This is a genomic window from Streptomyces sp. JHA26, from assembly GCF_002005565.1.
Taxonomy (GTDB): domain Bacteria; phylum Actinomycetota; class Actinomycetes; order Streptomycetales; family Streptomycetaceae; genus Streptomyces.
Genome location: NZ_BDJC01000045.1, coordinates 1 through 56891 on the forward strand (window position 1 = coordinate 1; position 56891 = coordinate 56891).

The window sequence follows — 56891 nt, forward strand, 5'->3', positions numbered from 1 at the left end:
TAAGCGTCTGCGGTCCGGTGGAGGGGAGCGCGTCAGCGTCTCGCCAGCACGCCGGGCCGTCTCAGCGTCCACCCGCCGGTGGGTGGTGAAGGGTGCGGGGCGGACCGGGGGTGGTGCGTGGTCGGCGGTGGGCGGTGGGGGCACTTCCCGGCACGACCGCCAGGCCACCAGGCATCCAGCTCCCCGGGATACCCCTCCCCCACCGGCCGCGGGACCCCAGCCCCCACCGGGCGGTGATCCCCCACGCCCCACCGAGTGTCGGACCCCCCGGCCCCACCGGGCCGAGGGGTCCACAGGCCGTAGGCCTCCGCCCCCCCACCGGCCGGTGGACGCCAAACCACCCGGCGTGCAGGCGAGACGCTGACGCGCACCCTCACGCCGGGCGACCGGCAAACACAGAGCAGGGACCGGCGCACCCGGGACACCCATCCCTCCCCGGCCGCCCGCACGCTTCTCCCCCGTGCTGGAGCGAGCCGAGTCAAGGGTGGGCCGCAGGCCCATCGGCGCAGCCGACGCGACCGCAGGGAGCGCCCTTTACTCGGCTCGCACAAGCACGACACTGACCAAGAAGCGGGCGGCCCCACGGCCACTCCTCTCACAGGGGGTCGCCTCGCCGACCTGGACGTCCACTTCCACATCCCCCGGTCACGATTGGGTTGCGGCGCCACCCCACCCCTTGATTCCCACCCGTGTAATCGATTCCAATCCTCCGTGTAATCGATTCCACAAGGAGGTGGAACGGCGATGGCGAGCATCAAGGACGTCGCCGCCGAGGCGGGCGTGTCCGTCGCGACGGTCTCGCGCGTCCTCAACGGCCACCCGTCCGTCAGCCCGGACGCCCGCACCCGCGTGCTGGCCGCCGTCGAGGCGCTGGGCTACCGCCCGAACGCCGTCGCCCGGTCCCTGCGCACCGCGCAGACCCGCACCCTCGGCCTGGTCATCAGCGACGTGCTGAACCCGTACTTCACCGAACTGGCCCGCTCCGTCGAGGAGGAGGCCCGCGCGCTCGGCTACAGCGTCATCATCGGCAACGCCGACGAGCGGCCCGACCTCCAGGACCACCACGTCACGACGCTGCTGGACCGCCGTATCGACGGGCTCCTCGTCTCCCCCACCGACGGCGGCTCCCCGCGCATGCTGGACGCCGCGCGCGCCGGGACGCCCATGGTGTTCGTCGACCGCTGGATCCCCGGCGTGGACGTGCCCGTCGTCCGGTCGGACGGGCGGGCGGCGGTACGGGACCTGGTCGCGCACCTGCACGGGCTCGGGCACCGGCGGCTCGCCATCATCGCCGGGCCCGCCGCCACCACGACCGGCCGCGAGCGGGTGGACGCCTTCCGCGAGGCGCTCGGCGCGTACGGGCTCCCCCTCCCCGACGCCTACATCGGCCAGGGCGACTTCCAGGCCGGCAGCGGACGCCGGGTCACCGAGGGTTTCCTCGACCTGCCCGAGCCGCCCGAGGTCGTCTTCGCCGCCGACAACCTGATGGCGCTCGGCGCCCTGGACGCCGTACGCGCGCGGGGCATGCGCGTCCCCGACGACATCGCTCTCGCCGCGTTCGACGACATCCGCTGGTTCGTGCACACCGATCCGCCGATCACCGCGATCGCCCAGCCCACGGGCGACCTCGGGCGGGCCGCCGTGCGCGCGCTGGTCGACCGCATCGAGGGAGGGGCCGGCGAGTCCGTCACCCTGCCGGCGCGGCTCGTCGTCCGCCGCTCCTGCGGCGAGGCCGCCTCCCCGCACGACCCGTCCCCGCACGACCCGTCCCCGTCCCCGTCCCCCGTACGAAGGAGTACGCCGTGAGCAGCCGTGATCCCGACGAGTTGCTGCGCATCGAGGGCATCCGCAAGACCTTCCCCGGTGTCGTCGCGCTCGACAGCGTCGACTTCGACCTGCGCCGGGGCGAGGTGCACGTGCTCCTCGGTGAGAACGGCGCGGGCAAGAGCACGCTGATCAAGATGCTCTCCGGCGCCTACACGCCCGACGCCGGGCGGATCCTGGTCGGCGGCGAGGAGGTGCGCATCAACGGTGCGCAGGACTCCGAGCGGCTCGGCATCGCCACCATCTACCAGGAGTTCAACCTCGTCCCCGACCTGACGGTCGCCGAGAACATCTTCCTGGGGCGCCAGCCGCGCCGGTTCGGGATGATCGACCGGAAGAAGATGGACGCCGACGCCGAGGTGCTGCTCGAGCGGGTGGGGGTCAGCGTCTCCCCCCGTGCGCGGGTGCGCGAACTCGGCATCGCCCGGCTCCAGATGGTGGAGATCGCCAAGGCGCTCAGCCTGGACGCGCGCGTGCTCATCATGGACGAGCCGACCGCCGTGCTCACCTCCGAGGAGGTCGAGAAGCTGTTCGCGATCGTGCGGCGGCTGCGCGAGGACGGTGTCGGCATCGTCTTCATCACCCACCACCTGGAGGAGATCGCCGCCCTCGGCGACCGGGTCACCGTCATCCGGGACGGGCGCAGCGTCGGGCAGGTGCCCGCCTCCACGCCCGAGGACGAGCTCGTGCGGCTCATGGTCGGGCGGTCGATCGAGCAGCAGTACCCGCGCGAGCGCACCGACGCCGGTGAGGCGCTGCTCAGGGTGGAGGGGCTCACCCGCGACGGTGTCTTCCACGACGTCGGCTTCGAGGTGCGGGCCGGTGAGGTCGTCGGCATCGCGGGGCTGGTCGGGGCCGGGCGGACCGAGGTCGTGCGGGCGGTGTTCGGCGCCGATCCGTACGACTCCGGGAGCGTGCACGTCGCGGGCGCGCCGTTGCGGCGGCACGACGTGAACGCCGCGATGGCGGCCGGGATCGGGCTAGTCCCCGAGGACCGCAAGGGGCAGGGACTGGTGCTCGACGCCTCCGTGGAGGAGAACCTCGGGCTCGTCACGCTGAGGTCCACCGCCCGCGCCGGGCTCGTCGACCTCAAGGGCCAGCACGAGGCGGCCGAGCGGATCGCCGGGCAGCTCGGCGTGCGGATGGCCGGGCTCGGGCAGCACGTGCGGACCCTGTCCGGCGGCAACCAGCAGAAGGTCGTCATCGGCAAGTGGCTGCTGGCGAACACCAAGGTGCTGATCCTCGACGAGCCGACCCGCGGCATCGACGTCGGCGCCAAGGTCGAGATCTACCAGCTCATCAACGAACTGACGGCCGCCGGTGCCGCCGTGCTCATGATCTCCAGCGATCTGCCGGAGGTGCTCGGCATGAGCGACCGGGTGGTGGTCATGGCGCAGGGCCGGGTCGCGGGCGAACTCCCCGCCGAACGGGCCACCCAGGACGCCGTGATGGCCCTCGCCGTCAGCAACCCCAGCACGACCAGCACGACCAGTACGACCAGCAACGGAACGGAGGCCTCCCGTGGCCACTGACACGCTCAAGAGCAAGCCGGGCGCGCCGGGCGCCACGGGCGGCCTGCGCCGCCTGCTCCTCGACAACGGCGCGCTGACCGCGCTGATCGTCCTCGTCGTCGCCATGTCGGCGCTGTCCGGGGACTTCCTGACCGCCGACAACCTCCTCAACGTCGGCGTGCAGGCCGCCGTCACCGCGATCCTCGCGTTCGGCGTCACCTTCGTCATCGTCTCGGCGGGCATCGACCTGTCGGTCGGCTCGGTCGCCGCGCTGTCGGCCACCGTGCTGGCGTGGAGCGCCACCGAGGCCGGGATGCCGGTCGCGCTCGCGGTGCTGCTGTCCGTCCTGACGGGCATCGCCTGCGGCCTGGTGAACGGTTTCCTCATCTCGTACGGGAAGCTGCCGCCGTTCATCGCGACGCTGGCCATGCTGTCGGTGGGGCGCGGTCTGTCGCTGGTCATCTCGCAGGGTTCGCCGATCGCCTTCCCGGACTCGGTCTCCCACCTCGGTGACACGCTGGGCGGCTGGCTGCCCGTGCCGGTGCTCGTGATGATCGTGATGGGTCTGATCACGGCCTTCGTCCTCGGCCGGACCTACATCGGCCGGGCCATGTACGCCATCGGCGGCAACGAGGAGGCCGCGCGGCTGTCCGGGCTGCGCGTGAAGCGGCAGAAGCTCGCCATCTACGCCTTCTCCGGCCTGTTCGCCGCCGCCGCGGGCATCGTGCTCGCCTCCCGGCTGGCCTCCGCGCAGCCGCAGGCCGCGCAGGGCTACGAGCTGGACGCCATCGCCGCCGTCGTCATCGGCGGCGCCTCCCTCGCGGGCGGCACCGGCAAGGCCTCGGGCACGCTGATCGGCGCGCTGATCCTCGCGGTGCTGCGCAACGGCCTCAACCTGCTGTCCGTCTCCGCGTTCTGGCAGCAGGTCGTCATCGGTGTGGTCATCGCGCTGGCGGTGCTCTTCGACACGCTGCGCCGCAAGGCGGGCGCGGTGACTCCGGCGGCCGGGGCGTCCGGGGGCGGCAACCGGGGCAAGCAGGCCCTGACGTACGTGATCGCCGCCGTCGTGGCCGTGGCGGTCGTCGGCGCGACCTCGCTGCTGCACAACGGCTCCTCGGCGGGCAAGTCGCAGAAGATCGGCCTGTCGCTGTCGACGCTCAACAACCCGTTCTTCGTGCAGATCCGGGCGGGCGCCCAGGAGGAGGCGAAGAAGCTGGGCGTGGACCTGACGGTCACCGACGCGCAGAACGACGCCTCGCAGCAGGCCAACCAGCTGCAGAACTTCACCAGCGGTTCGCTCTCCTCGGTCATCGTCAACCCGGTGGACTCCGACGCCGCCGGTCCCGCGGTGCGCGGCGCGAACAAGGCCGACATCCCCGTCGTCGCCGTGGACCGCGGCGTCAACAAGGCGGACACGGCGGCGCTGGTCGCCTCCGACAACGTCGAGGGCGGTCAGCTCGGCGCCAAGGCGCTCGCCGAGAAGCTCGGCGGCAAGGGCACGATCGTCATCCTGCAGGGCCAGGCCGGCACCTCCGCCAGCCGGGAGCGCGGGGCGGGCTTCGCGGCCGGTCTGAAGGCCTACCCGGGCATCGAGGTCGTCGCCAAGCAGCCCGCGGACTTCGACCGCACCAAGGGCCTGGACGTGATGACCAACCTGCTCCAGGCGCACCCCGACATCGACGGCGTCTTCGCGGAGAACGACGAGATGGCGCTCGGCGCGGTCAAGGCGCTCGGTTCCAAGGCCGGGAAGTCGGTCCAGGTCGTCGGGTTCGACGGCACGCCGGACGGGCTGAAGGCGGTCCAGGCGGGCACGCTGTACGCCTCCGTCGCGCAGCAGCCGAAGGAACTGGGCAGGATCGCCGTACGGAACGCGCTGCGGGCCGCCGAGGGCGAGAAGGTGGAGAAGATGGTGAAGGTGCCGGTGAAGGTGGTCACCAAGGAGAACGTGGCCGGCTTCGAGGGCTGACACGGGCGCACGGATAGACGTGGGCGGGCGGTCACGACGACCACCCGCCCACGTCGGTCGGACGCAGTCGGACTCACCCTGGCTCACTCGGGCTCATCCTGACTCACTCGGACTCACTCGAACTCACTCGGATTCACTCGGATTCACTCGGATTCACTCGGATTCACTCGGATCGGGGAGCGATTCATGTACGACTACGACCTGCTGGTCGTGGGGTCGGCCAACGCCGACCTGGTGATCGGCGTCGATCGGCGGCCCGGGGCCGGCGAGACGGTGCTGGGCTCGGACCTGGTGGTCCACCCGGGCGGCAAGGGCGCCAACCAGGCGGTGGCCGCCGCCCGGCTCGGCGCCCGTACGGCCCTGCTGGCCAGGGTCGGTGACGACTCCTACGGCCGGCTGCTGCTCGACTCGCAGCGGGCGGCCGGCGTCGACACGGTCGGCGTGCTGGTGGGCGGGGCGCCGACCGGCGTCGCGTTGATCACCGTCGACCCGTCCGGGGACAACAGCATCGTCGTCTCGCCGGGCGCCAACGGCCGGCTGGCCCCGGGGGACGTCCGGGCCGCCGCCAGCCTCTTCCACGCCTCCCGGGCCGTCTCGGCGCAGTTGGAGATTCCGCTGGAGACGGTGGTGGAGGTGGTCCGGAGCCTGGCACCGGGCAGCCGCTTCGTGCTGAACCCGTCGCCGCCGCGTCCGCTGCCGCAGGAGGTGCTGGACGCCTGCGACCCGCTGATCGTCAACGAGCACGAGGCGAGGGTGATCCTCGGCGACGCGTGCGTGAGCGAACGCCCCGAGGACTGGGCCGGCCTGCTGCTGGCCAAGGGCCCGCGCTCGGTGGTCGTCACCCTGGGCGCCGAGGGCGCGCTGGTCGCCTCGGCGGCCGAGGGCGTCCGCCGGGTCCCGTCGGTGAAGGTGGAAGCCGTGGACACCACGGGCGCCGGCGACGCGTTCACGGCGGCGCTGGCCTGGCGGCTCGGCACCGGCGCGTCGCTCGCCGAGGCGGCGGCCTACGCCGCCCGGGTGGGCGCGGCGGCGGTCACGAGGGCGGGGGCGCAGGTGTCGTACCCGACGGCGGCGGAGGTCGAGGCGCTGTGAGCGGGGGAACCGCGACGAGGCGAGTGAAGAGGGCGGCACCGTGAAGAAGTCCGGGATACTCAACCGCCACCTCGCCGGCGCCCTGGCCGAACTCGGCCACGGCGACGGCGTGCTGGTCTGCGACGCGGGCATGCCGATCCCCGACGGCCCGCGCGTGGTCGACCTCGCCTTCCGGGCCGGGGTGCCGTCCTTCGCCGAGGTGCTGGACGGCCTGCTGGCCGAGCTGGTGATCGAGGGCGCGACGGCGGCGACGGAGGTCCGGGACGCCAACCCGCAGGCCGCGGCCCTCCTGGACGGGCACTTCCCCGACCTGTCCCTGGTCCCGCACGAACGCCTCAAAGCCCTGTCGGCGGGCGCCCGCCTGGTGGTCCGCACGGGCGAGGCCCGGCCGTACGCGAACGTGCTGGTGCGGTGCGGGGTGTTCTTCTAGGTCGAGCCAATCGCCCGAAAGAATGATGGGGAAGACGATGGCATCTGGTGCCCGTGAGCCCTGGACTCTCCCCAAGGCTCCGCCCAACTCTCAAGCCGCGGCACGGCTCGAGGAGTGGCTTTCACGGGGTGGCGTCGGTGAAATCGACGTGATCGGTCTCGATCTCAGTGGGGCGTATCTCTCCGGCGGTGTCTTTCACGCGTCCTGGTTCACCGATGCCAAGCTGGTGGGGGCCAAACTCGTCGGCGTGGACCTCTACCGGTCCGACGCCGAAGGGGCCGACTTCTCAGGAGCCGACCTCACACAGGCGTCGATGGTACGCGCCAACCTCGATGACGCGGTGCTTCGGGGTGCGGTCCTCGACGGCGCTGATCTGGTCAAGGCATCGCTGTACGCGGTCGACGCCTCGGCTGCCTCCCTACGGGGCGCCCGTCTCATGGGTTCCTCACTGATCGATGTCGACTTCTGCGGGGCGGACTTGTCCGAAGCGGTCGTCCAAGAGAACACGTTCGAAGTGGCTGTGGACGAGGAGACCAGATTTACAGGTCTTTCCGGCACCGTTTTCGGCCCTCTTCAACTGATCAGCCAGGAGGGCCGACAAGAGATCGGCGGCGCCGATCTGGAGCGCTGGCTTCGGGAGCGTGGCGGCGATGTACGTGTACTGGAGAGCCGGAGGTGACATAAATTGCCGGTCATTGTTTTGCGGCCCGCATTGGAGGGCACCCAAACAATTCCGGATACATTCCGAGAGGAACTGAATGCCCGCACTCTCTCGAAAATCGAAGATCTCGAGAAGTACCCGGACAGCTTTGGTCGGACTTTCAGTAGCGCCCTGAGCAGGGCCAAGCTGCAGACTCTTGATGATCCCACCGCCGACAAGCTGGAGACGTGGGAAGCCTGGACCATGGCCATGCAGGTCGGGTCCGCCCTGTTCGCCTCGGCGACCGCTCCCGAGGGCTCCACCGTGCAGTGCATGATCGGGCATGAGGTACGGACGATCCCCGCCGTGGGGGTCACGCACTTCACCGACGCCGGTACCTGGCTGGAAGCCTTCTGGCTCGCGGTCGTCTGCCGGGACCAGGCTCGGATGACGCAGTTGTGTCAGGTGCCGGTCGAGACGCTGCGGGCCTCCGGCGCGGTGTTCGAGGAGTACATCTACCACTGGGTCGACGCCCTCCAGACGTACTGGCTGGAGGGGCCGGGGCTCGGGGAGAAGCTCACGGCCGCGTTCGACGGGACCGATCCGGACCGGCTGCGGTTCCTCGACCGCGAGATGATGCTCAAGGTCCTGTATCCGCCGATCAACCTGTTCTACCGCTTCGCCGGCCGGGACCCGGAGGAGTTCAACGAGGCACTGGTGCGGGCGCTCGAGCTCCACAAGGAGTACTGGACCGCGAGCGAGGAACGCCAGGAGACGGGCGACGGCGACATCCCCCTCGACATCCTCGCCCTCACCTGCCTCGCCCACGACGCCGGACTGCCCGTCGAGGTCGAGTCGGAATACCTGCCCGAGCACCTGCTCAAGCGCAGCTGGCTCGGCGAGTTCCCCACCTGACACGAGGTAGAGCATCACCATGACCGCCCAGGACTACGACAGCCAGCTCCTCGAATCCGTCGCCGTGCGGCGGCGGTTGCGGGACGCCCTGGCGTTCGGGGTGCAGCGGCAACGGCGTGCCGTGGACGAGCGGGTGGGGAAGGTGGTCGCCGGGATGGTGATCGCGGCCGTGCTGTGTGCGGGGTGCGTGGGGTGGTCGTTCGTGTCGCACCGGCTGATCGGGCAGAGCCCGTACTCTCCCGGCACCTCCGTACCATCCGACAGTCCTACAAGCCGGTGATAGGTTCGCGAACGTGATGTCTACGGGGGCCTTGAGCAGGGAAACGGCCGGTGGGCCGACGGCGTTGAGCCGGGTCACGCTCGTCGGTGAGCGGCGCCGCGTCGACCTCGTGCTTCCCGCGCGGGAGCCGGTCGGGCTGCTGCTGCCCGAGATCATGCGGTTGCTGGGCGACCGCGTGGAGGGGCGCCCCGCCTCTCGTCAGCTCGTCACGATGGACGGCTCCGCGCTCGATCACGACAGCACACTGGAAACGGCGGGCGTCCGCGACGGCGCCGTGCTGCGTCTGGTCCGCGCGGAGGACGCCCCGCCCGCCCCCGTCGTGCACGACGTCGCCGACATGGCGGCCGAGGACCTCGGTCACCGGGCATGGGTGTGGGGGCCCGCCGCACGGCGGGCCACGGCGGGGGTCGCGAGCGTCGGCTGGGTGGTCGTCGCCGCCCTGTTCGCGCGTGCGCGGTACGACGACGCGGTGGCCGCCGGCGCACTGCTCGCCGCCGCCGGTGCGGCCGCGGGTGCGGTCCTGGGGCGGATGCGCGGGTACGGGCTCGCCGCAACGCTCCTGTGTGCCGCCGGCGCGCTCGGTGTGCAACTGGCCGAGCACGTGCGGGTTCGGCTGCGCCGGGTCGGTGACCTGCTCGAATCGGTGGGGGTCATCGCGCTGCTCCCGCTGCTCGTCGGCCTGTTCGGCGTGTACGGGCGACCGCTCGGCACCTTCGTTTAGGGAGCACGGCCGCATGACGCAGGGGGAGCAGAGGCACGGGCTGCCGTCGGCGGACGGCGGCGACTGGCAGCGGGACGTGCTGAGGGAGTTGGGTGACGCCGTGGGAGACGACCGTTCGAAGACCGGTGCCGGTGACGACGGCCGAGGGACGGCCCCGGTCCGGCCCGGTGAGCCCGCGCTGCGGCTCGCGCACCCCGCACCCCCGCGGCCTGCGGTCACAGTGGCGGGAGAGGGGACGGGCTCGGGCGGTCCGCAGGCCCCCGGCCTGGTGTCCCCCGGTCCGGTGTCCCCGTCCGCGCCCGGTGCTCCGGGCGGCCCCGCGTCCACGGTCCCCGCACCCGGTGCCCGGGCCGTCGGCGAACCGGGCCCGGAGCGGCCCGTCACGCCCGCCGCCCCCGTCCCCGTCCGCGGTCCCCGACTCCCCCCCGCCCCCGAGTCCTCCCCCACCCTCGATCCCCGTCTCCTCCTCGCCCTGGGACGTCCCCTGCACGGCGATCCCGTGACCCGGCGTACGGGGAGGGCCCTGCGCAGACTCGCCTCGTCCGTGGCCCAGGAGGTCACCGAGCAGACGCGGATCGCCCGTGAGGTGCAGCAGCCCGTCACCACGGGCCGGGTGGTGGCCGTCACCTCCATCCGCGGCGGGGTCGGCAAGTCCACCGTCTCGGCGCTGCTCGGCCACGCCCTCAACCACTACCGGCACGACCCGGTGCTCACCCTGGAGGCGGACGCCGCGCTGGGCACGCTGCCGGTGCGCATGGGGGCGAAGGCGGTGCGCTGGACCTGCGCCGACCTCGCGTCGATCCTCCATCCGTCCATGCACCTGACCGACGTGACCGGCTACCTGGTACCGGTGTCGAGCGGCGGCTGGCTGCTGCCCGCGAGCCGGGGGCAGGTCGGTCCACCCCTCGACATGACGTCGTACCGCAAGGTGACGCTGGCGCTGCGCCGCTACTTCGCCGTGACCGTGGTCGACTGCGAGACGCTCCCCGGCGAGGTGGCCCGCACCGCCATGGACACCGCGCACGCCCGGGTGGTGGTCTCGCCGGCCACCGCGGAGGGGGTGAACGCCACCCGTCAGGTACTGGACTGGCTGGCCCGGTTGCCGCACTCCGCCCTCGCCACGACGGTCGTGGCACTGGTGTCGGACACCCCCGACGCGCTCCTCGACGACAGGACGGCCGCCGGGCACCTCGGGGAGGTCGGGGTCACCGTCGTCACCGTGCCCTACGACCGTCATCTGGCCGGCGGCGGTCCCATCCGCACCGACCTGGTGGCACACGCCACGCAGCAGGCCGTCCTGCGGCTGGCCGCCGAGGTGATGGGACGCGCGGTGAGGGTGCGATGAGCGTCCGGCCCGTACGTGCGGGTCCGTGTCCGTCCTGTCCGCCTCCCGTCACGACCCGCTTCGGAGAAGTTCGCCCGTGACCCTGCAGATCGTCCATCGGCCCGCCCGCAGCACCCGCCCCTGCGAACCCGCCCGTCGCAGTACGGCCCGTCGCCCTGGGGCCCGCCTCCGGGCCGGCTCTGCACTACCCGCTGAGTGACGGGTCCGACGCCCGTGCCCTCGGTGAGCTGCACCGCCTGGCGGCGCACCTGCGGGCCGGTGTGCCGGGGGCGGGGGCGGGGACGGGCGCCTGACGGTGTGCTCCGCGCCGGCGGGACCCGGGGTTGCCCCGGGTCCCGCCCCGGATCGCCGTGGGTCATGCCCCCGCGTTCGTCCCCGGCGTGCGGATGCCGTCGATGATGCGGGTCCAGTTGTCCTTCCCGTGGCCGTCGGCGATCGCGCGCCGGTAGTGCGCCTGGACGGCGTGCGGGAGGGCGAGGTCGATGCCGGCGGCGGCGCTGGTGGCGACGATGTGGTCCGCGGTGGCGCCCATCATGGTCACCGTGCTCAGGTGGCCCGGGTGTTCACCGGCGTCGATCTGGGCGCCGACGTTCTCCCCGGCCCGGAGCATCGCCGGGATGTCGGTCAGCGTCCGCATCAGCTCCGCGACCGCCTCCGTCGCGGTGATCCCGGCCGAGCCCAGCAGCGCGGTGGCGTGCAGGAGCGAGGACAGGCTCGTCAGGAACACGTCGAGGTGGGCCTGGTACATCAGCTGGGCCAGCCCGGGGTCCTCGCCGAGCCGGTGGGGCGTGCCGATCCGGGCCAGGGTCGCGCGGTGCGCCTCGAAGGCCTCGGCCGGTCCGCTGTAGTACACGTACGCCGTCTCGGTGCCGACCATCGCCGCGGGCACCATCACGCCGCCGGTCACGAAGCGCGCCCCGTGTCCGGCCGCCCAGGCCGCCGCCTCACGGGCGCGGTCGGGGGTGTCCGAGCTCAGGTTGACGATCGTGCGGCCGGCGAGCGCGCCGGTCGCGGCTCCCAGGACGTCGTACATCGCCTGGTAGTCGGTGAGGCTGAGGATCACCAGCTCACCGGCGGTGACCGCGTCGGCGGGCGAGGCGGCCGGGGTGGCCCCGTCGGCCACGACGCCGTCGGCCCGGCCGGGGGTGCGGTTCCAGACGGTGACGGGGTGGCCGGCGGCGAGGAGCGTCCTCGCCATGGCCCGGCCCATCGGGCCGAGGCCGATGATCGTGACGGGTGTGGCGTTCACGCGGCGCCTCCCTCGTCGGAGCCGGAGCCGGAGCCGACGGCGCGCAGGCTCTCGTAGATCCTCGGCAAGCCCTGCGCGCCGTGGCCCGCGGCGATCTGGCGGCTGATCAGCGCCTGGACGGCGGCGACCGGGCCGAGGGTCTCCTGGACGGAGGAGAGCGTGAACAGGCAGGCGACGACCACGGGGCTCGCCGTGACGGCCTCGCGGACCGGGCCAGCGGCACGAGCGCCGCGGGCCACCGGTCCCTCGGCGCGACCGGGGGTTCGGTTCCAGACGGTCACGGAACGGCCGGAGTCGAGCAACGCGGTCGCCAGGGCACTGCCCATCGCGCCGAGGCCGAGCATGCTGATGTCGGTCGAACGGACTGGATTCGGTGTGGATTCAGGCACGTCGACCATGCTGGTCAACGCGGTATCGTCGCGGAAGTACCCACTATTTACTGCGGTACTTACCTTTTGGTGAGCAGGGAGGTTCCATGGCGAAGGCACCCCGCAACGGCCCCTACATCTGTGGCATCGACGCCGCGCTCGACGTCGTCAGCGGCAAGTGGAAGGGCCTCGTCCTGTGGGAGCTGCACACCCACGGCGTCCGGCGCTTCGCCGAACTGCGGCGTGCCATACCGGGCGTGAGCGAGAAGATGCTGACGCAGCATCTGCGTCAGATGGAGGAGGACGGTCTCGTCCACCGCAGGGTCTACGCGGAGGTCCCGCCGAAGGTGGAGTACTCGCTGACCGAGTCGGGCGCGGCGCTCAACGAGGCGCTGCGGCCGCTCGGCGAGTGGGGCCGGGACCGCATCCACCGGGACCGCCTCGACGTCGTCGCGGCCCCCGAGCCCTCGGCCCGGGCGGTCTCCTGACCCGCGGGTCCCCCGGCCCACGGGTCGGGGGACCCGCGGCGACCGGCGGTCTGTGCGCGTCCGCGCGGTGCGTGACCGCACGGGTCCGTGACGCGCACCGCACGCCGCGTGCCGGGAGCGGGCTCCCGGCACGCGGGGAGGGTGCGAACGGCCTTTTGCGGACGGCCTTTACAGGCTCCCGGTCGTCCAGGCCTCCCGACCGTCACGGGACCGCGGACGCGTGGGGGGGGGACGGCCGGGCGGCGGATCACCGCGCGGCGGTGCTAGGCCGTGGGGGCCTGGGCGAGGACCACCACGGAGGAGTAGGCCACGGCGTCGTTCTGCTCGGCGACGACGCGGACCCGGGCGCGCCCCGCCAGGTCGTCGGGAAGGGGTTCGGCCAGGAGCCAGCAGGGGCTGTCGAGTTCGACGTAGCGGGCGAAGGCCGAGTCCATGCCGACCACCACGCTCGGCCGGGGGTGGGTCATGGCCTGGGCGCACTGGCGTGCCGCTTCGAGCAGCAGCATGCCCGGGGCGTGGTCGACGGGGTGGTCGAAGAGCACCGGGTGGGCCGTGTCGGCGCGCAGCTGCCACCGGTTCGCGCTGTCGGTGTTGGACAGCACGACGTCGTCGAAGCGTTCGCGGCCGACCGGTGCCGCGGAGGCCGGCGGGGACAACGGGATCGACCGCGCGTTGGCCTGCGCGACGTCGGCGTAGCGGCCGCGCAGACGCTCGTAGACGGAGCGGTCCTGGATGGAGAAGCTGGTACGGGCGACGGCCAGGTGGGCGCCGTCACGCAGGGCCTCGACGTGCAGGGTGATGGCCGCGGCGCGGCTCCTGCGGTAGGTGACGTCCGTGCACCTGATGCGCAGTTCGATCTCGGCGTCGGCCTCTTCGGCGGTGAGCGCCTCGGGCGCGAGACTCCAGTGGAAGTCGCGCCACAGGAGCTGGTGACCGAGCGGTACCTCGTAGGCTCCGTGGGACAGGAGCGGCAGGGTCTGCCGAATCGTCTCGCTCAGCAGGAGCGGATCGTGCAGTCCGTGGCGCGTGAGGTAGAAGCCGTGCGAACGCGGCCAGCGGGCGGTGACCGTGAACACGTCGGGGCCGGTCTTCCCCCATCGTTCCAGGAGCACCTCGTCCTGGTTGACCTTGTGCGTCAGGGCCTGCGGAACGCTCGTGGTCCGGTCCTGAGCAAGGTGTAACGACATGCCTGACTCTCCCCCAAGGGTCGGTGACGTGAGGCGACCGCGGCACACGGTGGTGCGGCGAGGCGCCTGGGCATAACATAGAGGTCATTCTTTTTGTTTGTCGAGAGATGCCGAGAGAACAGGGAACGGAAGCATGGCGCGCCAGATGCAGGAACGGGCCCAGCGAACGCGTGAGGTACTGCTGCGCGCCGCCGCCGAGGTGTTCGACGAAGTGGGTTACGCCGGGGCCAGCATCAACAAGATCCTCGACATCGCCGGAGTGACCGCGGGGGCGGTGTACTTCCACTTCAAGTCGAAGGAGGGGCTGGCCCGTGCGGTGATCCTCGAACAGGCCGCCGACCTGCAGTTCCCGCAGGAGCGGGACGGCCTGCAGCAACTGGTCGACATGACCCAGTACCTGGCCCTGGAGATGCAGCGCAACACCCTCCTGAGGGCGGGCGTACGGCTCGCGGTCGAGCAGAACGAGCCCGACCTGCAGGACTACACGATCTACGACTGGTGGACCGAGCACTTCCGCAAGCAGCTCGTCCGGGCCCGCGAGTTGGGCGAGCTGCTGCCGGACGTGAGCGAGACGGAGTTCGCCCAGCAGCTGGTCGGTTCGTACACGGGGACGCAGATCATGTCGCAGATCTCCTGCGGACGGGCCGACCTCCCGCAGCGGATCGCCACCATGTGGCGCTACCTGCTGCCCGCCGTCGCGCCCGCCGAGGTGATCGCCCGCCTCGACCTCTCCCCCAGGCAGCCCGGGCCGGCCTCCTCCCGGGGATCGGACGCGCAGGCATGAGTCCCCTGCGGGTGGTCCTCACCGGCGCGACCGGCTTCGTCGGCTCGGCCGTGCTCCGCGAACTCCTGGCCGTCCGGCCGCCGGAGGGAGGGGTGCGGGTGCGCGCCCTCGCGCGCGGCGGCGCGTCCGGCCGCCCCACGCCGCCGGGGCTCGTCTGGGAGAGCGCCGACCTCACGGCGCCCGCCTCCCTGCGGGGCGTCTGCCGGGACGCGGACGTCCTGATCCACCTCGCCTCGCTCGTCAGCGGGGACGACGCCACCTGCGCGGCGGTCAACGTGCACGGCACCGGCGCCCTGATGGAGGAGGCGCGGCGGGCCGGCGTCGGGCGGATCGTGCACCTGTCCACCGCCGCGGTGTACGGCCCCGGCCCCCACAGCGGCCCCGGCGTCGGCGAGATCGACCCCGCGCCCACCTCTCCGGCCAGCCGTACGCGGCTCGAGGGCGAGGCGGCGGCCGTCGAGGCGGGCGCGACCGTGCTGCGGCCGGGGCTCGTCCTGGGGCGCGGGGACCGGTGGGTCGTCCCGGCGCTGGTGGAGCTGAGGGCGCGCGTCCCGGCCCGGTGGGACGGCGGGCGGGCCCTGTCGTCCATGGTGGACGTCGGGGACCTCGCACGGCTGATCGCCGCCCTGGCGTGCGCGAAGGGGGACGGTCCGGCGGGGGTGTACCACGCCAGCCACCCCGTTCCCGTGCGGAACCTGGACCTGATGTCCCGCCTGACCGCCCTCGGAGTGCTCGACCCGGTGACGCAGGACTGGACCTGGCAGGAGTGCCTGGACCGCTTCCGCCGCACCCCGGGACGGCTGTCCGAGCGGCAGTTCTCCCTCCTGGCCCGCGACCACTGGTACCGCGGCGAGGAGATCTGGCGGCTGGCCGGGTGCCCCGAGGGCCCCGGGCCGCTGGCACGGCTCGACGGCGCCGGTGCCTGGTACCGGAAGCGGAACGGCAAGTTGCCAAAGCCGTAGGCAATACGGCCGATCGGCGGCATCCCGGGCGCGGGGGCGGGTTAACTTTCGATTACCGCCGCACCACCGCCCGGAGGAGACGTGCAACCGTCCGCCCGAAGCCCTCTGCGCCCGCTTCCCGCGCACTTTGCCCCGGTCTGCTCCTGTCCGCGCCCGGAGCCCCGGTGAGCCAGGAACGAGCGGCACGGACCCGCCGCGCCCTGATCACGGCGGCCGCCGCGGAGTTCGCGCGCAACGGCTACGCGGGCACGTCCCTGGCCCGCGTCTGCTCCGCCGCGGGCGTCACCATGGGGGCGCTGACCTTCCACTTCCCCTCCAAGACCACCCTGGCCGCCGCCGTGGGCGCCCGCGGCGCGGACCTCACGCACGAGGCACTGCGCACCGTGACGGCCCACCCCGCCCGAGGCGTCGGGGCCCTGGTCGAGCTGACCGCGACCCTGGCCCGCCTCCTGGAGGAGGACGTCGTCGCACGGGCGGCCGCACGCCTCGGGCGGGAGCGCGCGGACACCGGGGCGGGCAGCTGGCACGCCGCCTGGATGCCACAGGTGCGGGAACTGGTCACCGGGGCCGCCGACGACGTCGAGGGGTACGGCGATCCGGCCGACCTCGAGCTCCTGGCCCTCTACCTGGTGGCCGGCGCGGAGGCCGCGGTCCAGACGGGGTGGCGCGGCGAAGGCACCGAAGAGCAGGTGCGCCGCCTGTGGAAGCTGCTCCTCGGCGGCTTCGGGAGCCGGCCCTCGCCTGCGTGACCCGCGCGGAGTCACCCGGACACCCCTGAGACACCCCTGAGACGCCCCTGGGGCACCCCGTCGGCCCTCCACGGCACACGCGACCTCTCGAAGTAGCGCTCGGAGTGCTTCCTGACGAGAAAAAATAGCGAGCATTCTCTATTCTTCTAGAGCGGATCGCCCCTGAGTGGGCCGGTACGAGGGAGGGAACGAGCATGTCGGTACAGCAGGGGGCTCGGAAGTCGGCGTCGCCCTCGGTCTTCGCCGAGGAGGTGTTCCGCCGGTTGCCCCGGGCGGACCAGCGCAGGTGGGCCCAGGCCTACCTGCGGGCACTGCTGGTCACACCGGGCAAGAAGACGATGCGCCGCCTCGCGGCCTCCGTCTCCGACTCGCCCACCGCCTCCCAGGCCCTGCACCAGTTCGTCAACGCCAGCCCCTGGCTCTGGTCGGACGTGCGCGCAGAGCTGATCGCGCAGGTGAACAGGTACGCCCGGCCCCGCGCCTGGACCATCGCGCCGGTGGTGCTGCCCAAGCGCGGCACCAAGTCCTGCGGGGTGCACCGGCGTTTCGTTCCGGAGCTCGGACGCTCCGTCAGCTGCCAGCTGGCCGTCGGCGCGTTCCTGTCGACCGAGGTCGGTCAGGTCCCGGTCGACTGGTTCCTGCACCTGCCCGGCGCGTGGCTGGAGGATCCGGTCCTGTGCCGCCGGGCCCGCATCCCGGAGGCGACGGCGGCGCGCTCGGTGGCGGGCGGCGTGCTGGACCTCGCCGACGACCTCGTGTCCCGCAGTCCGCACCGCCCGCTTCCGATCGTGGCGGACCTGTCCGGGTACGGCGACCCGCACGAGCTGCTGCGGGGACTGGGCACGCGCGGCAGGGAGTTCGTCGTCGCCGTGCCCGCGGCACTGCCCCTCGTGCCCGACGGCCCGCCCGGCGGCCCGCGGTGGAGCGGGTCCGCTCCGGCCCTGCCCGCCGAGCGACTGCTGCGGGGGCGGGGCAGGGCGGCGGCCCGGGGCGGACGGGCCGGCAGCGCGTGGGTGCGGCTCACCGGGGAGCGGGGCGCGGACCCGCAGCTGTGCCGCCTCTTCGCCGCACCGCGCCAGGGGCCCGGCGGGCCGCGGACGGGACAGCTGTGGATCACCAACTCGATCCACCGGCCCGCCGAGGAACTCCTCGGCCTGCTCGGTGCGCAGGCGGCCACCGCGGACACCCTGGACAGCCTGGCGGCGGACTTCGGTCTGTACGACTTCGAGGGCCGCTCCTACCCGGGCTGGCACCACCACATGACCCTGGTCTCGGCGGCCTTCGCCTATCACAGCCTCACGGCGGACCGGGCTCCGGCCGCCGAACTGCGGTCGGCCTGAGGCCGGACGCCGTCGACCGCGCACCGGTCCCCGCGTCCGGGGCGATCCGCCGTGGCGCACCGCCCGGGCGCGGGGTCGCGTCACGCGGCGACCCCCGGCCGCCCGCGTGCGGCGCCGTCGCGTCCGGCCCGCGCGGCCGAGGCGTCGCGCCGGACGCGCACCGCCTTCGGCTGCGCCGTCTTCGTGTGCGCCGTCTTCGTGTGCGTCGTCCGCGGGTGCGCCTCCTTCGTGTGCGCCGCTCGCGTGAGGCAGCCCGCCACGTCGTCCAGGCAGATGCCGAACCACCGCAGGTAGTCGCGCGTCCTCGCCGCGTCCGGGTAGTGGCGGCACACGAGGTCCGCGCCGGACACGCCCCGCGCCCCCAGCAGGCGCAGGGCCGGGGGCCGCAACGCGCTGACCGTGCCCCGCGTCACCAACTCCTCGGCGTAACAGGCGGACCGGGACGCGGTGCGCGCGGCGGTGACCCACAGCGGCCGGGGCTCCGGGACACCGGCGGCGGCGAGCGCTCCCCAGCGGGCCGAGCCGAAGGTCATGTCGTGCGTCTGGTGGGCGAGCCGGGCCGCCGCCAGGCCGGCGCGGCCCCGCAGCGCCTTGGCCTCGTCGGAGCCGATGAGGTCGAGACGGGAGTCGACCCGCTCGTCCACGTCCGCCACCCCGAAGGCGAGCAGCGACACGGGACCGCCCGGTACGCCCTCCCCCCGCCCGCGCCCCGCGTCGAGGCACCGTTCGAGACCGTCCATCACCGCGTGGGCGACCTCCGCGTACTGCCGCGGGGAGTGGAGGCCCGCCGCCTCCACCCCGATGCCCTCGGCCAGGCAGCCCGTGACCGCCGCCGGCAGGCCGGGCGATCCGGACAGCCGTACGACCAGGTTGGGCCGGTCCACCGCCGAGCGCAGCGCACGTGCCCGCGCGACCAGGGCCGGGACGTCCGTGTCCGCCCCCACCTCGACCGGGACGGACACGAGCCCGTCGCGCCCTCCGCTCGCACGGTGCGCGGGCGCCAGCCGCTCGCACAGCTCCCGGACCGCGCCGGGACGCCGCGGCCCGTCCGGCCCCAGCCGCACCCCGGTCGCCCCGCTCTCGTCGAGCAGCCGCAGCAGACGGCCGGTGTCCGGCGTGCGCTCCCCGTCCGGAGCGGACACCTCGCCCTCGGCGTCCACCCACACGCTGACGCCCGCCCCGGACAGCTTCCTCACCGCGTTCTCCACGGATGTCCTCCCCTCCTGCGCCTACGGCGATGTCACAGTCGTTCGAGAACGGCGCAGGTCCAGCTGAAACCCGCGCCGACGCCCACGAGCAGCACCCGGTCGCCCGGTGCGAGGCGGTCCTGCTGCAGGAGCTTCGCCAGGCCGGCCGGCTGGTCGCCCGCGCCGAGGTGACCGGTCGTGAGCCCCCACTCCTGGAGCGTGTCCTCGGGCCGGATGCCCAGCGGCTCCAGACACTGCAGCCGGGACAGCTTGGCGCCGAAGAACGGCACGACGACGGCCGCCATGTCGGTCATCGCGGCGTCGGCCGCCTCCAGGCAGTTCTCCACCGCGGTGCGCATCCCGGCCTCGTTGCGGGCGGTGACCTCGTCGACGGCGTGGTGCCGCAGGAAGCCCTTCTTGCGCGCGACCAGGTCGAGCGGCCCGGCCTGCCCCGCGCTGTCACCGAAGGGCTCCTCCCCCCGGTGCAGTCCTTCGAGCAGCGGCTGCGACCAGGCGGCCGTGGCCACCAGGCGCAGCACACCGGGCCGCCGGGAGAGCACCACGGCCGTGCCCGCGTCGCCGAAGGCGAGGCCGCGGTCGGTCGTCCAGCGCGGGAAGGCCGGTCCGGCGAAGCGGTCCCCGGTGGTGACCAGGGCCGCGCCGGTGTCGGGGACGGCGGTGAGCCGGGTCGCGGCCGTCTCCAGGGCGCTCACGCCGCCGTTCGACATCTGCCGCAGCTCGAAGGCCACGCAGGCGCCGTGACCGAGCACCTGCTGCTGGACGTAGGCGGCCGTGTTCCAGAACTCCAGGCCCTGGTACCAGCAGTCGGCGTGGATGAGCAGTCCTATGTCCAGCGGGTCGCGCCCGCACGCGGCGAGCGCCTTGCGGCCCGCGTCCACGGCGAGTTCGGGCCCGCTGCGGTCCCGGCTGACCGACACCGACACCTGCCGGCTCGTCTCGGCCTCCGCCGCGTCGAGCAGGCCCGCGGCCACCGCCTCCCGGCTGCTCTGGGGCGTGCCCAGTGTCACCGCGGCGCTCTCCACGTAGACGTCGTGCCAGCGCACGGCTCCGCGCGCCATCAGCGGTCGCCCCACCGCGGACTGGGACCGAACCTGCGGGCCGCGGTCTCCTTCTCGTACGGCATGCCGGGCGGCATGTTGAGCACCTCCAGCTGGAAGCCGCCGACCCCGCGGAAGTAGACCCAGCGGTCGCCGTCGATCGGGCCGCCGTCCTCGATGAGCTGGGGTTCGCCGAGCACCTCGGCGCCGGGCACCTGCGCGAGCCAGGCCGCGGCGCGTGCCACGTCGTCGACGAAGAAGGCCAGGTGGTGGCCGCCGACATCGCTGTTGCGGGGGCGTTCGACCCGCTGCCCCTCGATCTCGCAGCTCCTCAGTTCGAGGTTGGTGACCGGACCGAGCCGGATCACGGCGGTGTCGACGCGGAAGGGGCGGTCGACGCCGTACTGGCGTGCCGCGAGGTCACGGTCGACGGACCGTGCGGCGCGGTGGACGAGTTCGCCGCCCATCGGCCCGGTGAAGAAGGCGACCGCCTCGTCCAGGTCCTCGACCGTGTAGCCGACGTGGTCCACGCCGCGCGCGGTGGGCAGGCCGGGGCCGCTCCAGTCCGGGGCGGGCCGGTACAGGCGGGCCTCGGTCTCCCTCTCGTACGGCAGCTCGGCCGCGACCTCGCGCAGTTCGAGGCGCAGGCCGCCGTCGGTCAGCACGTGGATCCAGCGGTTGCCCGCCGTGGGGCCCTCCGTCTCGGTGCGCGGCTCGCCGAGGACGCGTACGCCCTCCTCCTCGCGCAGCCGGCCGAGGGCCCGCTCCAGGTCGCCGACGTGGATGCCGATGTGGTGCCCGCCGACGTCGGTGAACTCCGGCATCCGGACACGCTGTCCGGGCGCGTCGTACTGGAACAGCTCCAGGTTGCTCACCGGGCCGAACCGCAGCATCGCGATGTGCGCGCTCGCCCGGGGGTGGACGCCGAGCTGGCGCGTCATCCAGTCGCCGTCCGGGTCCTCGACCGGGCCGAGGCGGTAGAGGAGTTCGGCGCCGAGGACGCGGGTGAAGAGGTCCACCGCCCGGTCCAGGTCGGGCACGGTGTACGCGTAGTGGTCCACGTTGCGCAGGGTGGGGATGACGGCGGCGCCGGGCGCCTCGGTGGCCAGGGGTGCTGACACGGTGTGCTCCAGAGGAGAGTGGGGTGGGGTGTGCGGGACTCAGACGGTGCCCGCGTGGGCGGCGTTGGCGACGGCGGCGGTCAGGGCCATGCCGCCGTCGACGAGGACCGACGTGCCGGTCGTGTAGGCGGCCTCGGGCGAGGCCAGGTGCGCGACGAGCGCGGCCACCTCCTGCGGCCGGCCGGGGCGCCCGGCCGGGATCGCCGGGCGGGCGATCCGCGCGGCGTCCAGGCCCGCGGGGACGTTGTTCATGGGGGTGGCGGTCTCGCCGGGCGCGACGGCGTTGACCGTGATGCCGTACGGGGCGAGGTCGAGGGCCATGGCCTTGGTCAGCGCGCCGAGTCCGCCCTTGGCGGCGCAGTAGGTGCTGCCCTCGCCGATCGGCAGGTGTTCGTGGACGCTGGTGATGTTGATGATCCGGCCGCCCCTGCCCTGCGCGATCATCCGCCGCGCGGCGATCTGGGACAGGCGGAAGGGGCTGGTCAGGTTGACCGTGAGGACGCGCTGCCAGTCCTGGAGGGTCTCCTCGGTCACGGACGCGCGCCGGTTGACTCCGGCGTTGTTGACCAGGACGTCGATGCCGCCGGCGGCCTCGGCCGCCTCCTGGAGCGCCTCGCCCGCGGCCTGCGGGTCGGACAGGTCGAGGCCGAGGGTGCGGGTCTGCACCCCGTGCCGCACGGCGATGGCGTCGGCGAGCTCCTTCGCGGCCGCGGCCTGCCGGCCGTAGCCGACCACGACGTCGTGGCCGGCCGCGCCCAGGGCCCGGGCCACTTCGGCGCCGATGCCCGAACTGGCTCCCGTGACGAAGGCGATGGGTCGGGACATGGGGGGGTCCTTTCTGCTGAGGTACGGGGACGGTGACGGGTGCGGGAGGCGAGCCGGCCCGCCCTCGCCCCCGCCCCTCGGCGCCGCGTGGAGCCGGGGGGCGGGGGCCGGTGGGGGGCCGGGGAACGCCTCGGCCGGGGAACGCCTCGGCCGGGGAACGCCTCGGCCGGGGAACGCCTCGGCTCAGGGGCGCGAGGTGACCGAGAGGGCGACCTTGGGCGCGGCCCTGCGGCCGTTCTCCAGGAGGTCGAAGGCCTGGTCGGCGGCGGCCAGCGGGAAGACGTCCGCGACCATGCCCTTGGCGGACAGGACGCCCTCCTCGAAGAGCCGCAGCGCGCGCTCGTAGTAGTCGAGCCCGTGCCGTACGCCGACCACGGTGACGCCGCGCAGCACCATCTCGGCCGCGTCGACCGAGGGCAGGGTCGCGTTCGGTACGCCGACCGCGGCGATGCGGCCGCCGATGTCGGCGACGCGCAGGGACTCCAGCAGGGCGGACACCGCGCCGGACGCCTCGATGACGACGTCGTAGCGGCCGTCCTTGGCCTCGCCCGGCAGGAAGGCGTGCTCGGCGCCCATGCGCAGCGCGGTGCCGATGCCGGCGTCGTCGACGCCGACCACGTCGACCGTGCCGGCGACCCGGCGGGCCATCTGCACGGCGAGCAGCCCCATGGTGCCGGTGCCCAGCACCAGGACGCGTTCGCCGGGGAAGACGCCGACCTTGTCGAGCGCGGCCAGGACGGTGACGGCCGGTTCGGCCAGGGCCGCGGCGAAGTCGTCGACGCCCGGCGGAACCTTGGTCAGCGAGTGGGCGGGCAGCCGGATGAACTCCGCGGCCGCGCCCTGCTGGCCGTACAGGCCCACCTCCTTGAGCTGGGAGCACTCGTTGCGGTGGCCGCGCTGGCAGGCCCGGCAGCCGCCGCAGGAGAGCATGGTCTGGCCGACGACGCGGTCACCGATCTCCAGCTGCCGCGAGTACTGGCAGTTGCCCGCGATGGCCACCACCCGTCCGACCCACTCGTGGCCGAACACGTGCGGCATGACGGCACGGCCGTCCCTGACGTAGGAGGCGGTGCCGTGCAGCAGTTCCAGGTCGGTGCCGCAGATGCCGACCGTGGTCGGCGCGACGAGTACGTAGCCCAGTTCGGGCCCCGGTATCTCCAGTTCCACCTGACCGACCTTGCCCGCCTCCAGGACGGCCGCGGCGGTCATGGAGCCGTTCGGCCAGCGGCCGCACAGCAGGTCGTCGGTGGGTGGCAGCACCTTGTCGTGGTGTGCGCTCACAAGATCCCCTCCTGGGTCAGGGCCCGTCGGGTTCCGGGCGGAAGATCGCGGTCTGCTCGTGGGCCGGGAGCTCCGGCACACGGGCGGGCAACTCGGCGGTGACCTCACCGGGCAGGACGCGTACGACGGCGAGGTTCAGGCCGCCGGGTCCCGCGGTCACCCGCAGCGCGGAGCGGGCCGGCACGAGCAGGACGCTCCCGGCGTCCAGCGGGCGCTCCTCCGCCCCGTCGTCCGCCGCGCCCCGTCCGGCGACGACGTAGAGGGCCACCTCGGTGCCGTGGTCGGGTTCGTGGGTCCAGCCGGTGCCGGGGGCGAGCCGTATCTGCTCGAAGGCCTCGCACTCGCTGTGCAGCATGCCGCGGCGGGCGAGGCACCTCCAGGTGGTGTCGGGCGTGCCGGGCCGCAGGAGGCGGGCGGGCAGGTCCTGGTTGTTGACGATCACCGGCCCGGCCCTCCCGCGGGGACGGCGAGTTCGGCGTGGAAGAGTTCCAGCTCCGTGCCCCGGTCGGCGCCGACCCGGGCGCGCGTGCCGAGCGGCAGGGTGACGGCGGTGCCCGGGCGCAGCTCCGCGGTGCCCGCGCCGGTGTCGACCCAGCCGGTGCCGGAGAGCACGAACACCATGTGTTCGCAGCCCTCGGAGGCCAGTCCGGTCGTGCCGGAGGCGGGAACGGTCTCGATGGCGACGGTGCGCAGGGGTCCGGTGAAGACCCCGGACGGGTCGACGGAGCGCTCGGCTCGCAGGTCGTGGATACGGGCTCGCACGGCGGTCTCCTTCGGCGGGGTCAAGGGCTTCGCGGGGCTGCGGTGTCCTGCGGCGGACGCGGGGCCGCCGGCGGCGAGGGCGGCGGCGAACCGGGGCGAACGCATCTCGATCACCAGCCAGGCGAGATCGCCGGGGCCGGTGTTGCGCAGGCCGTGGACGGTGCCGAGGCCGGTGAGGACCAGCGATCCCGGCCCGACGGGGCGTCCGACGCCGTTCAGGTACATCTCGCCGCTGCCGGAGAGGATGAAGTAGATCTCCTCGGTGCGGGTGTGCCGGTGTTCGCCGCTGACGCCGCCCGCCGGGACGGCGGCCCATTCGACGGCTTCCCAGTCGCCGCGCAGGTCGGCGCCCGAGGCCAGGCACTTCCACCAGGTGATCCCGGTGGTGCCGTGCACCCCGTGGATCTCGGCGGGGCCCGTGATGTCGCCGACGACGACGGCGTCGCGGGCGCCGGCCGGTGCGTACAGGAGGTCAGACACGGTCCTCCTCCTGCTCCCGTGCGAGGGACTCCAGTCCGGCGACGGCGTCCAGCAGTTCCCGCTCGGTGAGGTCGTTGACGAAGACCGCCTCGCCGATGCCGCGGGGCAGCGGGAGGCGCTGGAGGCCGTCGCGGTGGCGGACGGTGTCGCGCAGCGCGGCGGTCAGCAGCTCGGACCGGCTCAGCAGCTCGTTCCAGACGGGCAGTTCGAGGGAGCGCATCACGGCGAGGACGCGGTCGCGGTCCACGGTGTCGACGAGACCGCGGTGGTGTGCGATCACGGTGGTCAGCGCCATGTCGACGCTGACCGCCTCGCCGTGCAGGAGCTCGGGCAGGGCCCGCATCTCCACGGTCGGGCTGAAGGTGTGGCCGTAGTCGACGCAGCGCTCCAGCGTGGTCTCCCACAGGTTGGGCTGCAGCTCCTCGAGCATGCCGTGGATGGCGCGGCGCACCACCTCGCGGGCCACCTCGTCACCCTGCTCGCTCTCGCCCTGGAACTTGTCGTCCAGGAGCATCGGGCCGTGTTCCTCCAGGAGTCCGAAGAGCCGTACGTCCTTGATCAGCGCGATCTTGAGGATCTCGGCGAGCCCGTTGCCGATGTGGCGGCGGTCGAGGGTGGCGAGGAAGGACCGGTCGAGCAGGGTGAGGTCGGCCGGGAAGTACGTGCCCAGACGGTTCTTGTGGCCGTTGAAGTTGACCCCCGTCTTGGCGCCGACCCCGGCGTCGACCAGGCCGATCAGCGTGGTGGGCACCCGGATGAAGGGGGTGCCGCGCCGGTAGAGGCTGCTGGCGAGGCCGACGATGTCCATGAGGACGCCGCCGCCGATGACGATGACCGGCTCGCGCCTGCGGTCGATCCCGAAGTCGTCGAGCTCGCGGACGACCCGGGCCGCGACGTCGAAGTCCTTGACGGTCTCGTTGGCCGGGACGACGCACAGGCGGTACTCGACGTCGTGGTAGTCGAAGTAGGCACGGATGCGGTTGCCGTGCAGCAGATCGACGTTGGCGTCGAGCACGACGAGCCTGCGGACGCGCTGTCCGGGGACGCCGGCCGGTTCCAGCAGGTCGGTCCGCGTGAGGTCGAAGAGCCCGTCCGCGACCCTGACCTCGTAACTGACCGGCTTGGACGCGCGGACCGTCCAGGAGTCGATGCGCTCGCTGTAGGCGTACAGGCCGGGGCCGGACAGAGCCCGCGCCGAGCCGTCGGCCAGGCCCACGAGCCCAGAGCTGGACACAGACATGGAACACCTCTCGTTGATGCGGACTTGGGGGGATCTGCCAGCAGCGTGGCGAGCGTTTATATGCATTGTCAAGCATGTACTTCCCAGAGTGCGTCCTCCGGATCCCGACTTGGCCAAGTAGTGGGCGGCTCGCGGCGGAGGCCGGTCATCAGTAGAGAACGAATGCTATTTTTTTCCGCAAGCAACGGCCAGGGGGTCGTTCGCAGTCGAAGCAGAAGCGGCAGAAGAAGGAGTTGCGTCGTGCGTGCCAACGTTCTGCACCGGTACGGCGGTCCCGAGCAGTTGACCGTCGTCGAACTCCCGCGCCCCGTCCCGGGACCCGGCCAGATCCTCGTCCGCGCGGCCGCCTCGGCTGTGAACCCGGTCGACATCGAGGTGCGTTCGGGCCAGGCCGCGAGCCGGGTGAGCCACCCCTTCCCGATGGTGCTCGGCTGGGACCTGTCGGGCACCGTGGTGGAGTGCGGTGACGGGGTGACCCGGTTCGCCGTGGGCGACCAGGTCGTCGCCATGTCGGCCCAGATGGCCACGGGCGTCGGCACCCATGCCGAGTACGTCGCCCTGGACGCGACCCTGGCCGCGCCCGCGCCCCGCGGCGTCGACCTGGTCCACGCGGCGGGCCTGCCGCTGGCGGGGCTCACCGCCGACCAGGCCCTGGAGGTCCTCGCGCCGGCGCCCGGCAGCACCCTCCTGGTCACCGGCGCGGTCGGAGCGGTCGGCGGATTCGCCGTCCAACTGGCCGTGGACCGGGGCCTGAAGGTGCTCGCCCTGGTCCGTCCCACCGACGTGGAGGCGGCACGCGCGCTGGGCGCCCACGAGGTGTTCACCGCCGAGCACCCGGTGCCGCACGGCGTCGCCGACCACCTCCTGGAGACCGCCGGGCAGCCCGCCGCCGTCGACGGCGTGCGCGACGGCGGCAGCGCCGTGTCGATCGTGCCGACCGCGCCCCCGGTGGCCGAGCGCGGCATCGACGTGCGCATGTCGTTCGTCGAGCAGGACGGCGACCGCCTCGCGCGGCTCGGCCGCCTGGTCGGCGAGTCGGTGCTCACCCTGCGGACGGCCGGGGTGTTCTCCCTGGACGAGGTGGGCGAGGCGCACCGCAGGCTGGCGGCGGGCGGAAGCCGCGGCAAGCTCCTGGTCGCGGCGGAGTGAACGGGCCCCGCCCGACGGACGGCCCCCTCATGACCGCCTACGACTTGGACTAGCCATGCCGCTGCCCCTGTTCTCCCTGATGCTCTGTGTCTTCGGCGTCGGCACCGCCGAGCTGGTCGTCGCCGGTATCCTGCCCGCCGTCGCGGGCGACCTGGACGTCTCGCTCGCCGACGCGAGCCTGCTCGTCACCGCGTACGCGCTCGGGGTGGTGATCGCGGGCCCCGTGGTCACCCTGGCGGGCAGCCGGGTCCCCCGCAAGCCGCTGCTGCTCGGGCTGATGACGCTCTTCGTGGTCAGCAACGCCCTGGCCGCCCTGGCCCCGGGCTACGGGGTCCTCATGACGGCCCGCGTGCTCTCCGCCCTCACCCACTGCACGCTCTTCGCGGTGTGCATCGTGGTGGCCAGCGGCATGGCCGCGCCGGGCAAGGAGGCGTCCGCGGTCTCGAAGGTCGCCGTCGGCCTGAACCTCGCCACCGTGCTCGGTGTGCCCCTCGGCGTGCTCACCGAACAGCACCTCGGGTGGCGGGCCGCCTTCTGGGGCATCGCCGGGCTGAGCCTGGTGGCCCTGCTCCTGGTCGCCTCCCTGCTGCCGGCCGACGCCGCCAGGGCCGAGGGCGGGGCCGCCGCCGAACTGCGGGTCCTGCGCGGCCCCCGGGTCCGGCTGGCCATCCTGATCACCGCGTTGGCCATGGCCGGGGTGTTCACGGCGTACACCTTCGTGACCCCGATCCTGACCGACCTCGGCGGCTTCGCCCCGTCCACCGTGAGCTGGCTGCTGCTCCTGATCGGCGGCGGGTCCCTGGTCGGCAACCTGATCGGCGGCCGGCTCGCCGACCGCGCGCTGATGCCGTCCCTGGTGGGCGTGCTCGCGGTGCTCGGCGCCGACCTCGTCCTGATGGCCCTCGGGGCCCGCGTGCCCTGGCTGGTCATCGTCCTGCTCGTGGTCTTCGGCGCCGCCTACTTCGCGGTCATGCCCGCCCTGCAGGCCCGCATCCTGACCTCCGCGGGCGACGGCGCGCCCACGCTGGCCGTCGCCGTGAACATCGGCGCCTTCAACCTCGGCATCGCCTTCGGCGCCTGGTTCGGCGGCCGGCTGCTCGGTCTCGGCCTCGGCCTGCGCGTCGTGATCACCGCCGCCGCGCTGTTCTCGTGGGCCGCGATGCTGCTGGCCGTGCGCGAACTGTCCGTGGACCGACGCGCGGAGGGCTCCGCGCCGTCCGGCGCCGCCACCGCGGACCCCGTCACGTCTTCCGAAACCCCCCGGGTCAAGTCTTCCGAACCCTCCCGGCAGCCCGTTCCGTCCGACGCCACCGCCGCCTCGGACAGCGGCGGCCGACTCCCCCTGGAGCGCAACCGATGAGTGAGCCCACCCGGCGCCACGTACTGCGCCGGTCCGCCCTGGCCGGCGGTACCGCCCTGGCCGTCGCCTCGGCCGACGTCGTCCCGGCCTTCGGCCACGCCCGCCCCACCGCAGCCGCCGCCGAGGCCGCGGTGGCGGAACTCGACGCCATCACCGTACGCCCGACGGACATCCGCTACCCGGAACTGGCCCGCGGCACCAACCAGCGCTGGGTCGGCCGCCCCGACTACGTGCGCCTCGTCCACACGGCCGACCAGGTCGTCGACGCGGTCCGCGAGGCGGTCCGCGAGGGCAAGCGTGTCGCCGTGCGCAGCGGCGGCCACTGCTACGAGGGCTTCACCACCGACCCCGAGGTCAAGGTCGTCATCGACCTGTCGGAGCTCACGGACGTCTCGTTCGACGCCGCGAGACGGGTCTTCGTCGTGGAACCCGGCGCCTGGCTCTCGGACCTGTACTGCGCGCTGTTCAAGCGGTGGGGCGTCACCCTGCCCGGCGGCTCCTGCCCCTCGGTGGCGGCCGGCGGTCACATCGTCGGCGGCGGATACGGTGCGCTGTCCCGCATGTTCGGGCTCACCGTCGACCACCTGTACGGCGTCGAGGTGGTCGTGGTCGGCGAGGACGGCGCCGTCCGCAAGGTCCTCGCCACCCGTGACAGCGACGACCCGGACCTGCGGGACCTGTGGTGGGCCCACACCGGAGGCGGCGGCGGCAACTTCGGCATCGTCACCAAGTACCTGCTGCGCACCCCGGGCGCCACCGGCACGGACCCGGCGAAGCTCCTGCCGCGTCCGCCGGCCGAGCTCCTCACCTCCACCGTGACCTGGTCCTGGGAGGGCATGACGCAGGCCGGGTTCAAGCGCCTGGTGAAGAACTACGGCGACTGGTTCGCCGCCCACGGCTCCCCGGACTCCTCCTGCCTCGACCTGTTCAGCCAGCTGAAGGCCGCGCACCGCTCGGGCGGCGTCATCACCATGGTGACGCAGATCGACGCCACCAGGCCCGACGCCGAGCGGGACCTGGAGGCGTTCGTCGCCGCGGTGGGCCGGGGCGTCCCCGTCACCGCCGAGGCCGTCACCCAGCGGCTGCCCTTCCTGCACGCCACCAAGTGGCCCGGTTTCGCGGGAGGCGACCCGACCCTGCGCTTCGAGGACAAGTCCGCGTACATGCGCGCCTCCTTCCCCGACGACCAGCTCACCGCCATGTACCGGCACCTGACCCGCACCGACTACGGCAATCCGGCGGCCCTGCTCCTGATCGCCGCCTACGGCGGGCGCGTCAACGCCGTCGCCCCCGGCGCGACGGCGGTGCCCCAGCGGGACTCGGTGATGAAGCTGCAGTACCTGGCCTTCTGGCAGGACGCGTCCGAGGACGACGAGAACCTCGCCTGGGTGCGGGAGTTCTACCGCGACGTGTACGCCGCGACCGGCGGCGTGCCCGCGCCCGGCAGGGTCACCGACGGTTGCTTCGTCAACTACGCCGACGTCGACCTGAGCGACCCGGACCACAACAAGTCCGGCGTCCCGTGGCACACGCTGTACTACAAGGACAACTACCCCCGTCTGCAACGGGTGAAGGCCGTCTGGGACCCGCGCGGCGTGCTGCGTCACGCCCAGTCCGTCGAACCGCGGTCCGACCGCCGCTGAGTTTCCCCGACCACGTGGCGCGGTCCCCCTTCCCGCGTCACGTCCCCCGCCCGCGCGGCCCGGGCCGTGCGGGCGGCCCCCTGAGTATCCGCACAGTGACAAAGGAGAACGGCATGCCCACAGTCTCGACGTCCGACTCGGTGGTGGAGTACTTCGTCACCGGCACCGGGACCGGACTCGCGCTGGTCCACGGGACCGGCGGCGACGCGGCCGGCTACGAGCACCTGCTGAAGAAGTTCGACGACCGCCGTACCGTCATCACCCCCAACTACTCCGGCAGCGGTGCCACCAAGGACAACGGTGCCCCGCTCACCCTGGACCTCCTGGCCGAGCAGGTCGTCGCGGCCGTCGAGGACAGCCCCGCCGAAGGGCCGGTCGACCTCGTGGGCTGGTCCCTCGGCGCGGTCGTCGCGGCCAAGATCGCCGCGGACCGCCCGGAGCTGGTGCGCCGCCTGGTCCTGCTGACCGGGTGGGCCTCGCTCGACGAGCGCCAGCGGCTGTTCTTCGACATGTGGCACCGCCTCGACCAGCTCGACCACGAGACCTTCGGCCGCTTCCTGCAGCTGCACGGCTGGACCGACGAGCAGCTGAACGTCCTGGGCACCAAGGGCGTCGAGGAGCTCGTCTCGGGGGGCATCCCGGCGGGCATCGGCCGTCAGATCGCGCTCAACCTGACGACCGACATCACCGGCCTGCTGCCGAAGATCACGGCGCCGACGCTGGTCATCGGTGCCAAGCACGACCGCATGGTGCCGGTGCGGCACTCGCGGGAGCTGCACGCGTCGATCGCCGGCAGCACGTACGTGGAGATGGAGGCGGGCCACTTCGCGCTCTTCGAGAAGCCGGACGAACTGGCCGAGATCATCAACGGGTTCATCCACCAGGACGCGGACGAGGCGAGTGCCGCGTGACCCCGTAGGCGTCGCGGCGCACACGACCCGGTGAGGGGGACGGATCCGGTCCGTCCCCCTCACCGGGCTCTCGTCGTGACCGGCCCTAGCGGGCCATGGGGTCGCGCCGCAGGCGGTTCACCAGGGACGCCGTCGCGGGCTCGTACGCCGCGGCCTCCAGGGCCAGTTCCAGTTCCCTGGTGAACGTGCCCTGGGCCCCGGAGACCAGCTTCCGGCCGTCCTCGGTGAGGTGGGCGAACATCACCCGCCGGTCGTCCTCGCCCGCCGTGCGCGCGGCGAGTCCCGCGCTCTCCAGGCGGCTCACCATGCGGCTCATCGTGGACTGGCTCAGGCCCACCGAGTCGGCCAGCTCCTGCATCCGCAGGGCGCCGCCGGCGAGGATGGACAGCGTGGTGAACTCCGACGACGTGATGCCGTGCCGGCGCTGCAGCTTCTTGTCGAGCGTCGACCCCACGCCGTTGACGAGCAACAGCAGCTGCCGCCACAACTCCTGCTGACCGCCCAGCCGTCCCCGCCCGCTCACCGCCATGTCCCTGCACCACCTTGTCCCGTGCCCGGCGCCCGCCGCGGCACGGCTTCGCCGAACGATGAACTTGCTTCCGCAAGCATAGAGCAACTCCCCGGTACGGGAACCGGCCGGTGCGCTCCCCCTCGGGGCGCGCACCGGCCGGCGGACCGCCTGGACCGTCAGGACCGGACCCGCGCGCGGGGCTTGCCGAACCGCCGCATCATCGGCATCTCGACCCCCTTGTGCAGCAGCCAGGCCACGGCGAGGCACAGCGCGAAGTAGAGCGCGATGACGCCGACGCCCCCGGGCACGCCGTAGAGCCGGCTCTCGCCGATCAGCGACCGCACCCACACCATCAGGACGTTGTGCACGATGTAGAGGGCGAACGACAGCTCGCCCAGCCGGATCATGACCCGGCCGCGGAAGGGCGAGCGCTCCCCGCGCAGGTCGGTGGTGGCGGCGGCGGGGATGAGCAGCGCGAACGGCACGAGGGCCGCGGCGTTGAGGCCGAAGAGCCAGGGCACGGCGTTGGCGACGGCGTAGCCCACGAGCACCAGGGCGCAGGCGGGCAGGAGACCGAGGCGGATCCAGCGGCCGCTCATCACGATGCGCGCCATGATCATGCCCAGGGCGAAGTCGAGGGTGCGCACCGGCGGCAGCATGTAGACGGCCCAGTACTGGACCTCGGAGACGGGGAAGCCGTTGGACATCGTGCCGTCGGGCAGCAGGAGGTAGGCGAGCGCGGGGATCACGGTGATCGCGGCGGCCAGGCCGCCCGCCCACGCCCACAGCCGCTCGGGCCGGATCCGCTTGATCCAGCGGTGCAGCAGGGGGAAGCAGAGGTAGAAGAAGACCTCGCAGGAGAGCGACCAGCTGGGCGGGTTGATGCTCAGGTAGGTGTGGTACTCGGGTATCCAGGTCTGCAGCAGGAGCAGGTTGGGCAGCCACTGCTGCCACGTGGCGGTGGCCGCGGCGAAGAGCGCCATGGCACCGGCCCACCCGGCGACGTGGCTCGGGTAGAGCTTGACCAACCGTCGGCGCCAGAACCGGCGCCGGGTGTCGTCCGGCCGCGCCGAGTAGGTGAGCACGAAGCCGCTGAGCAGGAAGAAGAAGGTGACGCCCATCCACCCGGTCTTGGTGAAGGCCGCGTGGTAGAGGTCGGAGGCCGTGCCGCTGAAGGGGTTCAGCGGCGGTTCGGTCGTCAGCGAGGAGTGGAACAGGAAGACCATCATGGCGGCGACGAACCGCATGCCGGTCAGCGAGGGCAGCCGCGAGAATCCCGGCGGGGACGCGTCGAGCCCCGGTGCTTCGGCGGGTCTGGCGTGCGTGGTCATGGAGGCCCCTCCAGAAGGCGATAACAATGCTTGATCAAGCATTTATTCGGGCAGGGAGACGGAGGAAGGAGACGACGAGTGAGCGCGTGGGGGAGCACCCGCGACGGCGGCGCGGGCGGGCGTGGCGGCGGTGCGGGCCATGAGCTCCTCCTGGATCGCGGCGAACGGCCGGTTCTTCGTCTCGGGGACGTGCCGCAGCACGAACCACAGGGCGGCCAGCGCCACCGCCGCGAAGAACCAGAAGACGACCGCCTCCCCCACCAGGTCCACCGCGGGCAGGAAGAGCTGGCCCACGAGGAAGTTGGCGGCCCAGTTGACCAGGGCGCACAGTGCGGCACCCCAGGCGCGCAGGGACGGCGGGAAGACCTCCGCGGCCAGGATCCAGAAGACCGGGCCGAGCCCGATGGCGAAGGACGAGACGTACACGCCCATGCAGACGAGGGCGACGACGTGCGAGGCGGGGCCGAGCCCGCCGTCCAGGGCGAAGCCCAGCGGGACCAGGGCCGACGCCATGCCGGTCAGGGACAGCACGAGCAGCGGACGGCGGCCCGCACGGTCGACGAGGGGGACGGCCGCCACCGTCATCAGCAGATTGACCACGCCGATCACGACGGAGTACTGGATCGAGTTGGTCGCGGGCAGTCCCGCGCGCCGCATGATGCTGGGAGCGTAGTAGATGATGGTGTTGATCCCGGCGAACTGCTGCACGGCACCCAGCGTCAGCCCGATCAGCAGCGCCCGGCGCACGGTGGCGTCGGCGAGGCGGCCGCGGTGACCGGCCGGACCCGCGCCTTTCCGCTCCCGCTCCTGTCCGCGGCCGCTCAGCCACACCGGGCTCTCGGGTACGAGGAACAGCCCGACCAGCATCAGCAGCGAGGGCACCAGGCCCACACCGAACATGGCCCGCCAGTCGGCCTCGTCCGCGAACCACAGGTTGACGAGGTAGGAGACCAGGATCCCGGTGGTCAGCAGGATCTGGTTGACGGTGATGAGGCGTCCGCGCAGCCGGGGCGGCGCGATCTCGGCCAGGTAGAGCGGGACGACCGTCGACGCGGAGCCCACCGCCAGTCCGAGCACCACCCGCGCCGCGATCATGGTCCAGAAGCCGGCGGCCAGGGTGGCCATGGCGAGGCCCAGGGTGAAGGCGGCCGCGACCACGATCAGGGTCCGGCGCCTGCCCCAGCGGTCGGCCGGCCGGCCGCTGCCGAACGCGCCCGCCGCGGCGCCCAGCAGGAGGGAGGAGATCACCGTGCCCTCCTGGAACGCGGACAGGTGGAAGTCCGTCTTCAGGAAGAGCAGGGCACCGGAGATCACTCCCGTGTCGAAGCCGAACAGCAGCCCACCGAGGGCCACGACGCCCACGGCGAGACCGAGTCTGCGCGGCGGGTCCGGCTCCGGTTCCGGCCCGTCGCCGCCGGGGGCGGTCGTCACCGTCGTCGCTCCTTCGTCGTCGGGCATCTCCAGGATCTGTGACGTCATGGGCGGCACCTCTGCCTCTCTCTTCGGCCCGGGGGCCGGATCGTGATGCGCAATCGGGGGCTTCCAGGGGGCCGGCCCCGGGGGGCTGGTCCGAAAGGGGCCGGTCCCGGGAGGGTTCAGACGCCGTACGTCGTCCGGTACACGGCGAAGCGGCCGTCGAGCCGGCGGCGGGAGAGGCCGAACTCCTCGGGCCGGAAGGGGCGCGCGGCGCGCGCCGCCCTGCTCGACCGCGCGGCCAGCTCGGCGACGGCGCGGTCGGCCAGCGGGGTGGGCGTCACGCCGGCGAACCGCTGGACGCGCCGTACCTGCCGGACGGGGTCGGCCACCAGCTCCGCGTGCCGGACGTCGAGGAGACGGGCCCGGGGCAGTGCCGACCTGGCCTGTTCCGACGCCGCGAAGTGCCGCTCCACACGCTCCGTCCACTCGGTGCCCACCGCGCCCGGGTCGCCCACCGGTGCGGTGCGGAGCCTTCGGGCGGCGCTGATCCCGGCACAGGCGCCCACGACGTCCGCGGGGCTGCGGTGCACGTGGACGATCCTGGCGTCCGGGTACGCGTGCAGCAGAGCGCGCAGGTGGCGGGAGTGGAAGGGGTCGCGGAGCACCAGGAGGGAGCCGGGGATCCGCCAGGTGATCGCCTGCACCTGGGCGCGGTGAAAGGCGTACGCCTCGGTGAGGTCGGCCTCCTCGAGCCAGGCTCCGTAGCCCGGCACGCGCCAGGTGAGCGTGGCCGTCATGCTGTGGAACGCGTTGGCGAGGAGGCGGTGGCAACCGCCGGGGCGGGTGTGCCGCAGCAGCTGCCCCGTGCCCCGTCCCAGGGTCGACCGGGCCGCTTCCTCCGCCTCCGCGCGAGCCCGTCGCATGGCGGCCAGCCGCTGCCGGACGTCGGCGAGTTCGGTGCCGGGGTCCGCCAGTTCCCACAGGGCGGGGGCGTCGAGGCCCGGGTGCTCCGCCAACAGGTTGTGGAGCAGGGCCGCGCCGCTGCCCGGCAGGCCGGTGACGAACACCGGGGCCCTGATGTCGGTCAGGGCGATCACCGGGTGGTCCCGCAGCAGCCGTACCAGCTGCCGTTGGCGGACCAGGGCCTCCACGAGTTCGCGGCGTACGGCGGCACGCCCTTCCGCGTGCAGGCCGGCCTCGGTGTCCAGCGACGAGACGAGCCGCTCCAGGGCGGGCAGGAAGCGCAGCCGCGGCACTTCCTCCCCGTCGTCCTCGCGCACCCGCTCCAGCAGGTCGGCCACCGCGAGCCGGTCCTGCGGCGCGGGCCGCACCCGGCGCGGGAGGAACGGGCTCGAGGTGCCCCAGGCCGGACCCCCGCCACCGCAGCGCCAGGGCAGCGCGGATTCCCGCGCCGGGGCCGACCGCACGTGCTGCTCGCTCATCGGGTTTCCTTCTGGGTGCGCCCGAACACTAGGACGACCTGGACGCTACCGCCGCCCCCGCCCCCCGCACCGCCGCGAGCGCCGCCACGGGGACGCCTTTGGCAACTTGCCACAATCGTCGACCGGAGGGATGCGGAGGGGGAGGAGGGAGCCGGAGGGACCCGGGGAGAGGAGCGGGACGGCTACGCCGCGTGCTGTGCGAAGCGCGCCGCCGTCTCGGCCAGCACCTCCCGTCCGTCGCGGGCCCACAGGGCGTCGTTGAAGAGTTCGACCTCGATGGCGCCGGTGTACCCGGCCGCCTCGACGTACCCCTTCCACTCCCGCATGTCGACCGCGCCGTCGCCGATCTGGCCGCGGCCGTTGAGGACGCCCTCCGGGAGGGGGGTCGTCCAGTCGGCGAGCTGGAAGGTGTGGATGCGGCCCTGCGCGCCGGCCCGGGCGATCTGGGCGGGGGCCCGGTCGTCCCACCAGATGTGGTAGGTGTCGACCGTGACGCCGACCTGGTGGGCCGGGAAGTGCTCGGCGATGTCCAGGGCCTGGGTGAGGGTGGAGACCACGCAGCGGTCCGAGGCGAACATCGGGTGCAGCGGCTCGATGGCGAGGCGGACGCCGTGCTGCTCGGCGTAGGGGCCGAGTTCGGCCAGGGCGTCCGCGATGCGTTCGCGGGCTCCGCGCAGGTCCCTCGAGCCGGGCGGGAGGCCGCCCGAGACCAGGACCAGCGTGTCGGTGCCGAGGACGGCCGCCTCGTCGACCGCGCGGCGGTTGTCCGCGAGGGCCCGGGCGCGCTCGTCCGGGTCGGTGGCCGTGAGGAAGCCGCCCCGGCACAGGGTGGTGACGTTCAGGCCCGCGTCGCGGACCAGCCCGGCCGCCGCCTCGACGCCGTACGCCTGGACCGGCTCGCGCCACAGGCCGACGTTGCCGATGCCCAGGTCGCGGCAGGCCGCGGTCAGTTCGGGCAGGGACAGCTGCTTGACCGTCATCTGGTTGACGCTGAAGCGGGACAGGTCGGGGGCGCTCACCGGTTCACTCCGTACAGGCTCAGCAGGGACCTCATCCGTTCCTCCGCCAGCTTCGGGTCCGGGAACAGGCCCAGTCCGTCGGCGAGTTCGTAGGCGCGGGCGAAGTGCGGCAGGGAGCGGGCCGACTGGAGGCCGCCGACCATCGTGAAGTGGCTCTGGTGGCCCGCCAGCCAGGCCAGGAACACCACGCCCGTCTTGTAGAAGCGGGTGGGGGCCCGGAAGAGGTGGCGGGAGAGGGGGACCGTGGGGTCGAGGAGGGCGCGGAAGCCCTCCGTGTCCCCCGTGTCCAGGACGCGGACCGCCTCGGCCGCCAGCGGACCCAGCGGGTCGAAGACGCCGAGCAGGGCGTGGCTGAATCCCTGGTCGTCGCCGGCGATCAGCTCGGGGTAGTGGAAGTCGTCGCCCGTGTAGCAGCGCACGCCCCGCGGCAGGCGGCGGCGCAGGTCGACCTCGCGCCGGGCGTCGAGGAGGGAGACCTTGATGCCGTCGACCTTGTCGGGGTGGGCGGCGATGACCTCCAGGAAGGTGTCGGTGGCCGCGTCGAGGTCGGACGAGCCCCAGTAGCCCTCCAGCGCCGGGTCGAACATCGGGCCCAGCCAGTGCAGGATCACCGGCTCGGCGGACTGGCGCAGCAGGTGGCCGTAGACCTCCAGGTAGTCCTCGGGGCCCCGGGCCGCGGCGGCGAGGGCGCGGGAGGCCATCAGGATGGCCTGGGCGCCCGACTCCTCCACGACGGCCAGCTGTTCCTCGTAGGCCGCGCGGACCTCGGCGAGGGTGCCGGCGGTGAGCTGGTCGGTGCCCACGCCGCAGGCGATGCGGCCGCCGACCGACTTCGCCTCGGCGGCCGAGCGGCGGATCAGCTCGGCCGCGCCGGCCCAGTCCAGGCCCATGCCGCGCTGGGCGGTGTCCATGGCCTCGGCGACGCCGAGTCCGTGGGACCACAGGTGACGGCGGAAGGCGAGGGTGGCGTCCCAGTCGACGGCGGCGGGGCCGTCCGGCGTGGTGTCCGCGTACGGGTCGGCGACGACGTGCGCGGCGGAGAAGACCGTACGGGAGGTGAAAGCGCTTCCCGGGGACACGGCCAGGGGTGCGGTGCGGGGCTCGTAGGCGCGCAGGGTGCCGTTCGCGTCGGGCAGGTGGAGGGTCACAGGGAGATCTCCGGCACGTCGAGGCGGCGGCCCTCGGCCGAGGACCTCAGGCCCAGTTCGGCGAGCTGGACGCCGCGGGCGCCGGCCAGCAGGTCCCAGTGGTAGGGGGCGTCGGCGTGGACGTGGCGCAGGAACAGCTCCCACTGGGCCTTGAAGCCGTTGTCGAACTCGCCGTTGTCCGGGACCTCCTGCCACTGGTCGCGGAAGACCTCGGTGGCGGGGATGTCCGGGTTCCAGACGGGCTTGGGGGTGGCGGAGCGGTGCTGGACGCGGCAGTTGCGCAGGCCCGCGACCGCGGAGCCCTCGGTGCCGTCGACCTGGAACTCCACCAGCTCGTCGCGGTTGACGCGGACCGCCCAGGAGGAGTTGATCTGCGCGATCGCCCCGCCGTCGAGCTCGAAGACGCCGTACGCGGCGTCGTCGGCGGTGGCGTCGTAGGGCTTGCCGTTCTCGTCCCAGCGCTGCGGGATGTGGGTGGCGGTCAGGGCCTGGACGGAGGTGACGCGGCCGAACAGCTCGTGGAGCACGTACTCCCAGTGCGGGAACATGTCGACGACGATGCCGCCGCCGTCCTCGGCGCGGTAGTTCCACGAGGGGCGCTGGGCGGACTGCCAGTCGCCCTCGAAGACCCAGTAGCCGAACTCGCCGCGCACGGACAGGATCCGGCCGAAGAAGCCGCCGTCGACGAGGCGCTTGAGCTTGAGCAGGCCCGGGAGGAACAGCTTGTCCTGGACGACGCCGTGCTTGATGCCGGCCGCCCGCGCGAGGCGGGCCAGCTCCAGGGCGCCGTCCAGGCCGGTGGCGGTCGGCTTCTCGGTGTAGACGTGCTTGCCCGCGGCGATCGCCTTCCTGATCGCCTCCTCGCGGGCCGAGGTCACCTGGGCGTCGAAGTAGATCTCGACGCTGTCGTCCGCGAGGACCGCGTCCAGGTCGGTGGAGACGTGCTCCAGCCCGTGCCGTTCGGCCAGTTCCCGGAGCGCGTGCTCGCGGCGGCCGACCAGGACCGGCTCCGGCCACAGCACGGTGCCGCCGCCGAGGTCGAGACCGCCCTGCTCGCGGATGGCCAGGATGGAGCGGACGAGGTGCTGCCGGTAGCCCATGCGTCCGGTCACACCGTTCATGGCGATACGCACCGTCTTGCGTGTCACGTCGTTCCCTTCGTACGCGGTCCGCGCGCCGCATACGCCGAAGATCGGGACAAGGCGATACAGCAAGCGCTTTCTATTCACTATGAAGCTAGCCTGTGGACGGCGGTCCGGACAAGACCGTGCGGCGGGGCGAGTTGTTCGAGTGGGCGAACAGCGGCGGGCGGTGGCCGTAAGGTCTGCACGGAACCGGGCCGGACCCGGGCCCGGCTAACCCGTGTACGAAGGCGTACGACGAGAGCGCGACCGGAGGACGAGGACATGACGGTGACACTGGCGGACGTGGCGGCCCGCGCCCAGGTCTCCCCGGCGACGGTGTCGCGCGTGCTGAACGGGAACTATCCCGTGGCCGCCTCCACCCGGGAGCGGGTGCTCAAGGCCGTCGACGAGCTGGACTACGTGCTCAACGGCCCCGCGAGCGCCCTGGCGGCGGCCACGTCCGACCTGGTGGGCATCCTGGTCAACGACATCGCCGACCCGTTCTTCGGGGTGATGGCCGGCGCGATCCAGTCCGAGATCGGCGGGCCGGGCGGCAGGGCCGGCGGCGAGAGACTCGCCGTGGTCTGCAACACCGGCGGCGCCCCGGAGCGCGAGCTGACCTACCTCACGCTGCTCCAGCGGCAGCGCGCCGCGGCCGTGGTGCTGACCGGCGGGGCGATGGAGGACGCGGCGCACCAGGCGGCGGTCGCGGCGAAGCTGCGCAAGCTGTCGGAGGCCGGGACGCGGGTGGTGCTGTGCGGGCGGCCGCCGGCGCCGGGCACCGGGGCGATCGCGCTGACCTTCGACAACCGCGGGGGCGGCCGGGAGCTGACCGAGCACCTGATCGGCCTCGGGCACCGGCGGCTCGGGTACATCGCGGGCCCCGAGGAGCGGACCACGACGCGGCACCGGCTGGAGGGGCACCGGGCCGCGCTCGCCGCGCACGGCGTCGAGGAGGACCCCCGCTGGACGGTCCACGGCCGCTACGACCGGCGCTCCGGCTACGAGGCCACGCTCGAGCTGCTGCGCAGGGACCCGTCCCTGACCGCGGTCGTCGCCGCGAACGACACCGTCGCGCTGGGGGCGTGCGCGGCGCTGCGGGACTCCGGGCTGCGGATCCCGGCGGACGTGTCGGTGGCCGGCTTCGACGACCTGCCGTTCAGCATCGACGCGGTGCCCGCGCTGACGACGGTCCGGCTGCCGCTGTCGGAGGCGGGGGCGCGGGCCGGGCGGATCGCGATGGGGCGCGAGGAGGCTCCGCCCGGGGACATCGCCACGGTGCGGGGGGAGTTGATGGTGCGGGGGTCCTCCGGGGTTCCGCGGAAGTGAGGGTGGCGTCTGCCCGGCGGTGTGCGGTGGCCGTGCGGGGTTCTTCGAAGGTGCCGCCCCCTTGGCGGTGCGCGGTGTCCGTGCGGGCGTCGCCGGGGGCTGCCGCCCCCGGGTCCCCGAAACGACGGCGGCTCCCGGCGTGACACCTCCGCGGAGGAGGAATCCACGCGCGGATCGCGGGTATGGTCCCCGGGCATGAAGCTGGCGTTCTCCACCCTCGGCCTGCCCGGACTGCCCCTGCCCGACGTGCTGCGGCTCGCGACCGCCCACGGATACCACGGCGTCGAACTGCGCGCCCACCCCGAGGAGCCGGTCAACCCCGGCCTCTCCCCCGCCGAACGGGCCGACGCCGCCGCCGCGTTCAAGGCGGCCGGCGTCGAGGTGCTCGCCGTCGCGGGGTACGCGCGGGTCGCCGCGCCCGGTGACGACGACGCGGTCGTCGCCGAGATCCGCGACCTGCTCGGCCTGGCCCGTGACCTGGGCGCCCCGTACGTCCGCGTCTTCCCCGGCGGCGGCACCGACCAGAGCCCCGAGGAGGCCGACGCGACGGCCGCCCGGCGCCTGGGCACCGCCGCCGAGTACGCCACCGACGCGGGCGTGCGCATCCTGCTGGAGACCCACGACTCGCACCGCACCGGCGCCGACGCGATGCGCGTGCTCGGCCCGGTCGGCCACCGCCAGGTCGGCGCCCTGTGGGACGTCATGCACACCTGGCTGGGCGGCGAGCAGCCCGTGGACACCTACGCGGCGCTGTCCCCGCACCTCGGCTACGTCCAGGTCAAGGACATCGCCTCGCCCGACGACACCACGCCGGTGCCGCTCGGCGCGGGCGTGCTGCCGCTGGGCGAGTGCGTGGAGGTGCTCTCCCGCGAGGTTGGGACGGCTGGCTGTGCTGGGAGTACGAGAAGCGGTGGTACGAGGCGGCCGCCCCGCTGCCCGGCCTGCTGGACGAGGGCCGCCGTCACCTCGCCCGGCTGCTCAGCGAGTCGGCCTGACGGTCGGCGCGCCGGGGCTGCGGGAAGGGGTCGGGCGAGCGCCGCGCCCGGTCCCGCAGCGGCCGGTTGTCGCTGATCACGTACGTCTTCGCCGTGGGCGCCGACGGCCGGCGACCGCCGGCGGGCCGGGCGTCCTCGCGCCGCGCGCCGGGGCCGGGGCCCGGGTCCGGTGCCGGTGCCGGTGCCGGTGCCGGTCCGGGCGCCCGCGCCGCGTCGGCCCCCTCCGGGGACGAGGACCGCAGGCGGTGCCGGGGTGCGGCGCGCCGGGGCGGGCGGGTCAGGGTGATCTGGCGTACGAGCTGCTGGAAGCAGGTCAGGGACGCCAGGCCGGGCAGGGCGGCGGCGGCGACGTCGATGACGGATTCGGGCGTCTGGGCGGCCACGCACAGGAGCATCGCGATGAGCGAGAACGCCAGGACGACGCACCAGGAGTGCACGGCACGGCGCCGGTGCAGCGCCGCCCGCAGGACGGACAGCGACGCCGCGAGCCAGGGCCCGTAGACGAGCAGGGGCCACCACGACACGGCGCCCGTCTGCAGGCGGGTCAGGGCGACGACGCGCAGGGGGTCGTAGGCGACCATGCCGCCGAAGAGGCTGACCGCGGAGGTGATGACGGTGATGGCGGCGGCGATGACGTAACTGACCGCCTGGAGCCCCCGCGGGCCGCGTCGCACCCGCACCTTGCGGTGGCGGTGGGCGGACGCCCTCAGCGGGGGCAGCTCGGCCGTGATGTCCTGCAGGTTCTGCAGGGGGCCGCCCGGCGCCGGAGCCGTGGCCGGCGCCTCGTCCCGGGGGGACGGTGCCTCGGGGAGCTGCTCCTCCAGGGCGTCCTGGAGCATGGAGGCCAGCTCCTCGGACGGGTCCCAGAACAGGTCCGGGAGGGGCATCGAGAGGTCGTCGACGGGGGCGCGGTGCCGGCCCCGACCCGCTTCGTGGCGGGGTGCGTCGTAGGGGGAGGAATCCGGTCCGTCGTAGAGGTATTCGTCGTGCACGGTCCGGTCACTCGGCTCGCGAAAGGACGGGCTGTTCCTTCGTCGCGGCCCACCGCCCGGCGAGATCCTCCTGGAGCTCGCCCATGACATTCAGGAAATCACGCAGGATCGGCTCGGTTTCGCTGAGTGCGACGGGTGCTCCGCCCTGGTCCCCCACCGCGTTCTTCCGCTCGGAATCCCAAGGGAGACACTTCCCCCCAGTTACCTTGGTCATGTCCTCACTAACGTCGGCCGTCTCAGCCGGATGCGCGGCAAACGAGTGAAGGAATATCCCGACTATTACTCTGTATTGGTGTCCGCCTGTCCGTCCGCCCCCCGTTCCGGGGTGATGATGCGCGGGGATTTCCCGGCGCGCGGGCCGGGCGGCGAGGTGCGCGCCGACGCCCCGGCCCCGGGCACCCGGGGGGACGCGTGGGTGCCGCGTTCCTCCCCCTCCGCCGCCGGGGCGGGGTCAGCCGCGTGCCGCGGCCGGGGCGGTGCCGGCCGTACCGGCGCGCCCCCGAGGACCGGCGCCCTCGGCGTGGACGTCGTCCGCCGGATCCTCCCGCCCGGGCCCGTCGCCGTCGCACGGGTCCTCCTCCCGGCGCGGGCGGGTCACCGACGTCAGCGCCACCCCGCCCACCAGCAGGGCCGCCGCGCACCACCGCAGCGGGCTCACCGGCTCGCCCAGGAACAGGGCCGCCGACGTCATCCCGAAGACGGGGACCAGGAGGGAGAACGGCGCGACCGTCGAGGCGGGGTGGCGGCGCAGCAGCCAGCCCCAGGCGCCGAAGCCGAAGACCGTCGAGACCCAGGCGACGAACAGCAGCGCGCCCGCGCCCTGCCAGTCCAGGCCGCGCAGGGCCGCGAGGTCCCGGGAGGACCCTTCCGTCAGCAGGGACAGGGCGAGGAGCGGCAGGACGGGGACGGTGGACACCCACACCATGAAGTTCAGCGCGTCGGGCGGGGAGGCCTTGCGGGTCAGGACGTTGGACACGCCCCAGGCGGCCGCCGCGCCGACCACCATCGCGAAGGCGCCCAGCGGGCCGGAGGCGCCCTCGTCGACGGCCGCCACGCCGATGCCGGCGCAGGCCACCAGCATGCCCAGCACCCGGACGCCGGTGGGGCGTTCGCCCAGGACCGCCGCCGCGATCACCGCCGTGAACACCGCCTGGACCTGCAGCACCAGCGACGACAGGCCGGCCGGCATGCCCGCGTCCATGCCGACGAAGACCAGGCCGAACTTGGCCACCCCGAGCACCAGGCCCACCGCCACGATCCACTTCCAGGCCACCTTCGGGCGGCCCGTGAAGAAGACCGCGGGCAGGGCCGCCGCCAGGAAGCGCAGGGCGGAGAAGAGCAGGGGCGGGAAGTGGTCGAGGCCGATCTCGATGACCGTGAAGTTGACGCCCCAGACGGCGGCGACGAGCACGCCGAGGGCGAGGTGGGAAGGTCGCATGCGTCGAGGATCACCCGGTGCGACCATGTAGCACCAGCGATGATTGCTGCATGGTTGGATGAAGCAACGCTGATCTATTACCCCCGGGAGCCGCCATGCTCGACCTGCAGCGCCTGCGCGCCCTGCACGCCGTCTCCGTGCACGGCACCGTCGGGGCGGCCGCCGCCGCGCTCGGCTTCACCCCGTCCGCCGTCTCCCAGCAGATCGCCAAGCTGGAACGGGAGACCAGGACCGTGCTCCTGGAGCGGGAGGGCCGCGGCGTGCGGCTCACCGACGAGGCATGGCAACTGGCGTCCGCCGCACAGGAGTTGATGGCGCTCGTGGAGCGCGCGGAGACCGAACTGGAGGAGCGGCGCGGCGTGCCGGCGGGACGGCTGGCCATCGCCGCGTTCCCGTCGGCGGCACGCGGGCTGCTGCCCCCCGTGCTGGCCGACCTGGCGGCGCGCCACCCCGCGCTCGACGCCCGGCTCAGCGAGGCCGACCCGCACCTGTCCGTGGACCTGGTGGCGAAGGGTGCCGTCGACCTCGTCGTCGCCCACGACTGGGACATCGCGCCGCTGCCCGCCGCGGCCGGCGTGGAGCAGGCGCCGATCGGCGAGGACCTGTGCGACCTGCTCGTCCCCGCGGGGCACCCCTTCGCGGGGCGCGGAGCCCTGCGGCGGGAGGAGCTGGGCGGGCAGCGCTGGATCTGCCAGCCGCCCGGCCGGGTCTGCCACGACTGGCTGGTGCGGACCCTGCGGACGGCCGGGCACGAGCCGGACATCGTCCACCAGGCCGACGAGAACCCCACGCTGGTCGCCCTGGTCGCCGCCGGCCTCGGCATCGCGGTGATCCCCCGGCTGGGGCGCGGCCCGCTGCCCGCCGGGGTGGTGGAGGTGCCGCTCGATCCGATGCCCGTACGGCGGTTGTACGCGCTGTGGCGCACGGGGGCCGCCCGGCGTCCGGCGATCGCGGAGACCGTGCGCGCCCTGCGCGCGCACTGGCCGGCCGTCTCCGCGCACGCCGGCCCGCCCCCGGCACGGGCGCCCCGCTGACCCCACCGGCACCGACTTCGGAAACCGGCCCCCGACCGGGAACCGGGGCCGCGCCCCGCCCGTCCAACCCGCACGTTGCCGGAAGAGTCACCACGGTGCGGTGTCGGCCTCGCTGCTGGCTGCGATCGCTGACCACCCTCTCCTCCGCACCGCGGCCGGCAGCACGCCGCCGTCGGCGCGCCCCCCTCCCGAGCGTCGACGGCGGCCCCGCCCCCCTCCCCCCGTCCGGCCGGCGGGACGACTCCTGTGCGCTCCCTTGACTGGCAGAAACTTCCCGGATATTGGTGACTCCTTGGCAGTTTCCTTCAGCAGCTCTCCAGCGATCCCGCAGCGGATCACTCCGGAAGGAGCGCACGTGCACCACAGCAGCACGGCCGGCCCGGGAAGCACCGCACGACCCTCCAGACGTACCGTCCTCGCCGCCACCGCGGGCGTCACCGCGGCGCTCGCGGCGGGCGGCACCGCGTACGCCGGACGGCACCGGCCCGACGACGACAGGCTCCGCGCCCTCGTCTCCCGCATGACGCTCGAGGAGAAGGTCGGCCAGCTCTTCGTGATGCGGGTCTACGGCCACTCCGCCACCGCCCCCGACCAGGCCGACATCGACGCCAACCTCGAGGAGATCGGCGTCCGCACGGCCGCCGAGCTGGTGGCCAGGTACCGGGTCGGCGGCATCATCTACTTCGCCTGGGCGCACAACACCCGCGACCCGCAGCAGATCGCCGCCCTGTCCAACGGCATCCAGAAGGCGTCCCTGTCGCTGCCGCGCGGGCTGCCGGTGCTGATCTCCACGGACCAGGAGCACGGGATAGTGGCCCGCGTGGGCGAGCCCGCGACCCTGTTCCCCGGCGCGATGGCCGTCGGCGCGAACGGCTCGCGGTCCGACGCCCGTACCCTCGGGCAGGTCTCGGGCGCCGAGCTGCGCGCCATGGGCATCCGGCAGGACTACTCCCCCGTCGCCGACGTGAACGTGAACCCGGCCAACCCCGTGATCGGCGTGCGGTCCTTCGGCGCCGACCCGGCGGCGGTGGCCGGGCTGGTGGCCGCCGAGGTGACGGGGTACCAGCGCTCCGGGGTCGCCGCGTGCGCCAAGCACTTCCCCGGGCACGGCGACACGGCCACCGACAGCCACACCGGTCTGCCGGTCATCACGCACAGCCGTGAGCAGTGGGAGGAGCTGGACGCGCCGCCGTTCCGCGCGGCGATCGCGGCCGGCATCGACTCGATCATGACCGCCCACCTCGTGGTCCCGGCGCTCGACGGCTCCGGCGACCCGGCCACCCTCTCCCGCCCGATCCTCACCGGCATCCTGCGCGAGGAACTCGGCTACGACGGCGTCGTGGTCACCGACTCCCTCGGCATGGAGGGCGTGCGCACGAAGTACGGCGACGACCGGGTGCCGGTGCTGGCGCTGAAGGCCGGCGTCGACCAGCTCCTCAACCCGCCGGACCTGGACCTCGCGTGGAACGCGGTCCTGACGGCCGTGCGCGAGGGCGAACTGACCGAGGCGCGGCTCGACGAATCGATCCTGCGCGTGCTGCGGCTGAAGGCCAGGCTGGGCCTCTTCGAGGACGCCTACACCGGCAGCCGGGACGTGGACCGCACGGTCGGCACCCGGGGGCACCTGGCCGCCGCCGACCGGATCGCCGAGCGCGGCACCACCCTGCTGGTCAACGAGGGGCACCTGCTGCCGCTGTCCCGGCGCCGGACGCCGAGGCTGCTGGTCGTCGGCGCCGATCCCGCCTCCCCGTCGGGCACGACGGGCCCGCCGACCACCACGCTCGCGGGCGCGCTGGGCGAACTGGGCTTCACGGCCACCGCCCTGTCCACCGGCACCGCCCCGTCCGCCGCCGTCATCGACCGGGCGGTCGCCGCCGCCGGGGACGCGGACGCGGTGGTGGTCGCCACGTACAACGTCACCGCGGGCAGCAGCCAGCGCACGCTGGTGAACCGGCTGCTGGCGGCCGGGAAGCCGGTGGTGGCGGTCGCGATCCGCAACCCGTACGACGTGGCCCAGCTCCCCGGCGTCCCCGCCTTCCTGGCCGCGTACTCGTGGACGGACGTCGAGGTGCGGGCGGCGGCCCGGGTCCTCGCCGGGCGGGTGCGGCCGCGCGGGAAGCTGCCCGTGCCGGTGGTGCGGGCGGACGATCCGGCGACGGTGCTGTACCCGGTCGGCCACGGCCTGACGTACCGGGCGTAGCACGGCCTACGCCACGCGCCGGGAGCGCGGACCGTCACCGTGCGCAAAGCACCCCGCGCGTCTGGCGTGCGCCCGCTGCGGCGGGTCACGCTGGACGGGGGACCCGGGGGGGACGGCGATGCGTGGGAGACGGTTCACGGGCGTGCTGTGCGCGCTCTCGGCGCTGCTCGCCGGGCTGGTGGCGGCCTGTCAGAACCCGCCGTCCGGCGGGACGGAGACGGTCGGGCGGCCCGGCGGGCAGACGCCGTCGGCGACGGTCGTCCGGCCGTCCGGGTACGGGGCGGTGTTCCTGGCGGTCGACGAGTGCAGCTCGTTCGGGACGGTCAGCTTCACCGAGGTGCCGTGCGCGAGCGAGCTGGCGGCGGCCCGGGTCGTGGCCCGGCACGACGGGAAGGCGTCGGGCGGGCCGCCCTGCCCGGCGACCACCGACTTCGTCCTGCACATCAGCGAACAGCGGCCCTCCGCCGACGAGGACGGTGACGGGGTCGTGGCCCGGGGCTACGCCTGCATGCGGTCGCTCCAGCCCCCGCACCCCGGTGACCCGGGGGGCGGGGGCGGCCCGCGCACCATCGTCGGCGACTGCGTCCACGACGCCGGGAGCGGAAGGGTCCGCGAGACCGCGTGCGACGGCAGGGGCGAGCGGAAGCCCCGGTACAAGGTGGTCGAGGCGGTCACCCGCCGGGACCGGTGCCCCGCCGGGACCGCCCTGTTCGTCCGTCTCGGCGACGGCGAACGTCCGGTGGGCTGCGCCCGGCCGCTGTGAACGCCCTCGCGTTCGGCGGCCGGACGCGGCCGGGGCGTGACGCGGTGCTACGGGCGCAGCGTCGACTCGTGCCGCACGTCCCGCTTGTCCAGCCTGGCGTCGAACGCCGCGAGCGGCCTGGCCGCCGACGGGTTCTCCTTGACGGTGGCGGGGGCGACGCCGGCCCACTCGAGGATGCGGGCGGTGGCCAGGGCCTTCTGCCCGGGCACCAGTCCGGCGACGTTGGCGCCGTGGTTCATGCCCGGGGCGGTCATGACGTAGGAGTCACGCGCCCCGTGGCCGAGGCGGAACCGCTCGGCGCCCCACGGGTCGTTCTCGCCGTACACGAACAGCATGTGGCGGGCGTGGTGCCGCACCCAGGTGTCGACGTCCCGCATGGCCCACGGCTGGAACGTCATCGGGATGTCGCGGGGCACGAAGTTGCGCGGCGGCTGGTAGCCGTAGCGGATGTACTTCTTCTCGATGTGCGGGAAGTGGATCGTCGGCGCGCCGAGCTGCGTGCCCGCCTGGTAGTAGTACGGCGTGTACGTGGCCAGGCCCTGGTCGGTGTAGGCGGAGAAGCCGGAGATCGTGTCCACCGACTCCCAGATCGCGTCGTCGGTGGCGTTCTCGGCGTCGGCCGGGATGTCCGCGCAGTCGGCGAGGGTGCTGTACTGCCAGAAGCCCCAGACGTAGTCGAGGACGACGGCCTCGTAGGCGCGGTCCAGGCTGCCGATGGTGTCGAAGGTGTAGCCGTTCTCGGCCGCGTACGCCGCGTACTTCTTCTCCAGCGGCGCCCGGCGCACCAGCGCCTCGCGCTGCACGCCGTTCAGCTTGTCGCGGCACTCCTCGGTGCCGACGGTGGTGAAGAAGCGGTCGTAGGCCGAGTCCTCCTTGTTCACCACGTCGTTGGGGGCGACGTAGGCGACGACGCCGTCCATGTCGCGCGGGTAGAAGCGCTCGTAGTAGGTGGCGGTCATGCCGCCCTTGGAACCGCCCGTGGAGATCCAGTTCTTCGAGTAGAGGGGCTTGAGGGCCTGGAAGATGCGGTGCTGGTCGCTGGCCGCCTGCCAGATGTCCAGCTTGGACCAGTCGGCGGGCGCCGGCCGGGACGGGGTGAAGTAGCGGTACTCCATGGAGACCTGGTTGCCGTCCACGATCTGGGTCGGCTCGCGCCGGCTCGGGCTCGTGGAGACGTTGTAGCCGCCGGTGTAGAAGACCGTCGGGCGGCTCACGTCCTTGTGCAGCACGGTGATCCGCTGCTGGAACGTGCCCTTGGACGGGTGCCGGTGGTCGACCGGCTGCGTGTAGTTCAGGACGAAGAAGCGGTAGCCGGTGTACGGCTTCTCCTCGATCAGGCTCATGCCCGGTATGGACAGCAGCCGGTCCTTGATGTCGACGGCCTTCGGCTCGGCGGCGGTGGCCGCCCCCGCCGTGCCGGCGGTGCCCATGAGCACCACGAGCGCCAGCAGCCATCTGAGCGCCTTGCGCATGCACCCTCCCTGTGAAACAGATGTGCGCCGGAAGCTATCGGAGCAACACACCCGTACACCAGGGGAGATGAGAAAACGGCCGGCGCGGGCAGGTCTCAGCAGAGGATCCAGCCGGAGCTGACGGCGCCCCGATCCACGCCGCCCCGCACCCACACGCACCGCCGTCCGGCGTACACGGTCACCGGCCCGGCCCGGTAGGCGAAGCGCCCCGCGTCGGCGACCGGCCGGCCGCCGCGCGCCTGCACGCTGACGGACATCTTCCGCTTGGTGCCGGTCCTCTTGGGGACGGTGACGGCGCAGACGTGACCGCCGCGCTTGTAGACGAGCACGGACCCGGTGGCGAACGGCAGCGTGCGGACCTTGCGGCCCGCGCACGGCACGGCGGCCGCCCGCACCTCGTGGGGCGCCGCGACCGCGAGGAGTCCCGCCGCGGTCAGCACGGCCGTGCCGGCCACCAGCCGCCGGCGTATGCCGGCACCACCCCTGCCCACGACGACCCCTCCCGTACGGTGCTCACCGACGTACGGATGTACGGACGCGCGAGCCGGGTCGAACGGTTGCACGGGCGCGGGGTCGTCAGCGGGGGACGCCGACCGGCTCCTCCGGCTCGGCCGCCCCGGTGAACGTCCGCCACAGCCGGGCGTACCGTCCGTCGAGCGCGAGCAGTTCGTCGTGCGTGCCGTCCTCGACGACCCGTCCGTGGTCCATGACGACGACCCGGTCCGCGCGGGCCGCCGTGGTCAGCCGGTGGGCCACCACCAGGGTCGTACGGCGGCCCGCCAGCCGGTCGGTGGCCTGGTTGACCTGTGCCTCCGTGGCCAGGTCCAGGGCCGCGGTGGCCTCGTCGAGGAGCAGGACGTCCGGGTCGACCAGTTCGGCGCGGGCCAGCGCGATCAGCTGGCGCTGCCCGGCGGAGAGGTTGCGGCCGCGCTCGGCGACCTCGTGGAGGTAGCCGCCCTCCAGGGTGGCGATCATCTCGTGGGCGCCGACCGCACGGGCCGCCGCCTCCACCTCGGCGTCGGTGGCGTCGGGGCGCCCGTAGGCGATGGCGTCCCGGACGGTGCCGGGGAAGAGGTACGCCTCCTGCGGGACGACGCCGAGGCGGTGCCGGTAGGAGGTGAGGTCGAGGTCGCGCAGGTCCCGCCCGTCGGCGGTCACCCGCCCCGCCGTCGGGTCGTAGAACCGGGCGACCAGCTTGACCAGCGTCGACTTGCCCGCGCCGGTCTCGCCGACGAACGCGACGGTCTGCCCGGCGGGGATGCGCAGGTCGACGCCGGTGAGGGCCTCCTCCTCGTCGCCGTAGCGGAAGTGCACGCCCTCGAAGGCGATCTCGCCGCGCAGGGACGGCACGTCGAGCGGCTCGTCGGGGGCCTCGGTGGAGGTGGGTTCGCGCAGCAGCTCCTGGATCCGGCCGAGGGAGACGGTCGCCTGCTGGTAGCCGTCGAAGACCTGGGAGAGCTGCTGGACGGGCGCGAAGAACAGGTCGATGTAGAGCAGGTAGGCCACCAGCGCGCCGGTCGTCAGGGTGGCGTCGTCGATCCGGCCGCCGCCGACGACCAGCACGGCGACGGCCGCCGCCGAGGACAGCAGCTGCACGAACGGGAAGTACACCGAGATCAGCCACTGGCCCCGGATGCGGGCCTGTCGGTAGCTGTCGCTGCGCTCGGCGAAGCGCCGCCCGCCGTCGTGCTCGCGCCGGAACGCCTGCACGATCCGCAGCCCGGCCACCGACTCCTGGAGGTCGGCGTTGACCGCGGAGACCCGCTCACGGGCCAGTTCGTACGCCTTCACGCTGGCCCGACGGAAGAAGAACGTGGCGACGACCAGCGGCGGCAGCGTCGCGAAGACGACCAGGGCGAGCTGCACGTCGATCACCAGCAGGGCGGCCATGATGCCGAAGAAGGTGACGACCGAGACGAAGGCGGTGACCAGACCCGTCTGCAGGAAGGTCGACAAAGCGTCGACGTCCGTGGTCATCCGGGTCATGATCCGGCCGGTCAGCTCGCGCTCGTAGTAGTCGAGGCCGAGCCGCTGGAGCTGGGCGAAGATCTTCAGGCGCAGGGCGTACAGGATCCGCTCCCCGGTGCGCCCGGTCATGCGGATCTCGGCGGTCTGCGCCGCCCACTGGGCGAGCACGGCGAGCAGGCCCAGCAGCGAGGCCGCCCAGACCGCGCCGAGGGCGAGCCGGGTGACGCCGTCGTCGATGCCGTGCCGGATCAGGACCGGCAGCAGCAGACCCATGCCGGCGTCGACGGCGACCAGGGCGAGGCTGACGAGCAGCGGGCGTCCGAAGCCGCGCAGGAGGCGTCGCAGGCCGTAGGACTCCTCCGGCAGCACGGCGCGCGCCTCGTCGACGTCCGGGGTGTCGGTGGCCGGGGGCAGGGCGTCGACCCGGGCGAGCAGCTCGGGCGTGGCGGGGGTGCCGGCGAGGGCGGTGTCCTTCGGCGCGCGGTCGCCGGTCCACAGCCGCGGGGTGACGCCGCGCTCGGCGTCGAACTCGGCGTCCAGCTCGTCCCTCCCCCACTCTCGAACAAACTCGAGCGGGGGGACCCCCACCGAGGTGTCCTCCGGCTCCTCGGCGGGGCGGGCGTGGCCGGGCGAGACGCCGCCGAGCTCGTCCGGGTCGGTCAGCAGGCGGCGGTAGAGCGCCGAGCGTTCCTGGAGCTCCTCGTGGGTGCCGATGTCGGCGAGGCGGCCGTGGTCGAGGACGGCGATGCGGTCGGCGAGGCCGAGGGTGGAGCGGCGGTGGGCGATCAGCAGGGTGGTGCGGCCCCGCATGACGTGGGCCAGCGCCTCGTGGATCTCGTGTTCGACGCGGGCGTCCACGGCGGACGTCGCGTCGTCCAGGACGAGCAGTCTGGGGTCGGTGAGGATCGCGCGGGCGAGGGCGACGCGCTGGCGCTGGCCGCCGGAGAGGGTCAGGCCGTGCTCGCCGACGGTGGTGTCGTAGCCGTCGGGCAGCTCGGTGATGAACCCGTGGGCCTGCGCGGCCCGGGCGGCCGCCTCGATCTCCTCGTCGGTGGCGTCGGGCCGGCCGTAGGCGATGTTGGCGCGCACGGTGTCGGAGAAGAGGAACGAGTCCTCGGGCACGAGCCCGATCGCGGCCCGCAGCGAGTCGAGGGTCAGCTCGCGCACGTCGTGCCCGCCGACGAGGACGGCGCCGCGCGTCACGTCGTAGAAGCGCGGCAGCAGCAGGGAGACCGTGGACTTGCCGGAGCCGGAGGAGCCGACGACGGCGAGGGTCTCGCCGGGCCGGATCTCGAAGGAGAGGCCGTCGAGGACGGGCCGGCCGGGGTCGTAGCCGAACGACACGTCGTCGAACTCGACGGCGGCGGGCGCGTCGGCCGGGAGCTCCTTGGTGCCGTCGGTCAGGGAGGGCTCGGTGTCGATCAGCTCCAGGACGCGTTCGGTGCCGGCGCGGGCCTGCTGGCCGACGGTGAGGACCATGGCGAGCATGCGGACCGGGCCGACGAGCTGGGCGAGGTAGGTGGAGAAGGCGACGAACGTGCCGAGGGTGATGTGCCCGCGCACCGCCAGCCAGCCGCCGAGGGCGAGCATGGCGACCTGACCGAGGGCGGGGACGGCCTGGAGGGCGGGGGTGTAGGTGGCGTTCAGCCTGATCGTCCGCAGCCGCCCGGCGAACAGCCGCCGGCCGACCTCCCGTAGCTTGCCGGTCTCCTGCTCCTCCTGCCCGAAGCCCTTCACCACGCGCACGCCGCTCACCGAGCCGTCGACCACGCCGGCGACGGCGGCGGCCTGGGCCTGGGCGTACCAGGTGGCGGGGTGCAGGCGGGTGCGGCTGCGGCGGGCGATGAACCACAGGGCGGGGGCGACGGCGAGGGCGACGAGGGTGAGCGGCGGCGACAGCCACGCCATGATCACGAGCGAGATCAGGAAGAGCAGGACGTTCCCGATGGTCATCGGGAGCATGAACAGCAGGCTCTGGATCAGCTGGAGGTCGCTGGTGGCCCGTCCGACGACCTGGCCGGTGGACAGCTCGTCCTGCCGTCGGCCGTCGAGCCGGGTGATCGTGCCGTACATGTCCGTGCGCAGGTCGTGCTGGACGTCGAGGGCGAGCCGGCCGCCGTAGTAGCGGCGGACGTAGGTGAGGCCGTAGACGGCGAGCGCGGCACCGATCAGGAGACCGGCCCAGGTGGCCATGGACCGGGTCTTGTCGCCGATGACGTCGTCGATGATCACCTTGGTGATCAGCGGGACGAGGGCCATGACGGCCATGCCGCCGAGGGAGGACCCGAGGGCGAGGACGACGTCCTTGGGATACCGCCAGGCGTACCCCGCCAGCCGTCGTGCCCATCCCCGTTGCGCGTCCACGCGGTGTCCTCCGGTCGGTCGTCCTGCTCATCTGATCTACCGCAAGGCACCAACACGGGCGACCGGGGATTTCATCCCGCCCCACCGTTCGGGCCCCCACCTCGAATGCGGTGCGCCCCCGTCCCCGGCGCGCCCTGCCGCGGGCCCACGGGACGGTCGACGGTCCGCTGGTGGAGGTCGTGACGGGACACATCAGCGATCTGCTGCACCCTCTCGCCCCCCCACGGCGGGGCGTGGAGCGATCCCGCGCTGCACGCCCCGCCCTGGAAGGTCCTGTGGATCGCCCGCCCTGCCGCCCTCTGCCCGGAAGCGGGCGGTGACCGGGAGTGGGAGGGCAGGCTGGACGGGGCGTTCAGAACGCTGCCGCGCGACCTGCTCCGCCCCTGGGCCGCGGCAGGCCCGCCGGAGGAGGCCCCTTGAAGGCGGCGCCGGTCCGCCCGGCCGGGGCCCGCCGGCTACAGGTACGGGCGGGTGATCAGTTCGATCGCGTGGCCGGACGGGTCCTTGAAGTAGACGCCCCGGCCGCCGTGCTCGGTGTTCGTCTCACCGGGGCGCCGCATCTGCGGGTCGGCCCAGTGCTCGATGCCGCGGTCGCGCAGGCGCCGGTAGGCGCGGTCGAAGAGGTCGTCGTCGACCAGGAACGCGTAGTGCTGCATCTGGATCTCGACCGGCGGCTCGGCGAACTGGAGCAGTACGCCGTCGGCGAGCTGGACGTTGGTGAAGGGCCCCCAGGACGGCGCCGCCGGTGCTTCCAGCAACTCCCGGAAGAAGCGGGCGGACTCCTCACGGTCCTCGGCGGCGATGATGGTGTGGTTGAACGTGGCTGCCATGTGGTTGACCTCGCTGTGGGTTCGGCACGGAGTGGACTCGTCGTGGCGTACGAGCACTCGGGGGTCCGCGTGCCGGGGCGAGGGGGTGTCCGACGCGCACCCGTCGCGCGGTCAGACCTCCACCGGGTCGCCGATCCGTGTGTGGCGCAAGGCCGTTCCGGTGTTCACGTCGGACAACGGTAGGCGATGCGGCCCCACCTGACAACGAGGCCCGAAGACTTCGCCCGTCGGACCACCGTCACGCAATCGCCACCTTCCTTTCACGCCGATGGCCGCATGTGCATGTCACTGTCTGCGGTATCACCCAGACGTCAACCCGCGTAGATCGGACACCCCACATGCTCGCTATACGCACATCCGCAGGCCGGCGCCGGAAGGCGGTGGCGCTCGCCACCGCCGCCGTCCTCGCCGGCCTCGCCGCCCCGTCCCTGACCGCGGCCCCCGCCACGGCCGCCACGAACGACTACGACACGACGTACTACAAGAACGCGATCGGCAAGACCGGGGCCGGCCTCAAGGCGTCCCTCCACACGATCATCAGCAACCAGACGAAGATCTCCTACTCGGCCGTCTGGAACGCGCTCAAGGTCACCGACCAGGACCCGGCCAACAGCAACAACGTGGTCCTGCTCTACTCGGGCGTCTCCCGCAGCAAGTCCCTCAACGGCGGGGACACCGGTGACTGGAACCGCGAGCACGTCTGGGCCAAGTCGCACGGCGACTTCGGCACCTCCACCGGACCCGGCACCGACCTGCACCACCTGCGCCCCGAGGACGTCCAGGTCAACGGCGTGCGGGGCAACAAGGACTTCGACGACGGCGGCAGCGCCGTGAGCAACGGCGGCGGAAGCCTCACCGACTCCGACTCCTTCGAGCCCCGCGACGCGGTCAAGGGCGACGTGGCCCGCATGATCTTCTACATGGCGGTCCGCTACGAGGGCGACGACGGCTGGGCCGACCTGGAGGTCAACGGCAGCGTGAACAACGGCAGCAACCCGTACATCGGGAAGCTGGCGGTGCTCAAGCAGTGGAACGACGAGGACCCGCCGGACGCCTTCGAGGAGCGCCGCAACCAGGTCATCTACGACACCTACCAGCACAACCGCAACCCGTTCGTCGACCACCCGGAGTGGGTCGAGGCGATCTGGTAGGCCGGTCGACTGAGCGCCGTGGCCGACGGGTAGGTAGGTGGCCATGGCAGAGAAACCGGAGAGCGCGCCCCGGCTGTGCGGGCGGCTGTGGGCGACGCTGGTGGTACTGAGGGCGGTCGGGGAGGACCGGGGCCGGAACACGGACCTCCTCGACGAGAGCCGGCTCGACAAGGTGCAGAAGCAGCCCGAGGACCAGCTGGGCAGGCAGCTGACCCTGGCGGCCGACTACCTGCGCAAGGCCCGGCGGCGCAGCGCCCGGCACGGGGAGGCCGCCACGCGGTTGTTCCTCGCGATACCGGAGTTCGTCCCGGGGGACGGCAGGTTCCCCTCGTCCCTCGGCGGCGAGTCGCAGAGCATCGAGTTCGCCAAGGCCTACCACGAGCAGCGCGGCGCGTACGCCGAGTACAAGCCGCTGTTCAAGTGACCTGATTCCGGCGTCCGTTCAGCCCCGGTGCGTCGGCGCGAACATGCGCAGGACGGCGGGGAGCACGACCACCGAGGGGCCGGGGGCGGCCAGGGCCCTCGCGAGGTCGGCCTCCAGCGTCCCGGGGGACGTGCGCACCCCCGGCACCCCGAACGACTCGGCGAGCGCCACGTAGTCCGGGCGGGCCAGTTCCGTCGCCGTGGGCTGCCCGAAGGCGTCCGTCATGTACTCGCGCAGGATGCCGTAGCCGCCGTCGTCGACGATCAGCCAGGTGACGTTCAGGCCGTACTGGCGGGCCGTGGCCAGCTCGGCGACGGAGTACAGGGCGCCGCCGTCCCCCGAGACCGCCAGCACCGGGCGGGTGGGGTCGGCGACCGCCGCTCCCAGGGCCGCCGGGAAGCCGTAGCCGAGGCCGCCGGCGCCCTGGGCCGAGTGCATGGTGTTGGGGGACTTCGCGTCGAAGGCCGACCAGGCCCAGTAGGCCAGGATGGTCATGTCCCAGAAGGACGGGGCGTCGGCCGGCAGGGCCCTGCGGACGGCCGCCAGGACGTCCTGCTCCAGGGTGAGCCCCTGGGCGGCGATGCGTTCGCCGACCTTGTCCAGCAGGGTCCGCACGCGCTCCGGGGCGGTCGGGTCGTGCCGCTCCCCCACCGTCTCCAGCAGGGCCTGGAGGGCGAGGCGGGCGTCGGCGTGGATGCCCAGGGCCGGGTGGTTGGACTCCAGTTTGCCGAGGTCGGCCTCGATCTGGATCACCCGGCCGCGCGGCGCGAACGTGTGGTAGTTGGAGGAGAGTTCACCAAGGCCCGAGCCGACGACCAGCAGGACGTCGGCGTCCTCCAGGAAGTCCGTGGTGTGGCGGTCCTCCAGCCAGGACTGGAGGGAGAGCGGGTGCGTCCACGGGAAGGCGCCCTTGCCGCCGAAGGTCGTCACGACGGGGGCCTGGAGACGTTCCGCGAGCTGCCGCAGCTTGCCGGAGGCGTCCGCGCGGACCACGCCCCCGCCCGCGATGATCGCGGGGCGCTCGGCGCGGGCCAGCAGGTCGGCGGCGACCGCCGTCAGCTCGGGCCGCGGG

52 protein-coding genes and 1 pseudogene (1 of these 53 running past the window's edge) are annotated in these 56891 nt (G+C 73.4%); 27 read left to right on the plus strand and 26 right to left on the minus strand.

The genetic code is table 11. The features are described from left to right. Positions 1 to 744: 744 nt before the first annotated feature. From JHAT_RS24405 to JHAT_RS35785, 11 genes are all read left to right on the plus strand, one after another. Complete coding sequence (locus tag JHAT_RS24405) at positions 745 to 1806, plus strand: LacI family DNA-binding transcriptional regulator (protein ID WP_077800399.1); 1062 nt, start codon at positions 745 to 747, stop codon at positions 1804 to 1806. After that, entirely contained in the window at positions 1803 to 3356 is a 1554-nt protein-coding gene (locus JHAT_RS24410; RefSeq protein WP_077800400.1) for a sugar ABC transporter ATP-binding protein, read from the plus strand. The genes JHAT_RS24405 and JHAT_RS24410 overlap by 4 nt, the downstream gene beginning before the upstream one ends. Then, a complete protein-coding gene (locus tag JHAT_RS24415) occupies positions 3346 to 5301 on the plus strand; it encodes a substrate-binding domain-containing protein (RefSeq protein ID WP_077800401.1) in 1956 nt (651 codons plus the stop codon). Before JHAT_RS24410 ends, JHAT_RS24415 begins: the two co-directional genes overlap by 11 nt. A gap of 186 nt (positions 5302 to 5487) precedes the next feature. Then, positions 5488 to 6393 (plus strand): ribokinase, encoded by a 906-nt coding sequence (locus JHAT_RS24420; protein ID WP_077800402.1) that lies wholly within the window; start codon positions 5488 to 5490, stop codon positions 6391 to 6393. A 40-nt stretch (positions 6394 to 6433) separates the two neighbouring features. Then, the gene (rbsD, locus tag JHAT_RS24425) at positions 6434 to 6823 is read left to right on the plus strand and encodes a D-ribose pyranase (RefSeq protein WP_077800403.1); all 390 of its coding nucleotides are present in this window, start codon (positions 6434 to 6436) and stop codon (positions 6821 to 6823) included. 37 nt (positions 6824 to 6860) lie between these two features. Further along, the gene (locus JHAT_RS24430; protein ID WP_077800439.1) at positions 6861 to 7502 is read left to right on the plus strand and encodes a pentapeptide repeat-containing protein; all 642 of its coding nucleotides are present in this window, start codon (positions 6861 to 6863) and stop codon (positions 7500 to 7502) included. A gap of 33 nt (positions 7503 to 7535) precedes the next feature. Next, positions 7536 to 8378: an immunity 49 family protein gene (locus JHAT_RS24435; RefSeq protein ID WP_290439817.1), complete on the plus strand. Its 843-nt coding sequence runs from the start codon at positions 7536 to 7538 to the stop codon at positions 8376 to 8378. A gap of 19 nt (positions 8379 to 8397) precedes the next feature. Further along, positions 8398 to 8658: a hypothetical protein gene (locus JHAT_RS24440; RefSeq protein ID WP_077800404.1), complete on the plus strand. Its 261-nt coding sequence runs from the start codon at positions 8398 to 8400 to the stop codon at positions 8656 to 8658. Positions 8659 to 8689: 31 nt separating this feature from the next. Next, positions 8690 to 9379 carry an EsaB/YukD family protein gene (locus JHAT_RS24445; RefSeq protein WP_307718356.1) on the plus strand — a complete coding sequence of 230 codons (690 nt, stop codon included), beginning with the start codon at positions 8690 to 8692 and terminating at the stop codon, positions 9377 to 9379. Between the two features lie 13 nt (positions 9380 to 9392). Next, complete coding sequence (locus tag JHAT_RS24450; RefSeq protein WP_077800406.1) at positions 9393 to 10724, plus strand: hypothetical protein; 1332 nt, start codon at positions 9393 to 9395, stop codon at positions 10722 to 10724. A gap of 95 nt (positions 10725 to 10819) precedes the next feature. Beyond that, positions 10820 to 11017, plus strand: coding sequence for a DUF6177 family protein (locus JHAT_RS35785; RefSeq protein ID WP_290439818.1), 198 nt, complete (start codon positions 10820 to 10822; stop codon positions 11015 to 11017). A 62-nt stretch (positions 11018 to 11079) separates the two neighbouring features. On the opposite strand, the gene JHAT_RS24455 is transcribed toward JHAT_RS35785, so the two are convergent. Both JHAT_RS24455 and JHAT_RS24460 read right to left on the minus strand, forming a co-directional pair. After that, positions 11080 to 11973, minus strand: a complete 894-nt coding sequence (locus JHAT_RS24455) for an NAD(P)-dependent oxidoreductase (RefSeq protein WP_290439816.1) — start codon at positions 11971 to 11973, stop codon at positions 11080 to 11082. Next, a complete protein-coding gene (locus JHAT_RS24460; RefSeq protein WP_253195594.1) occupies positions 11970 to 12362 on the minus strand; it encodes an NAD(P)-binding domain-containing protein in 393 nt (130 codons plus the stop codon). Before JHAT_RS24460 ends, JHAT_RS24455 begins: the two co-directional genes overlap by 4 nt. 86 nt (positions 12363 to 12448) lie before the next feature. Here JHAT_RS24460 and JHAT_RS24465 point away from each other — a divergent pair, with 86 nt between their 5' ends. Then, the gene (locus tag JHAT_RS24465; RefSeq protein WP_077800408.1) at positions 12449 to 12829 is read left to right on the plus strand and encodes a helix-turn-helix domain-containing protein; all 381 of its coding nucleotides are present in this window, start codon (positions 12449 to 12451) and stop codon (positions 12827 to 12829) included. A 263-nt stretch (positions 12830 to 13092) separates the two neighbouring features. Here the strand turns inward: JHAT_RS24465 and JHAT_RS24470 are convergent, their stop codons facing one another. Continuing rightward, positions 13093 to 14016 (minus strand): ScbA/BarX family gamma-butyrolactone biosynthesis protein, encoded by a 924-nt coding sequence (locus JHAT_RS24470; protein WP_077800409.1) that lies wholly within the window; start codon positions 14014 to 14016, stop codon positions 13093 to 13095. Between the two features lie 133 nt (positions 14017 to 14149). Between JHAT_RS24470 and JHAT_RS24475 the strand changes: the two genes are divergently transcribed. From JHAT_RS24475 to JHAT_RS24490, 4 genes are all read left to right on the plus strand, one after another. Next, positions 14150 to 14800: a ScbR family autoregulator-binding transcription factor gene (locus JHAT_RS24475; protein WP_077800410.1), complete on the plus strand. Its 651-nt coding sequence runs from the start codon at positions 14150 to 14152 to the stop codon at positions 14798 to 14800. Beyond that, complete coding sequence (locus tag JHAT_RS24480; protein WP_077800411.1) at positions 14797 to 15762, plus strand: NAD(P)-dependent oxidoreductase; 966 nt, start codon at positions 14797 to 14799, stop codon at positions 15760 to 15762. Before JHAT_RS24475 ends, JHAT_RS24480 begins: the two co-directional genes overlap by 4 nt. Before the next feature lie 164 nt (positions 15763 to 15926). Then, on the plus strand, positions 15927 to 16511 hold the full coding sequence (locus tag JHAT_RS24485) for a TetR/AcrR family transcriptional regulator (protein ID WP_077800412.1): 585 nt from the start codon (positions 15927 to 15929) through the stop codon (positions 16509 to 16511). Between the two features lie 194 nt (positions 16512 to 16705). Then, a complete protein-coding gene (locus JHAT_RS24490; protein ID WP_077800413.1) occupies positions 16706 to 17851 on the plus strand; it encodes a transposase in 1146 nt (381 codons plus the stop codon). Between the two features lie 80 nt (positions 17852 to 17931). Here the strand turns inward: JHAT_RS24490 and JHAT_RS24495 are convergent, their stop codons facing one another. The 8 genes from JHAT_RS24495 to JHAT_RS24530 all read right to left on the minus strand — a co-directional run bounded on the left by JHAT_RS24495 (position 17932) and on the right by JHAT_RS24530 (position 25805). Further along, entirely contained in the window at positions 17932 to 19059 is a 1128-nt protein-coding gene (locus JHAT_RS24495) for a transaldolase family protein (RefSeq protein ID WP_077800414.1), read from the minus strand. Between the two features lie 32 nt (positions 19060 to 19091). Further along, positions 19092 to 20117 (minus strand): ketoacyl-ACP synthase III family protein, encoded by a 1026-nt coding sequence (locus JHAT_RS24500; RefSeq protein ID WP_253195595.1) that lies wholly within the window; start codon positions 20115 to 20117, stop codon positions 19092 to 19094. Continuing rightward, complete coding sequence (locus JHAT_RS24505) at positions 20117 to 21217, minus strand: VOC family protein (RefSeq protein ID WP_253195596.1); 1101 nt, start codon at positions 21215 to 21217, stop codon at positions 20117 to 20119. The genes JHAT_RS24500 and JHAT_RS24505 overlap by 1 nt, the downstream gene beginning before the upstream one ends. A 39-nt stretch (positions 21218 to 21256) precedes the next feature. Continuing rightward, positions 21257 to 22042 carry an SDR family oxidoreductase gene (locus JHAT_RS24510; protein ID WP_077800415.1) on the minus strand — a complete coding sequence of 262 codons (786 nt, stop codon included), beginning with the start codon at positions 22040 to 22042 and terminating at the stop codon, positions 21257 to 21259. A gap of 183 nt (positions 22043 to 22225) precedes the next feature. Further along, complete coding sequence (locus tag JHAT_RS24515) at positions 22226 to 23323, minus strand: zinc-binding dehydrogenase (protein ID WP_253195597.1); 1098 nt, start codon at positions 23321 to 23323, stop codon at positions 22226 to 22228. Positions 23324 to 23339: 16 nt separating this feature from the next. After that, a complete protein-coding gene (locus JHAT_RS24520; RefSeq protein WP_077800416.1) occupies positions 23340 to 23765 on the minus strand; it encodes a hypothetical protein in 426 nt (141 codons plus the stop codon). Continuing rightward, positions 23762 to 24565: a cupin domain-containing protein gene (locus tag JHAT_RS24525; RefSeq protein WP_077800417.1), complete on the minus strand. Its 804-nt coding sequence runs from the start codon at positions 24563 to 24565 to the stop codon at positions 23762 to 23764. Before JHAT_RS24525 ends, JHAT_RS24520 begins: the two co-directional genes overlap by 4 nt. Then, positions 24558 to 25805: a sedoheptulose 7-phosphate cyclase gene (locus tag JHAT_RS24530; protein WP_077800418.1), complete on the minus strand. Its 1248-nt coding sequence runs from the start codon at positions 25803 to 25805 to the stop codon at positions 24558 to 24560. Before JHAT_RS24530 ends, JHAT_RS24525 begins: the two co-directional genes overlap by 8 nt. A 240-nt stretch (positions 25806 to 26045) precedes the next feature. Between JHAT_RS24530 and JHAT_RS24535 the strand changes: the two genes are divergently transcribed. From JHAT_RS24535 to JHAT_RS24550, 4 genes are all read left to right on the plus strand, one after another. Continuing rightward, entirely contained in the window at positions 26046 to 26954 is a 909-nt protein-coding gene (locus tag JHAT_RS24535) for an NADP-dependent oxidoreductase (RefSeq protein WP_077800419.1), read from the plus strand. Between the two features lie 55 nt (positions 26955 to 27009). Next, on the plus strand, positions 27010 to 28314 hold the full coding sequence (locus JHAT_RS24540) for an MFS transporter (protein ID WP_107482011.1): 1305 nt from the start codon (positions 27010 to 27012) through the stop codon (positions 28312 to 28314). After that, positions 28311 to 29957, plus strand: a complete 1647-nt coding sequence (locus JHAT_RS24545; protein ID WP_077800420.1) for an FAD-binding oxidoreductase — start codon at positions 28311 to 28313, stop codon at positions 29955 to 29957. Before JHAT_RS24540 ends, JHAT_RS24545 begins: the two co-directional genes overlap by 4 nt. Before the next feature lie 113 nt (positions 29958 to 30070). Next, positions 30071 to 30868, plus strand: a complete 798-nt coding sequence (locus JHAT_RS24550) for an alpha/beta fold hydrolase (protein ID WP_077800421.1) — start codon at positions 30071 to 30073, stop codon at positions 30866 to 30868. Positions 30869 to 30953: 85 nt separating this feature from the next. Here JHAT_RS24550 and JHAT_RS24555 read toward each other — a convergent pair whose 3' ends face one another. From JHAT_RS24555 to JHAT_RS24585, 7 genes are all read right to left on the minus strand, one after another. Beyond that, complete coding sequence (locus tag JHAT_RS24555; RefSeq protein ID WP_077800422.1) at positions 30954 to 31397, minus strand: MarR family winged helix-turn-helix transcriptional regulator; 444 nt, start codon at positions 31395 to 31397, stop codon at positions 30954 to 30956. 158 nt (positions 31398 to 31555) lie between these two features. After that, positions 31556 to 32710, minus strand: a complete 1155-nt coding sequence (locus JHAT_RS24560; RefSeq protein WP_253195599.1) for an acyltransferase — start codon at positions 32708 to 32710, stop codon at positions 31556 to 31558. Positions 32711 to 32752: 42 nt separating this feature from the next. After that, entirely contained in the window at positions 32753 to 34189 is a 1437-nt protein-coding gene (locus JHAT_RS24565; RefSeq protein WP_253195600.1) for an MFS transporter, read from the minus strand. A 116-nt stretch (positions 34190 to 34305) separates the two neighbouring features. Further along, positions 34306 to 35568, minus strand: coding sequence for a sulfotransferase (locus tag JHAT_RS24570; RefSeq protein ID WP_077800424.1), 1263 nt, complete (start codon positions 35566 to 35568; stop codon positions 34306 to 34308). Between the two features lie 182 nt (positions 35569 to 35750). After that, positions 35751 to 36548, minus strand: coding sequence for a sugar phosphate isomerase/epimerase (locus JHAT_RS24575; RefSeq protein WP_171991035.1), 798 nt, complete (start codon positions 36546 to 36548; stop codon positions 35751 to 35753). 35 nt (positions 36549 to 36583) lie between these two features. Further along, positions 36584 to 37735, minus strand: coding sequence for a dihydrodipicolinate synthase family protein (locus JHAT_RS24580; protein WP_077800426.1), 1152 nt, complete (start codon positions 37733 to 37735; stop codon positions 36584 to 36586). Then, positions 37732 to 38883, minus strand: a complete 1152-nt coding sequence (locus JHAT_RS24585) for a Gfo/Idh/MocA family protein (RefSeq protein ID WP_171991033.1) — start codon at positions 38881 to 38883, stop codon at positions 37732 to 37734. The genes JHAT_RS24580 and JHAT_RS24585 overlap by 4 nt, the downstream gene beginning before the upstream one ends. Before the next feature lie 258 nt (positions 38884 to 39141). Here JHAT_RS24585 and JHAT_RS24590 point away from each other — a divergent pair, with 258 nt between their 5' ends. Together JHAT_RS24590 and JHAT_RS24595 are read left to right on the plus strand one after the other, a co-directional pair. Continuing rightward, entirely contained in the window at positions 39142 to 40188 is a 1047-nt protein-coding gene (locus JHAT_RS24590; protein ID WP_077800427.1) for a LacI family DNA-binding transcriptional regulator, read from the plus strand. A 195-nt stretch (positions 40189 to 40383) separates the two neighbouring features. After that, positions 40384 to 41183: pseudogene (locus JHAT_RS24595) on the plus strand (sugar phosphate isomerase/epimerase family protein). Here JHAT_RS24595 and JHAT_RS34100 read toward each other — a convergent pair. From JHAT_RS34100 to JHAT_RS24605, 3 genes are all read right to left on the minus strand, one after another. Continuing rightward, the gene (locus tag JHAT_RS34100; protein ID WP_307718357.1) at positions 41150 to 42175 is read right to left on the minus strand and encodes a DUF2637 domain-containing protein; all 1026 of its coding nucleotides are present in this window, start codon (positions 42173 to 42175) and stop codon (positions 41150 to 41152) included. The pseudogene JHAT_RS24595 and the gene JHAT_RS34100 overlap by 34 nt on opposite strands. Positions 42176 to 42182: 7 nt before the next feature. Further along, on the minus strand, positions 42183 to 42389 hold the full coding sequence (locus JHAT_RS34410; protein ID WP_143660497.1) for a hypothetical protein: 207 nt from the start codon (positions 42387 to 42389) through the stop codon (positions 42183 to 42185). 237 nt (positions 42390 to 42626) lie between these two features. Continuing rightward, positions 42627 to 43613: an EamA family transporter gene (locus JHAT_RS24605; RefSeq protein ID WP_077800428.1), complete on the minus strand. Its 987-nt coding sequence runs from the start codon at positions 43611 to 43613 to the stop codon at positions 42627 to 42629. 95 nt (positions 43614 to 43708) lie between these two features. Between JHAT_RS24605 and JHAT_RS24610 the strand changes: the two genes are divergently transcribed. The 3 genes from JHAT_RS24610 (at position 43709) to JHAT_RS24620 (ending at position 47610) form a co-directional block, all read left to right on the plus strand. Beyond that, positions 43709 to 44647, plus strand: coding sequence for a LysR family transcriptional regulator (locus JHAT_RS24610; protein ID WP_077800429.1), 939 nt, complete (start codon positions 43709 to 43711; stop codon positions 44645 to 44647). 355 nt (positions 44648 to 45002) lie between these two features. Then, a complete protein-coding gene (locus tag JHAT_RS24615) occupies positions 45003 to 46847 on the plus strand; it encodes a glycoside hydrolase family 3 protein (RefSeq protein ID WP_077800430.1) in 1845 nt (614 codons plus the stop codon). A 118-nt stretch (positions 46848 to 46965) separates the two neighbouring features. Then, positions 46966 to 47610 (plus strand): hypothetical protein, encoded by a 645-nt coding sequence (locus JHAT_RS24620; RefSeq protein WP_077800431.1) that lies wholly within the window; start codon positions 46966 to 46968, stop codon positions 47608 to 47610. A 47-nt stretch (positions 47611 to 47657) separates the two neighbouring features. On the opposite strand, the gene JHAT_RS24625 is transcribed toward JHAT_RS24620, so the two are convergent. From JHAT_RS24625 to JHAT_RS24640, 4 genes are all read right to left on the minus strand, one after another. After that, positions 47658 to 49082 carry a S28 family serine protease gene (locus JHAT_RS24625; protein WP_077800432.1) on the minus strand — a complete coding sequence of 475 codons (1425 nt, stop codon included), beginning with the start codon at positions 49080 to 49082 and terminating at the stop codon, positions 47658 to 47660. 95 nt (positions 49083 to 49177) lie between these two features. Next, positions 49178 to 49573: a hypothetical protein gene (locus JHAT_RS24630; protein WP_077800433.1), complete on the minus strand. Its 396-nt coding sequence runs from the start codon at positions 49571 to 49573 to the stop codon at positions 49178 to 49180. An 85-nt stretch (positions 49574 to 49658) separates the two neighbouring features. Then, positions 49659 to 53414 (minus strand): ABC transporter ATP-binding protein, encoded by a 3756-nt coding sequence (locus JHAT_RS24635; protein WP_077800434.1) that lies wholly within the window; start codon positions 53412 to 53414, stop codon positions 49659 to 49661. Positions 53415 to 53869: 455 nt separating this feature from the next. Continuing rightward, on the minus strand, positions 53870 to 54244 hold the full coding sequence (locus tag JHAT_RS24640; RefSeq protein WP_077800447.1) for a VOC family protein: 375 nt from the start codon (positions 54242 to 54244) through the stop codon (positions 53870 to 53872). 338 nt (positions 54245 to 54582) lie between these two features. Here JHAT_RS24640 and JHAT_RS24645 point away from each other — a divergent pair, with 338 nt between their 5' ends. Continuing rightward, complete coding sequence (locus tag JHAT_RS24645) at positions 54583 to 55395, plus strand: endonuclease I family protein (RefSeq protein ID WP_077800435.1); 813 nt, start codon at positions 54583 to 54585, stop codon at positions 55393 to 55395. 43 nt (positions 55396 to 55438) lie between these two features. Further along, entirely contained in the window at positions 55439 to 55819 is a 381-nt protein-coding gene (locus JHAT_RS24650; RefSeq protein ID WP_077800436.1) for a hypothetical protein, read from the plus strand. 18 nt (positions 55820 to 55837) lie between these two features. Here JHAT_RS24650 and JHAT_RS24655 read toward each other — a convergent pair whose 3' ends face one another. Beyond that, a protein-coding gene (locus JHAT_RS24655) for a thiamine pyrophosphate-binding protein (RefSeq protein ID WP_077800437.1) crosses the window boundary here: on the minus strand, positions 55838 to 56891 show its 3' portion. 632 nt of this gene lie beyond the right edge of the window; 1054 of the gene's 1686 nt are visible here — the last part of the coding sequence; the start codon falls outside the window, past its right edge; its stop codon occupies positions 55838 to 55840.

Excerpts from the sequence above, each read along its gene's own strand:
- JHAT_RS24420 (WP_077800402.1), top strand. The coding sequence starts at position 5,488 with ATGTACGACTACGACCTGCTGGTCGTGGGGTCGGCCAACGCCGACCTG.
- JHAT_RS24510 (WP_077800415.1), bottom strand. The coding sequence starts at position 22,042 with ATGTCCCGACCCATCGCCTTCGTCACGGGAGCCAGTTCGGGCATCGGC.
- JHAT_RS24465 (WP_077800408.1), top strand. The coding sequence starts at position 12,449 with ATGGCGAAGGCACCCCGCAACGGCCCCTACATCTGTGGCATCGACGCC.
- JHAT_RS24640 (WP_077800447.1), bottom strand. The coding sequence starts at position 54,244 with ATGGCAGCCACGTTCAACCACACCATCATCGCCGCCGAGGACCGTGAG.
- JHAT_RS24560 (WP_253195599.1), bottom strand. The coding sequence starts at position 32,710 with ATGACCACGCACGCCAGACCCGCCGAAGCACCGGGGCTCGACGCGTCC.
- JHAT_RS24650 (WP_077800436.1), top strand. The coding sequence starts at position 55,439 with ATGGCAGAGAAACCGGAGAGCGCGCCCCGGCTGTGCGGGCGGCTGTGG.
- JHAT_RS24555 (WP_077800422.1), bottom strand. The coding sequence starts at position 31,397 with ATGGCGGTGAGCGGGCGGGGACGGCTGGGCGGTCAGCAGGAGTTGTGG.
- JHAT_RS24440 (WP_077800404.1), top strand. The coding sequence starts at position 8,398 with ATGACCGCCCAGGACTACGACAGCCAGCTCCTCGAATCCGTCGCCGTG.
- JHAT_RS24530 (WP_077800418.1), bottom strand. The coding sequence starts at position 25,805 with ATGTCTGTGTCCAGCTCTGGGCTCGTGGGCCTGGCCGACGGCTCGGCG.
- JHAT_RS24625 (WP_077800432.1), bottom strand. The coding sequence starts at position 49,082 with ATGCGCAAGGCGCTCAGATGGCTGCTGGCGCTCGTGGTGCTCATGGGC.
- JHAT_RS24570 (WP_077800424.1), bottom strand. The coding sequence starts at position 35,568 with ATGAGCGAGCAGCACGTGCGGTCGGCCCCGGCGCGGGAATCCGCGCTG.
- JHAT_RS24490 (WP_077800413.1), top strand. The coding sequence starts at position 16,706 with ATGTCGGTACAGCAGGGGGCTCGGAAGTCGGCGTCGCCCTCGGTCTTC.
- JHAT_RS24545 (WP_077800420.1), top strand. The coding sequence starts at position 28,311 with ATGAGTGAGCCCACCCGGCGCCACGTACTGCGCCGGTCCGCCCTGGCC.
- JHAT_RS24480 (WP_077800411.1), top strand. The coding sequence starts at position 14,797 with ATGAGTCCCCTGCGGGTGGTCCTCACCGGCGCGACCGGCTTCGTCGGC.
- JHAT_RS24500 (WP_253195595.1), bottom strand. The coding sequence starts at position 20,117 with ATGGCGCGCGGAGCCGTGCGCTGGCACGACGTCTACGTGGAGAGCGCC.
- JHAT_RS24540 (WP_107482011.1), top strand. The coding sequence starts at position 27,010 with ATGCCGCTGCCCCTGTTCTCCCTGATGCTCTGTGTCTTCGGCGTCGGC.
- JHAT_RS24590 (WP_077800427.1), top strand. The coding sequence starts at position 39,142 with ATGACGGTGACACTGGCGGACGTGGCGGCCCGCGCCCAGGTCTCCCCG.
- JHAT_RS24405 (WP_077800399.1), top strand. The coding sequence starts at position 745 with ATGGCGAGCATCAAGGACGTCGCCGCCGAGGCGGGCGTGTCCGTCGCG.
- JHAT_RS24475 (WP_077800410.1), top strand. The coding sequence starts at position 14,150 with ATGGCGCGCCAGATGCAGGAACGGGCCCAGCGAACGCGTGAGGTACTG.
- JHAT_RS24430 (WP_077800439.1), top strand. The coding sequence starts at position 6,861 with ATGGCATCTGGTGCCCGTGAGCCCTGGACTCTCCCCAAGGCTCCGCCC.
- JHAT_RS24605 (WP_077800428.1), bottom strand. The coding sequence starts at position 43,613 with ATGCGACCTTCCCACCTCGCCCTCGGCGTGCTCGTCGCCGCCGTCTGG.
- JHAT_RS24620 (WP_077800431.1), top strand. The coding sequence starts at position 46,966 with ATGCGTGGGAGACGGTTCACGGGCGTGCTGTGCGCGCTCTCGGCGCTG.
- JHAT_RS24645 (WP_077800435.1), top strand. The coding sequence starts at position 54,583 with ATGCTCGCTATACGCACATCCGCAGGCCGGCGCCGGAAGGCGGTGGCG.
- JHAT_RS24610 (WP_077800429.1), top strand. The coding sequence starts at position 43,709 with ATGCTCGACCTGCAGCGCCTGCGCGCCCTGCACGCCGTCTCCGTGCAC.
- JHAT_RS24470 (WP_077800409.1), bottom strand. The coding sequence starts at position 14,016 with ATGTCGTTACACCTTGCTCAGGACCGGACCACGAGCGTTCCGCAGGCC.
- JHAT_RS24575 (WP_171991035.1), bottom strand. The coding sequence starts at position 36,548 with ATGACGGTCAAGCAGCTGTCCCTGCCCGAACTGACCGCGGCCTGCCGC.
- JHAT_RS24450 (WP_077800406.1), top strand. The coding sequence starts at position 9,393 with ATGACGCAGGGGGAGCAGAGGCACGGGCTGCCGTCGGCGGACGGCGGC.
- JHAT_RS34410 (WP_143660497.1), bottom strand. The coding sequence starts at position 42,389 with ATGACCAAGGTAACTGGGGGGAAGTGTCTCCCTTGGGATTCCGAGCGG.
- JHAT_RS24565 (WP_253195600.1), bottom strand. The coding sequence starts at position 34,189 with ATGACGTCACAGATCCTGGAGATGCCCGACGACGAAGGAGCGACGACG.
- JHAT_RS24550 (WP_077800421.1), top strand. The coding sequence starts at position 30,071 with ATGCCCACAGTCTCGACGTCCGACTCGGTGGTGGAGTACTTCGTCACC.